This is a genomic window from Streptomyces sp. NPDC005866, from assembly GCF_040629895.1.
Lineage (GTDB): Bacteria > Actinomycetota > Actinomycetes > Streptomycetales > Streptomycetaceae > Streptomyces.
Genome location: NZ_JBEXWP010000030.1, coordinates 1 through 57091, shown reverse-complemented (window position 1 = coordinate 57091; position 57091 = coordinate 1). Strand labels below are relative to the sequence as shown.

The 57091-nt window shown below is 70.1% G+C and carries 53 protein-coding genes and 1 pseudogene (1 of these 54 cut by a window edge); 22 read left to right on the top strand and 32 right to left on the bottom strand.

The window, feature by feature from the left end:
• Positions 1-440, top strand: the 3' end of a protein-coding gene (locus ABZ396_RS34090; RefSeq protein WP_358915683.1) for a hypothetical protein. 751 nt of this gene lie to the left of the window's left edge; 440 of the gene's 1191 nt are visible here — the last part of the coding sequence; the start codon falls outside the window, past its left edge; it ends in the stop codon at positions 438-440.
• A 257-nt stretch (positions 441-697) separates the two neighbouring features.
• Here the strand turns inward: ABZ396_RS34090 and ABZ396_RS34085 are convergent, their stop codons facing one another.
• Together ABZ396_RS34085 and ABZ396_RS34080 are read right to left on the bottom strand one after the other, a co-directional pair.
• Positions 698-1699 (bottom strand): lytic murein transglycosylase, encoded by a 1002-nt coding sequence (locus ABZ396_RS34085; RefSeq protein WP_358915685.1) that lies wholly within the window; start codon positions 1697-1699, stop codon positions 698-700.
• 690 nt (positions 1700-2389) lie between these two features.
• Positions 2390-2851 (bottom strand): ATP-binding protein, encoded by a 462-nt coding sequence (locus ABZ396_RS34080; RefSeq protein WP_358915687.1) that lies wholly within the window; start codon positions 2849-2851, stop codon positions 2390-2392.
• A gap of 315 nt (positions 2852-3166) precedes the next feature.
• Between ABZ396_RS34080 and ABZ396_RS34075 the strand changes: the two genes are divergently transcribed.
• Positions 3167-4018: a helix-turn-helix transcriptional regulator gene (locus ABZ396_RS34075; RefSeq protein ID WP_358915688.1), complete on the top strand. Its 852-nt coding sequence runs from the start codon at positions 3167-3169 to the stop codon at positions 4016-4018.
• A 12-nt stretch (positions 4019-4030) separates the two neighbouring features.
• Positions 4031-4222, top strand: a complete 192-nt coding sequence (locus ABZ396_RS34070; protein ID WP_358915690.1) for a hypothetical protein — start codon at positions 4031-4033, stop codon at positions 4220-4222.
• Positions 4223-4398: 176 nt separating this feature from the next.
• Here ABZ396_RS34070 and ABZ396_RS34065 read toward each other — a convergent pair whose 3' ends face one another.
• The 11 genes from ABZ396_RS34065 to ABZ396_RS34015 all read right to left on the bottom strand — a co-directional run bounded on the left by ABZ396_RS34065 (position 4399) and on the right by ABZ396_RS34015 (position 17531).
• On the bottom strand, positions 4399-4569 hold the full coding sequence (locus ABZ396_RS34065) for a hypothetical protein (protein WP_358915692.1): 171 nt from the start codon (positions 4567-4569) through the stop codon (positions 4399-4401).
• A gap of 31 nt (positions 4570-4600) precedes the next feature.
• Positions 4601-5038: a hypothetical protein gene (locus tag ABZ396_RS34060; RefSeq protein WP_358915693.1), complete on the bottom strand. Its 438-nt coding sequence runs from the start codon at positions 5036-5038 to the stop codon at positions 4601-4603.
• Positions 5039-5656: 618 nt separating this feature from the next.
• Positions 5657-6481, bottom strand: coding sequence for a phosphate ABC transporter ATP-binding protein (locus ABZ396_RS34055; RefSeq protein WP_358915911.1), 825 nt, complete (start codon positions 6479-6481; stop codon positions 5657-5659).
• 84 nt (positions 6482-6565) lie between these two features.
• A complete protein-coding gene (locus tag ABZ396_RS34050) occupies positions 6566-7507 on the bottom strand; it encodes a class E sortase (RefSeq protein WP_358915695.1) in 942 nt (313 codons plus the stop codon).
• 88 nt (positions 7508-7595) lie between these two features.
• Positions 7596-8969 (bottom strand): Ig-like domain-containing protein, encoded by a 1374-nt coding sequence (locus tag ABZ396_RS34045; RefSeq protein WP_359186621.1) that lies wholly within the window; start codon positions 8967-8969, stop codon positions 7596-7598.
• A gap of 183 nt (positions 8970-9152) precedes the next feature.
• A complete protein-coding gene (locus ABZ396_RS34040) occupies positions 9153-10166 on the bottom strand; it encodes a substrate-binding domain-containing protein (RefSeq protein WP_358915699.1) in 1014 nt (337 codons plus the stop codon).
• Between the two features lie 169 nt (positions 10167-10335).
• Positions 10336-12816, bottom strand: coding sequence for a hypothetical protein (locus ABZ396_RS34035; RefSeq protein WP_358915701.1), 2481 nt, complete (start codon positions 12814-12816; stop codon positions 10336-10338).
• Entirely contained in the window at positions 12813-14561 is a 1749-nt protein-coding gene (gene pstS / locus ABZ396_RS34030) for a phosphate ABC transporter substrate-binding protein PstS (RefSeq protein ID WP_358915703.1), read from the bottom strand. Before pstS ends, ABZ396_RS34035 begins: the two co-directional genes overlap by 4 nt.
• Positions 14558-15838: a phosphate ABC transporter permease PstA gene (gene pstA, locus ABZ396_RS34025; RefSeq protein WP_358915705.1), complete on the bottom strand. Its 1281-nt coding sequence runs from the start codon at positions 15836-15838 to the stop codon at positions 14558-14560. The genes pstS and pstA overlap by 4 nt, the downstream gene beginning before the upstream one ends.
• A gap of 14 nt (positions 15839-15852) precedes the next feature.
• The gene (pstC, locus tag ABZ396_RS34020) at positions 15853-16842 is read right to left on the bottom strand and encodes a phosphate ABC transporter permease subunit PstC (protein WP_358915706.1); all 990 of its coding nucleotides are present in this window, start codon (positions 16840-16842) and stop codon (positions 15853-15855) included.
• A 305-nt stretch (positions 16843-17147) separates the two neighbouring features.
• A complete protein-coding gene (locus tag ABZ396_RS34015; RefSeq protein ID WP_358915708.1) occupies positions 17148-17531 on the bottom strand; it encodes a DUF1508 domain-containing protein in 384 nt (127 codons plus the stop codon).
• 473 nt (positions 17532-18004) lie between these two features.
• Here ABZ396_RS34015 and ABZ396_RS34010 point away from each other — a divergent pair, with 473 nt between their 5' ends.
• A complete protein-coding gene (locus tag ABZ396_RS34010; RefSeq protein ID WP_358915710.1) occupies positions 18005-18769 on the top strand; it encodes a calcium-binding protein in 765 nt (254 codons plus the stop codon).
• Positions 18770-19105: 336 nt separating this feature from the next.
• Positions 19106-19612 carry a hypothetical protein gene (locus ABZ396_RS34005; RefSeq protein WP_358915913.1) on the top strand — a complete coding sequence of 169 codons (507 nt, stop codon included), beginning with the start codon at positions 19106-19108 and terminating at the stop codon, positions 19610-19612.
• On the opposite strand, the gene ABZ396_RS34000 is transcribed toward ABZ396_RS34005, so the two are convergent.
• The 4 genes from ABZ396_RS34000 to ABZ396_RS33985 form a co-directional block, all read right to left on the bottom strand.
• Positions 19554-20360 carry an IS5 family transposase gene (locus ABZ396_RS34000; RefSeq protein WP_358915712.1) on the bottom strand — a complete coding sequence of 269 codons (807 nt, stop codon included), beginning with the start codon at positions 20358-20360 and terminating at the stop codon, positions 19554-19556. The genes ABZ396_RS34005 and ABZ396_RS34000 overlap by 59 nt on opposite strands.
• Positions 20361-20663: 303 nt before the next feature.
• The gene (locus tag ABZ396_RS33995; protein WP_358915714.1) at positions 20664-21977 is read right to left on the bottom strand and encodes an MFS transporter; all 1314 of its coding nucleotides are present in this window, start codon (positions 21975-21977) and stop codon (positions 20664-20666) included.
• Between the two features lie 76 nt (positions 21978-22053).
• Complete coding sequence (locus ABZ396_RS33990; protein WP_358915716.1) at positions 22054-22803, bottom strand: enoyl-CoA hydratase/isomerase family protein; 750 nt, start codon at positions 22801-22803, stop codon at positions 22054-22056.
• Positions 22804-22979: 176 nt separating this feature from the next.
• Positions 22980-24221: a CaiB/BaiF CoA-transferase family protein gene (locus ABZ396_RS33985; RefSeq protein WP_358915718.1), complete on the bottom strand. Its 1242-nt coding sequence runs from the start codon at positions 24219-24221 to the stop codon at positions 22980-22982.
• 192 nt (positions 24222-24413) lie between these two features.
• Here ABZ396_RS33985 and ABZ396_RS33980 point away from each other — a divergent pair, with 192 nt between their 5' ends.
• On the top strand, positions 24414-25121 hold the full coding sequence (locus ABZ396_RS33980) for a FadR/GntR family transcriptional regulator (protein ID WP_358915720.1): 708 nt from the start codon (positions 24414-24416) through the stop codon (positions 25119-25121).
• A 233-nt stretch (positions 25122-25354) separates the two neighbouring features.
• On the top strand, positions 25355-25672 hold the full coding sequence (locus tag ABZ396_RS33975) for a MarR family transcriptional regulator (protein ID WP_358915722.1): 318 nt from the start codon (positions 25355-25357) through the stop codon (positions 25670-25672).
• Between the two features lie 614 nt (positions 25673-26286).
• Here the strand turns inward: ABZ396_RS33975 and ABZ396_RS33970 are convergent.
• On the bottom strand, positions 26287-26982 hold the full coding sequence (locus ABZ396_RS33970; protein WP_358915724.1) for a PH domain-containing protein: 696 nt from the start codon (positions 26980-26982) through the stop codon (positions 26287-26289).
• Between the two features lie 144 nt (positions 26983-27126).
• Here ABZ396_RS33970 and deoC point away from each other — a divergent pair, with 144 nt between their 5' ends.
• From deoC to ABZ396_RS33950, 4 genes and pseudogenes are all read left to right on the top strand, one after another.
• A complete protein-coding gene (deoC, locus tag ABZ396_RS33965; RefSeq protein WP_358915915.1) occupies positions 27127-28080 on the top strand; it encodes a deoxyribose-phosphate aldolase in 954 nt (317 codons plus the stop codon).
• Positions 28081-28086: 6 nt separating this feature from the next.
• On the top strand, positions 28087-29517 hold the full coding sequence (locus ABZ396_RS33960) for an aldehyde dehydrogenase family protein (protein WP_358915726.1): 1431 nt from the start codon (positions 28087-28089) through the stop codon (positions 29515-29517).
• Complete coding sequence (locus ABZ396_RS33955) at positions 29510-30397, top strand: aldehyde dehydrogenase family protein (RefSeq protein WP_358915728.1); 888 nt, start codon at positions 29510-29512, stop codon at positions 30395-30397. The genes ABZ396_RS33960 and ABZ396_RS33955 overlap by 8 nt, the downstream gene beginning before the upstream one ends.
• Positions 30398-30428: 31 nt before the next feature.
• Positions 30429-30800 (top strand): annotated as a pseudogene (locus ABZ396_RS33950) (peptidase S8 and S53 subtilisin kexin sedolisin); the annotation flags it as partial.
• A 113-nt stretch (positions 30801-30913) separates the two neighbouring features.
• Here ABZ396_RS33950 and ABZ396_RS33945 read toward each other — a convergent pair.
• On the bottom strand, positions 30914-34231 hold the full coding sequence (locus tag ABZ396_RS33945; RefSeq protein WP_359186615.1) for a choice-of-anchor D domain-containing protein: 3318 nt from the start codon (positions 34229-34231) through the stop codon (positions 30914-30916).
• Positions 34232-34813: 582 nt separating this feature from the next.
• The gene (locus ABZ396_RS33940; protein WP_358915733.1) at positions 34814-35227 is read right to left on the bottom strand and encodes a hypothetical protein; all 414 of its coding nucleotides are present in this window, start codon (positions 35225-35227) and stop codon (positions 34814-34816) included.
• A gap of 127 nt (positions 35228-35354) precedes the next feature.
• Between ABZ396_RS33940 and ABZ396_RS33935 the strand changes: the two genes are divergently transcribed.
• Positions 35355-35999 carry a uridine kinase gene (locus ABZ396_RS33935; protein ID WP_358915735.1) on the top strand — a complete coding sequence of 215 codons (645 nt, stop codon included), beginning with the start codon at positions 35355-35357 and terminating at the stop codon, positions 35997-35999.
• 250 nt (positions 36000-36249) lie between these two features.
• On the opposite strand, the gene ABZ396_RS33930 is transcribed toward ABZ396_RS33935, so the two are convergent.
• A complete protein-coding gene (locus ABZ396_RS33930; RefSeq protein ID WP_358915737.1) occupies positions 36250-37047 on the bottom strand; it encodes a SigE family RNA polymerase sigma factor in 798 nt (265 codons plus the stop codon).
• A 239-nt stretch (positions 37048-37286) separates the two neighbouring features.
• Here ABZ396_RS33930 and afsQ1 point away from each other — a divergent pair, with 239 nt between their 5' ends.
• The 5 genes from afsQ1 (at position 37287) to ABZ396_RS33905 (ending at position 41163) form a co-directional block, all read left to right on the top strand.
• Entirely contained in the window at positions 37287-37964 is a 678-nt protein-coding gene (gene afsQ1, locus ABZ396_RS33925; RefSeq protein WP_358915739.1) for a two-component system response regulator AfsQ1, read from the top strand.
• A complete protein-coding gene (locus ABZ396_RS33920; RefSeq protein WP_358915741.1) occupies positions 37961-39517 on the top strand; it encodes a HAMP domain-containing sensor histidine kinase in 1557 nt (518 codons plus the stop codon). The genes afsQ1 and ABZ396_RS33920 overlap by 4 nt, the downstream gene beginning before the upstream one ends.
• Positions 39517-40119 (top strand): hypothetical protein, encoded by a 603-nt coding sequence (locus tag ABZ396_RS33915; RefSeq protein ID WP_358915743.1) that lies wholly within the window; start codon positions 39517-39519, stop codon positions 40117-40119. The genes ABZ396_RS33920 and ABZ396_RS33915 overlap by 1 nt, the downstream gene beginning before the upstream one ends.
• Before the next feature lie 197 nt (positions 40120-40316).
• Positions 40317-40868: a VanZ family protein gene (locus tag ABZ396_RS33910; protein ID WP_358915745.1), complete on the top strand. Its 552-nt coding sequence runs from the start codon at positions 40317-40319 to the stop codon at positions 40866-40868.
• A gap of 94 nt (positions 40869-40962) precedes the next feature.
• Complete coding sequence (locus ABZ396_RS33905) at positions 40963-41163, top strand: PspC domain-containing protein (protein ID WP_358915747.1); 201 nt, start codon at positions 40963-40965, stop codon at positions 41161-41163.
• 82 nt (positions 41164-41245) lie between these two features.
• Here ABZ396_RS33905 and ABZ396_RS33900 read toward each other — a convergent pair whose 3' ends face one another.
• Both ABZ396_RS33900 and ABZ396_RS33895 read right to left on the bottom strand, forming a co-directional pair.
• Positions 41246-41599, bottom strand: coding sequence for an ATP-binding protein (locus tag ABZ396_RS33900; protein WP_358915749.1), 354 nt, complete (start codon positions 41597-41599; stop codon positions 41246-41248).
• 153 nt (positions 41600-41752) lie between these two features.
• Positions 41753-42910 carry an adenosine deaminase gene (locus tag ABZ396_RS33895; RefSeq protein WP_358915751.1) on the bottom strand — a complete coding sequence of 386 codons (1158 nt, stop codon included), beginning with the start codon at positions 42908-42910 and terminating at the stop codon, positions 41753-41755.
• A 123-nt stretch (positions 42911-43033) separates the two neighbouring features.
• Between ABZ396_RS33895 and ABZ396_RS33890 the strand changes: the two genes are divergently transcribed.
• Entirely contained in the window at positions 43034-43795 is a 762-nt protein-coding gene (locus ABZ396_RS33890; protein ID WP_358915753.1) for a prolyl oligopeptidase family serine peptidase, read from the top strand.
• 87 nt (positions 43796-43882) lie between these two features.
• Here ABZ396_RS33890 and ABZ396_RS33885 read toward each other — a convergent pair whose 3' ends face one another.
• A complete protein-coding gene (locus ABZ396_RS33885; protein ID WP_358915754.1) occupies positions 43883-44836 on the bottom strand; it encodes a LysR family transcriptional regulator in 954 nt (317 codons plus the stop codon).
• Positions 44837-44898: 62 nt separating this feature from the next.
• Here ABZ396_RS33885 and ABZ396_RS33880 point away from each other — a divergent pair, with 62 nt between their 5' ends.
• The 3 genes from ABZ396_RS33880 (at position 44899) to ABZ396_RS33870 (ending at position 48455) form a co-directional block, all read left to right on the top strand.
• Positions 44899-46167, top strand: a complete 1269-nt coding sequence (locus tag ABZ396_RS33880) for an MFS transporter (RefSeq protein WP_358915756.1) — start codon at positions 44899-44901, stop codon at positions 46165-46167.
• 92 nt (positions 46168-46259) lie between these two features.
• Positions 46260-47357, top strand: a complete 1098-nt coding sequence (gene dnaN, locus ABZ396_RS33875; RefSeq protein ID WP_358915758.1) for a DNA polymerase III subunit beta — start codon at positions 46260-46262, stop codon at positions 47355-47357.
• A 111-nt stretch (positions 47358-47468) separates the two neighbouring features.
• Positions 47469-48455, top strand: a complete 987-nt coding sequence (locus ABZ396_RS33870) for a sigma-70 family RNA polymerase sigma factor (RefSeq protein ID WP_358915759.1) — start codon at positions 47469-47471, stop codon at positions 48453-48455.
• On the opposite strand, the gene ABZ396_RS33865 is transcribed toward ABZ396_RS33870, so the two are convergent.
• On the bottom strand, positions 48366-48710 hold the full coding sequence (locus ABZ396_RS33865) for an STAS domain-containing protein (RefSeq protein ID WP_358915761.1): 345 nt from the start codon (positions 48708-48710) through the stop codon (positions 48366-48368). The two genes, ABZ396_RS33870 and ABZ396_RS33865, sit on opposite strands and share 90 nt — an antisense overlap.
• 196 nt (positions 48711-48906) lie before the next feature.
• On the opposite strand from ABZ396_RS33865, the gene ABZ396_RS33860 reads away from it, so the two are divergent.
• Positions 48907-49827: an AEC family transporter gene (locus ABZ396_RS33860; protein WP_358915763.1), complete on the top strand. Its 921-nt coding sequence runs from the start codon at positions 48907-48909 to the stop codon at positions 49825-49827.
• A gap of 7 nt (positions 49828-49834) precedes the next feature.
• Here ABZ396_RS33860 and ABZ396_RS33855 read toward each other — a convergent pair whose 3' ends face one another.
• The 7 genes from ABZ396_RS33855 to ABZ396_RS33825 form a co-directional block, all read right to left on the bottom strand.
• Complete coding sequence (locus ABZ396_RS33855; protein ID WP_358915765.1) at positions 49835-50419, bottom strand: Uma2 family endonuclease; 585 nt, start codon at positions 50417-50419, stop codon at positions 49835-49837.
• Positions 50420-50537: 118 nt separating this feature from the next.
• Positions 50538-51821 (bottom strand): thymidine phosphorylase, encoded by a 1284-nt coding sequence (locus ABZ396_RS33850; RefSeq protein WP_358915767.1) that lies wholly within the window; start codon positions 51819-51821, stop codon positions 50538-50540.
• Between the two features lie 71 nt (positions 51822-51892).
• Complete coding sequence (locus ABZ396_RS33845) at positions 51893-52294, bottom strand: cytidine deaminase (RefSeq protein WP_358915769.1); 402 nt, start codon at positions 52292-52294, stop codon at positions 51893-51895.
• Entirely contained in the window at positions 52291-53553 is a 1263-nt protein-coding gene (locus tag ABZ396_RS33840; RefSeq protein WP_358915771.1) for an ABC transporter permease, read from the bottom strand. Before ABZ396_RS33840 ends, ABZ396_RS33845 begins: the two co-directional genes overlap by 4 nt.
• Entirely contained in the window at positions 53553-54674 is a 1122-nt protein-coding gene (locus ABZ396_RS33835; protein WP_358915773.1) for an ABC transporter permease, read from the bottom strand. Before ABZ396_RS33835 ends, ABZ396_RS33840 begins: the two co-directional genes overlap by 1 nt.
• The gene (locus ABZ396_RS33830; RefSeq protein WP_358915917.1) at positions 54671-56374 is read right to left on the bottom strand and encodes an ABC transporter ATP-binding protein; all 1704 of its coding nucleotides are present in this window, start codon (positions 56372-56374) and stop codon (positions 54671-54673) included. The genes ABZ396_RS33835 and ABZ396_RS33830 overlap by 4 nt, the downstream gene beginning before the upstream one ends.
• 270 nt (positions 56375-56644) lie before the next feature.
• A partial coding sequence (locus ABZ396_RS33825; RefSeq protein WP_359186608.1) for a BMP family ABC transporter substrate-binding protein occupies positions 56645-57091 on the bottom strand: 447 nt, incomplete at its 5' end.

Sequence of the window (57091 nt, the reverse complement as noted above, 5' to 3'; positions counted from 1 at the left end):
GGGTGGGCCTCAGACTCGGCCGCTGGGACGGCTACTTCGCCGTACAGCGAATGTGGCGCAACGAGCTGGACGGCGGGGCTCATACCGTGCGCTGGCTGCGGCACCTGTTCGGTCAGGCCCCGCGTCCGGAGCTGTTCCTGGTCGTGGTGAGCCTGACCATGCTGGTGTCGCTCGTACTGTTCGGGCTCGCGGTCGCGGACCGGCAGCCGCTGCCGCTGCTCGTGTTCAGCGCGGTCCTGCTGGTGATCGTGGTGGCCAGCGGAGGCGTCTACTTCCCACGGGCCCGCTTCCTCCTCCCCGGCTTCCCGCTGCTGCTGCCGCTCGCCGGGTATCTCGCCCGCGCCTCACGACGGTTGCGGGTGCTCGCGCTGACGGCCGCGGTGGCGGGGTCGGCGTACTTCGGGGCGTACATGCTGCTGGTGTGGCCGAGCGCGCCGTGATGCGCCGTGGTTCATGGGGAGTTGGGCTTTCGCTTGCTCCTCGGACGCCTGCGGCCGGAGGGGCGACCGCAGGCTGAAACGGCGGTATGGGTGTACTCCTCGCCCCCCTTGGAGGCATCCGCCCCCTCGGGCGTTCCGCCGCCCCGGGTCACTGGCGGAACGCCGGATGCCGTGTACGAGCCCGGCCCGGGGTTCGGTCCTACATGAGTCAGCCGAACCCGGTGCCGGGTCCCTCGGCGGGTGCGGGGCCGCGGTGCTCAGCCTGTCGCCGCCGGCAGGCCGGTGGCGGCGGCCGCCGTCGTCGCCGGGGTGGTGCTGTCGGACGGCGTGGGTGCAGGGGTGGTGGACTCCGTGGGTGTCGCCGTGGGCGTATCCGTCGGTGTCGCCGGGGAGGTGGACTCCGTGGGCGTCGGCGTCGGCGTCGGCGTCGGGGCGGTGTCGGTGGGCGTCTGGCTCGGGGTCTCGCTGGGCGTGGGCGCGACGGTCGGGTCCGCGGTCGGCGTGGGGCTCGCGCCGGGCGAGGGCGAGGTGGACCGGGACGGTACGGGAGACGCCGTCGCAGTGGGCACAACGGGTTCGACGGGCTTGGGGGTCGACCCGGTACCGCCGCCGGACCCGGTGCCTCCGGAGGCGCCCCCGTCTCCGAGGTCGCCGGGCTGTACGGGCCTCGTGGCCGGGGTCTTGCTGCCCGCCCCGGGGCTCTGCGGGACGACGCCCGTGCCGTCCGGGACGGTGTACACGCCGCGGCGGTAGAACTCCATCCAGCTGAGGACGAGGTTGAGGTAGTCGCGGGAGTAGTTGTAGCTGAGGATCGCCCCCTCCAGGCCTGCCGCGGTGCCGAGGTCACGGCCTCCGGCGCACAGGTAGTGACCGGCGCCCAGGGCGGCGTCGTAGACGTTGTTCGGGTTCGCGACGCCGTCGCCGTTGCCGTCGGCGCCCCATGTCTTCCACGTGCTGGGCAGGAACTGCATGGGGCCCACGGCCCGGTCGTACATCGTGTCGCCGTCCCAGGCGCCGCCGTCGCTGTCTAGGATCCGTGCGAAGCCGTTGCCGTCGAGGACCGGTCCGGTGATCCGGGTGAGGGTGTCGCCGTTGGCCGCGACCGCGCCACCGCCCGCGTGCCCCGACTCGACCTTGCCGATCCCGGCGAGCAGCTCCCAGCGCAGCCCGCAGCCCGGGTCGGTCCGGCCGAGCGAGGTCGCGGCCTTCCGGTAGGCCGCGAACACACTCGCCGGCAGTCCGGCGGTCGGCCGCGACACGCCGCCCGTTCGAGGACGTCACGGCCGTCCCGGCCGTCCCGGCGCCCTGCGGGCCGGCGCCCGACGCAACGTTCAGCGGCGGGAGTTCGACGTGGTAGGAGTCGTCGCCCTGCGAGGGGACGTCCGGGAGCGGGGTGTCGGGGGTCACGAATCCGCCGGGGACGCTCATGGTGTCGTCCTTCGCGGGCTGGGACGCTCCTGCCGGCCCCGGTGCCTGGGATCCGGCGGTGAGCAGGGCCGCGGCGACCGTGGCGATCGTCCCCACGGCGGTGCCGCGCAGGCCGCGCCGGGTGCGCAGTCTTGCGCTCACTCGGCGGATCGGGCTGGTGAGCGGACGGGGCATGAGAACACTCCTGACGGTTCGGGAGTTCGAGAGGCGCAAGGGGCGTGAGCCGTCAGCTCCGTTTGCCCCGTCCGACGCTAGGCAGCGGGCGACGGCCCCACGACGCCTGGCCGACTCCGAGGGGAAAAAGGGAGGTGAACAACTTGCGTAGGTGACGGGTATGTCACACGGGTGCGGTAGCTGCTTGCCGACGGTGAGGTCCTTCAAGAGCCGCGAGGAGGCCGAGTGATTGCGGGTGAGGCTGCTGGCATATGCCGTGGGGTTGGGGCGCCGCGACCGTGCCTACCAATGCCCCGTCGGGGGTCAGCTCGGCCGGCATCGGTGGTCCGGGCGTCGTCCAGCGACCGTCAACTCGGCAGGGCAACCCAGGTCTTGGTTCCGCCTTGCGGTGGGCCAGCGTCGCGGATTCCCCACTCGCCGCCCCAGTCGTCCACGACCGCCCCGAGCAGCCACAACGCCCGACGGCGACGTTTCCGGCAGAGGGTCACGGCAGCGGGGTCGGCGTGAGCCGGGTGCTGGTCCCAGACCACGAGCCGCACAACGTCGTCGCGGTGTCGAAGGAAGACGTACACGTCCTGTCCGGGCGTCAACCTCGCGGCTTGGGCGACCAGTTCGGAGACTGCGTGCGCGGCAGGAAGGGCGAACCGGTCGAGGGCATGGGCGTGCAGCGCGGAGCTGATCGCACCCCGGACGATCCCGGCACTGCGGGCCTCCCCCGGAACAGTGAGGCTGAGTAAAAGCGTGCCGTCGGGCGCACCTGCGGTGAGGGAAGCAAGCGGGCAGAGGCCGGTGCGAAGGAGAGATGACATGGCGAACTCCGTGGTCCGAGTGCGTGTTGGGTGCTCTGTTCTCGCGTCGTCGCGCACGAGTGGCTCACGCGGGTGGGCGGGTGGACGAGTGGTGGCCTGTCTCCCTGACACGGACTGCCCCTCCCAGGGAAGGAGATTGCGGGCAGGACCGCGCGATGCACTTCCGCCTCGTCACAGCGTGAGCGGTGCGTCACTGAATGTATAGCAATCGGGAGTACGTGTACTACCCCTTCTCGGAAGCCGATGGCCCGCAGTGGACCGAGCGCACGCAGCGAAGGCAGACTGAGCCCCGTCCGAGGCTGGAGAGGAGAGCGCATGCCCCCGAGGAGTACGCCCACCGCGCGCCAGCGACGCCTGGGCGCGGAGCTGCGCAAGCTGCGTGTCGCCGCGGGTATGACGACGGAGTTCGCGGCTGGGCTTTTGGACGTACCGCGCACCAACGTGCCGAACATGGAGTCGGGACGATCAGGGATCAGCCCCGACCGGGTGCGCACGCTGGCCGGCAACTACGGCTGCGTGGACGAAGAACTCGTCAACGCACTTGCCGACATGGCCTCGGCTCGGGGCAAGCAGTGGTGGGAGGAGTACCGCGGTCAACTGCCGGACGGCTTCCTGGACATCGCCGAGATGGAGTGGCACGCACGGCGCCTACGGATTGCCGTGACGGTTCACCTGCCGGGGCTCCTGCACACCGAGGAACATGCCCGCGCGGTCTTCGAGCAGGTGATCCCTCGCCTGCCCGCCGCCGACGTCGACGTGCGGGTGGCGCACCGCCTCGACCGCAGGCAGGTGCTCGACAAGCCGGACGGGCCCTCGCTCGACGTGATACTGCACGAAGCGGCACTGCGCATGCAGTTCGGTGGACCGGCCGTTGCCAAGCGGCAGTTGGAGTACCTCCTGGACGTGTCCGAGCGCGACGATGCGACACTGCGTGTGATCCCGTTCAGGGCAGGTGGGTTCCCCGGGGCCGGGCAGTCGGTCGTCTACGCCGAGAACGCCGTCCCTCAACTCGACACCGTCGAACTCGACAGTACGCACGGACCGGAGTTCATCGACTCCGAGATGCAGCTCCGGAAATACCGAGCCCAGCTCGACACGATGCAGGCCCTGGCGCTCGCGCCCACCGCGTCACGGGACTTCGTCCGGGCCATCGCCGACGACCTCTAGGAGTACGCAAACGTGTCGCACATCCGATGGGAAGAGCCCTACTGCGGTGAGGGCGCCAACTGCTTCCGCCTCGGGACGGATGACGACGGCAACGGTTACGTCGCCGTCCTCGGCCAGGAGGAGCACTATCTCACCGACACCCGAGAGGCCCTGCGGAACCTGATCCTCGACATCAAGGCCGGCAAGGCCGACCACCTGCTTTAGCCGCGGTCGGTACGGCCCGCGCGCCGGTCATGCACTGCGCGCGGGACGCGCCGCCCGTCAGTCGCCGGAGTCGCGGGCGGCTCGTCGCTCCAGGCGTCGCGCGTCCTGGAGGGTTCGCACCGAGCTGCGTATCCTCAACGCGGCCACGAGCGTCACGAGACCGGAGATCGTCACGATCAGCCACTCCCGTAGCCGACGCCAAGACAGATCCCCGCGACGCCCACAAGCCCCACGATCACACTCTTCCAAGGCGTCCACGGCATACGGTCGAAGAGTGCGCCGCCCCCGCTGCCGATGCCGTACGTGTTGACGGGACCGCCGTCTTGGTTCTTCTTCTGCCTGGGCATACAGCTCTCCATCTGACGACGTTGATGAGGGCTACGACTCGACACGCATGAGATAGCTGAAGCCCGTGTTCGGTCCGACGCAGGACTGGAGCGTGAGGTCGCCCCAGTAGAGGCCGTTGGAGGGGGTGCCGCGGCCGGGTGAGACGTGGTGGGCGTAGACGCGGTATGCGAAGGTGCCGCGCGGGGTGGTGGCGGTGACGATCGTGCCCACGGGCAGTTCGGCGAACCGGTCGAAGCCGCAGAAGTCGTGTCCTACGACGACGGCGGTACGCATCGCGTAGCCGTCCTCGGTCCCGAGGTCGGGCCCCGTCCACTGCACCGCGTCGCGGCACGCGTCCACCGCCTCCTGCCCACCCCGCACGACCCGGGCCGACCAAGTGCCGATCCGGAGGGTGGTCGAACCGTCCCGGCTGCGCTGGCTGAACATCCGCGGGCGGGCCGCCGCGGACGGCTTCGGCGACGTCCCCACGGGCGTGGTACGGGGACGCGGCTTCGCGGACGGGGGTGCCGTACGCGACAGGTCCCGGGACTTCGCCTTCGGTGACGCAATAGGCTTGCTCGGGGACGGTGAGGGTGCGGGGGTGGTGCTGTGGGTGGGTGCAGGGCGGGTGGGGTCGGGCGTGACCGTGCCGACCGGTGTGCCGAACGGACTGGGCACGGACGGGGCATGGGTGGCCGACTCGGCTGACGGGGCGGGCGCCGGCGGCCCCGCAAGCCGCTTTCCGGCCGCTCCAGGGACGGCGCAGCCCGCGAGGGCGACGGATGCGGCAACGCACAGGGCGGCCAGGGCCGTCGAGCGACGGGGGTGCGGCAGGGCGGGTCTGTCGGTGGGGTCCACCGCGGATCCGGCGGCGGTCGCCTTGCTCCGTGCGGCGGGGGTATGCGCCACCACGGGGCCGCATCGTCCGGTGCTCGTGACGCGGAGGGTACCTTTCATCCGACTCATCCGACTCATCCGACGCATCCGTTCATGTATTCGGTCGTGCGGGTCGGGCGATGGGGCGGGCGGATCCGGCGGGTGCGACCGGACGGCAGGGCGCCACCTCATGGACGCCCGCGCCCGGCCGGCCGCCGGGCCGTCCACCCCTTATCCGAAGCGGCCGTTCACGTAGTCCGTGGTGCGCTGGTCCTGGGGGCTGTTGAACATCGCGTCCGTCGTGCCGTGTTCGACGATCAGGCCGGGCGTGCCCTGTTCGGCGAGGAAGAACGCGCACTGGTGGGAGACGCGGGCGGCCTGCTGCATGTTGTGGGTGACGATCACGATGGTGACCTCGTCGGACAGTTCGTGGATCGTCTCCTCGATGCGGCGGGTCGAGGTCGGGTCGAGCGCCGAGCACGGCTCGTCCATCAGCAGCACCCGGGGCCGTACCGCCAGCGAACGCGCGATGCACAGTCGCTGCTGCTGGCCGCCGGAGAGCGCGCCGCCGGGCTGGCGGAGGCGGTCGCGGACCTCCTTCCAGAGGCCGGCCTTGGTGAGGCACTCCTCGACGAGCGCGTCCTTGTTGTCGCGGCCCGCCTTGACGCCCGCCAGCTTCAGGCCCGCGGTGACGTTGTCGTAGATCGACATCGCGGGGAAGGGGTTGGGCTTCTGGAAGACCATGCCGATCTGGCGGCGGGCCTGGGTGATGCGGCGGCCGCGGTCGTAGATGTCGTCGCCGTCCAGGAGCACCCGGCCGGCGAGGGACGCGGAGCCGACCAGTTCGTGCATGCGGTTCAGGATCCGCAGGAACGTGGACTTGCCGCAGCCGGATGGGCCGATGAGCGCGGTGACCTTGCGGGCGGGCATGACGAGCGAGACCTGTTCGAGGACCTTGTGGTCGCCGAACCAGGCCGAGATGGAGTCGGCCTCCAGGGTGGCCGGGTCGCTCTCCGCCGTGGCCAGGCCGGGCCTGGGCGCATTGACCGCCGTCATCCTCTTCGTCGGGTCGAAGATCTCGTTGACGAGGGTGTCGGTCGTGTCAGTGGTGTCGGACATGATGGTTGAACTCCTCGTCGATCAGAGCAGGTTGGGCAGCAGGCGGGTGGCGGCGCCGGAGACGGCGAGGCCGAAGGCGGCCAGTACGGGTACGGCGACGATCCAGGTCTGCCAGCGGCCCCACACGCGGTATGCGGCCACGGTGAGCAGGGCGGTCAGGAGCAGCCCCTGCGACCACAGGAAGACGGGGAGCCACGCGGCGCCCTCACTGCCCAGGGCCTGCTCGGAGCCGCCGATCCAACCGAGGGCGAGCGGGCGGGGCGGGGCGGGCTGGACGGCGCTCGTGAGCGTCGCGTCCACGCGGATCGTGCCGGAGGGGGTGTACGGACTGCCCGCGGCGGTGGTGAGGGTGAGTCGGCCCTCGTTCGCCTTGAGGAGGGTCGGCAGCGGGTCGCCCTCGCGGCGGATGGCCGCGACCTCGTACGTGGCCGTGCCCTGGCCGGTCGTCACCTGGATGGGGGTGCCTACGGGCAGCTCGTGCAGTTTGTTGAACGGGCTGCCGTATCCCCACTGGCGGCCCATGATCACGCTGGTGCCGGCCTGTCCCGGCAGCGGGGTGTCCCGGCGGTGGCCGGGGCCGGACATCAGCACACCGGAGGTCGTGCCCTCCGCGACGACCTCCTCCAGCCCCAGGGCCGGAATGCGCAGCAGCGCGACGGGCGCGCCCGGCTTCAGCATCTTGCCGTCGAAGGTCTGCTGGCCCACGGGGGCCGTGCCGACGGCGAGTTGACGGCGGAACTCGTCGTACGCCGTCTGCTGGTCGCGGGCGTGCTGAAGATGGCCCACGATCGTCAGGTTGGCGGCGAAGCCGAGCAGCAGGGCGGCGAGCACGCACAGCGCGGCCCCGGCGAACGCGAAGCCGGCGCGTTCCGCCCGCGGCGGCCCGGAGCCGGTCGCGGGCTCGGGTGAAGGCGCCGACGCCGGCGGCGCCTGGGCCGGCGGGGGCGGAGACAGCACGGTCACGGGAAGCGCTCCTGTGGAGAGATGAGGTGTGGAGAAATGGAGACGCGGGCGGCGGGGTGGGGGCCCGCCGCCCGTGCTCCGCCTGCCGTTACGAGCGGGGTTCGCCGAAGGTCAGCAGCCCGTTGCGACGGCCGTACCGCACGAAGGCGATGCCCGCCGCCGTGAGAACGACGGCGCCCACGCCGGAGAACAACGCGATCTGGCTACCGGTGGAGGCGAGACCGCCGCCGCCGCCCGAGGACCCGCCGGAGGTCGAACCGCCGCCGGAGGTGCTTCCGCCGCCGGAGGTGCTTCCGCCGCCGGTCGTGCCGGCCGTGTCACCCGTGGCGGTAGCGCTCGGCTCGGCGGTGGGGGTGTCCGTCGGGTTGCCGGTGGGGGCGTCGGTGGAGGTGGCGGTGGCGCTGGGGGACCCGGACGGCGGGGCGGGGACCTTGAACGGAACCGTTTGCAGGCTCGTCTCGACGCCGGTGCCATTGTCACAGCCCGGGCTCAGCGTCCAACCGCTGGTGCCTTCGACTGCGCCATCCGGAACAGTGAGTTCCGGCCAGGTCACGGTTCCGCTCGCGTCAGAGGTGGCGCCGGGGAACGTACCGTCGTTCTGATACATGCCAAGGGCGAACGCCGTGTTCGGCTGGCACCTGCGGACGATGAGTTTCACCGTCTGGCCGCGCTGCAGTTCGGGGGTGTCGGTCAGCCGCGTGCCCGAGGCGTCGTGGATCTCGAATCGCGCGGTCCGCACCGTCACATGGGCGGATGCGGATTCGGAGGACCCGAACTTGGTGGTGTCCGTCGGAGTGAACCGGGCAACGATGACGTGCTCCCCCTCGGAGAGCGCCTTCTTGAGCTCGGCCTTCCCGCCGGCGACGGGGACCTCCCCCAGCGTCGTCTCGCCGTCCAGGAACTTCACGGAGCCGACCGCCTCCGCCGGTGTGACCTCCGCGGTGAACGTCACCTCCTTGCCAGGCTCGACTGTATTGGCGGAGGGGGTCACCTTGACGCTGGTGGCCTTCGCGCCAGCCCCGACCACCCAGTTGTCACCGGTGACGGTGATCTTCTGGGTCCAGTAGGGGTCGCCCGGCACCTGCGAGTCCAGCGGAGGAGTCAGGCCATAATTGTCCACACACCGTATGCGCAGCTCGTACGTGCCGTCGCCCGTGATGGTGCCCGCCAGGCCGCCGACCATACCGGGGTTGTCCGTCGCGGCCAGCGAAACGGTCGAAGCCGGACCGTCATAGGGTGCCGCGTTGCTGATCCCCCTCAGTGCCAACGACTCCGTGCCGTCCGCCTTCACCACGTAGAGGTTCAGATAGCTGTTGAAGTTGACGTCTTCGATTGTGTAGTCGGGGCACGGTCCGGGGATTTCGACAGAACCTCCGAGGCCCTGTGCGACGCTCCCGTTGCCGGGCGTCATGGTGAACTCGCCGATGGACGCCGCCCGGGCGGGCTGAGACTGGGATGCCACCAGGGCCACAACGCCCAGGGCAAGCACTGCGCAGGCAGCCAGGATGGCGGCCGCTCTTCGGAATGGGTGTAGCACTGTCATGGCGAATTGCCCCCCGGGAACGGGTGTTGGTGGGTAGGGAAACAGCACGTGGGGCCGGGCACCCTGGGGGTGCCCGGCCGTCACGCGAGGGTCAGACGGTGATCACGAGTTCAGGCCACCCGTGAGCGTGCGCGCGTTGCAGTTGGAGATGATGCCGAAGCCGTAGTTCTGGATGGTGGCGGACGCCTTGCAGATGTCCGACAGCGCCTTGGAGATCGTGGGCTCGGTCAGCCGGGACGTCTGGACGACGTTGTAGACGTCACGGGAGAAGATGAAGGTCGGGTTGAGCGCGAGCGCGGTGCCCGTGCCGGTGGTGGGGGACTGACCCTCGATGTTGCGCAGACGCGACGTACCACGACGGTTCGGGACGTCCGCGAAGCCCTTGCCCTGGGCGATCCACTGCGCGACCGAGTACGGCATGAGCTGGTTGGCAGCGGTCATCGCCGTACCGTCGTGCTCCTGGATCGTCTGGTTGACGCAGGTGCCCGGCGTGGTGACACCGATGGAGTCCAGCCAGTACTGCCGGGTGCCCGAGCCGGCCTGCGGCAGCAGCGGCGCCACCGTGACCGTGGCGCCCGAGGTGGCGTCCACGTACGTGCAGTTCGTGTAGATGCTCGCCAGCTGGGCCTTCGTCAGGTTCGTCGGCAGGGTGCTGCCGAGGTTCGTGGCGTAGGTGACCGCGTCACGGGCGAACGGGACGTAGGTGAGGTCGGTGCCGGGCACGCTGGCCTTCGGGCCACGGGAGGAGCGAGCCATGTCGATGCAGGTGATGCCACCGTTGGCGATGTCCTCGGACAGCCGGGCGATGCCGTTGCTGGAGCCGTTGGTCTGGGCGCGGGTGTACGTGCACCCCGTCGCCTTGGTGTTGTACGGGTCGCCAAGACCACCGACGGCGTTCCACGAGGCGATGACCGGCTTGCCGCTGGCGTCCACGACATCCGTGCCGTTGGCCAGGCCGTTCATGACGTACTGCGTGGTGTCCGAACCGACCGCCGCGAGGGTGCGGTAGTCGGTGAGGGAGGACGGGTCCGCGGAGGCCGGAGAGGACAGGATGCCGAGACCGAGAACCGCGGCGCCGACGGCGGTACCGACCTTCGCGTAAGACTTGACGTTCACTTCTGAACCCCTTGTTTGTGGATTTTCGAAGACTGGACGCTCAAGCAGAATCCGGATTTTCGTGCTGCCGACCCGTCGGCCGGCCACCGCATACATTTCCAGAATTTGGTACGGCGGCCAACCAATTCCCAACGAGGGAAAGGTTACGGGAAGGCTTCCTAGGTGTCTCCTAGGGAATTCGGCGTTGCGCATAGCGCAGCATTACAGGCCCTGCCAGGCCTGATGCCCCGCCCACAAAGAGGACGACGAGAAGAACCCATCGGATAATGCCAAGGATATCGCCTGGTGTGATTCCTTGCTGGGTTGCTGCGGCATTCTGCTGCGGCCCTGATGAAGGAGGTACGGAGCCATTCGGAGCGGCTGCCGACGACGTCGGCGAACCGGTGCCGCCGCCCGTTCCTCCTCCCGTGGACGCTCCGCCCGTGGACGCTCCGCCTGCGGCCGCTCCGCCGGCAGCCATACCGGAGGAGGTCCCTCCGGAAGCGGCACCGGCTGTGCCTCCCCCTGCGCCGTTCGCGTTCGGAACGTCGGTCGAAGCGCCGCTCCCGGGGTCGCCGCGCTCCAGGTCAGCGGCGGCGGCCTGGGCCTGCTGGCGCAGCTTCGTCGGCAACGGTGCGTAGCCGGAGGGAAGTTGGCCTGCCGCCAGGCCCTGCGTCTGGCCCGGTCCCGCGGCGTACCTGATGAAGTCCGCGTACGCCTTGCGGTCCTTCGCGGCCTGGTTCACCGAGGCCGCGGCGTAGGTCACGGCAGTCAACGGATACGCCTGCCCCTTCGCCCGCGACGGATCGGGCTTGAGGACGGCGGAGTTGTCCGGCGACGCCTTCATATCGCTGACGCCGGCCTGCAGCGTGGCGACGGAGGGCTTCACGAAGTTTCCGTCCGCATTGCGCAGAGCCGCAGTCTTGAGTCCGTAACGCGCGGCCGACGCGGCGTCCACGATCGCGAATACGCAGCGACTGCCCGGCGCGGGAACCACATTGGTGACCTTGGCGGGAGCTCCATTGTTCGGCTGCGCATATTCGGTGGTGCGGCCGTTGTTGCCACGGCGAGTTTTCAGTGCTCCGTCGTGCAGGTCGATCGTATACGGGTCCAAGTCCAGTATCGTGTAGGTCGCCGGGTCAAAGTTGGGGTTCGTGTTCAAGCCAGGCTTTACCGTCGGATCCGACTTGGGGTAGTTAGTCAGATCTGACGCCTCCGCCAGGTTCAACTCTTGAAAGTAGGGATTTACCCGCATTCCATTCTCATCCGGCTTCCCGGAGAGGAAGTCCCTGGCGTCCTTGTCCGACTGAAGCCAGTTCCAGACCATCCGCGTGGTGTCAGAGTCCCCTTGAGGAACCATAAGACTCATAGGGTTTGACACATTTTGATTAGCGAATTCCGGATTCAGATCCAAGAATTCCTGGTCATGGATGAAATCCAGCGGATTTCCCTTGAGGTGTTTCGCCTCGGGCGAGTCGCAAGAAGGGGGAAAGCAAGTATTCGTCCACGGGACATCGTGCACATACGAGTGAGTGAGCATCTTGGCCACAAGCCGCGGCGTCAACTTCATTTCCTGTAGCTCGCCATTCTTGCCTTCGATGAAGAACGCGATCACGAGCCCGGACACCGCCACCGGCGCGTGCACGACCCGTGGTCCGTCTCCCGACTGGGCCACCGGATCGACGGTGACGCCCATCGCCGGCGTCTCCTTGGTCGCGCCCAGCACCTCGCCCCTGGCCAACGACTCGCCCTCGCGGTTGAAGGTGAACGTGTTCCCCGCGGATGTGCACAGCTTCGGCCCCCATGACGAGACAGCGTCGTCCGCGAGCTCGGATCCGGGTATGGCCCGCTCGGGCTGGCCCGCCGGGCAGAACTGGTCGACCGGCTGGAAGTCCAGACGGAAGACAATCCGCTGGGCCCAGTTCGTCGCGGACAGCGGCGAGGTACGGAGTTCGTCGCTCTGAGGGTTGGTGATTTCCTGGCCACCTGCTTCGTGAGTGCCGCGCGGCACGACGACCAGCCAGCAAGAACGTGGAACGGGGGTGCTACCGGCGGCCGCCGTGTTCGCACCACAGCCGAGGTAGTCCGACTGGATCCCGTCCTGCACTTCGAATTGCGTTTCGCCCGTGCCGTTGTCGTAGGTCCGGGCAGCCGGCTGCTCGTTGGTGTCCAGCGGACCGAAGTAGGTGTAGTCGTGGGAGGACGTAGTAGCCGGCTCACCGTTGGCGGGACGGAATGGGACGAAGTCTGAGTGCTCCTCCGCCGGATCCCCGTGTGAAACGACCCGACCGTTTCCCCCTGTGGCGTAACCCGCGCCGTAGGCGCACTGCTCACGGTCGGGACCGGAAGGACTGTCACCCCAACACTGCATGACCTGGAGGTAGTTGACGTGAAACGCAGTGTTCGGCAGCGTAGGCGCCCCACCCTCCCAACTAACTCGCACACTCTGCGCGTGCAGACCCTTCGTCTGATGGACCGTCACCTTAAGATTGGAGAAGTCGTCGTACTTCCCCTTCACCCCCGACTTCGTCACCGCGGAGTCCTCACTGGTCGCCGCCACCGCGGGCGTAGCCCCCGGCGGCACCGGCAGCAACGCCACGATGAGCGCGGCCAGCAGACAGCTCACGCCGACGAGAATGCGCGGCCTGGGACGCGTCAGCAGCTTCCTCATGCCACACCTCCCTTGCGACGTGCCCGCCCTGCCATCAGCCGTGCGACGACTGGTGGTCCGACGACCACGCCGACCAGCAGCGCGGCCGACAGCGCCATCAGCGCCGTACGCAGACCGAGCGCGTCGTCCGCGCCCAGGGAGACCGGGCTGGCGACGACCGAGGTGTCACCGGTGCCCCCGCCGCCGCCGCCGAGGACCTGGCCCGTCTCGGGGTCGACGGCTCCGCCGGTCGTGCCGCCGGTGCTGCCCGCCGCACTACCTCCGGTGCTGCCCGCCGCACTACTTCCGGAGCCGCCGGCCGCACTACCTCCGGAGCCGCCCGCCGCACTACCTCCGGAACCGCCGGTCGAACCCGAGCCGCCGGTCGAGCCGGAGCCGCCCGACGTGGAGCCGCCCGAGCCGGAACCGCCCGTGGTGCCGCCGACCTGCGTGGGGGTCTTGTTGCCGCCCGTGCCGGTCGCGCACTGGTCGGAGCCCTTCTTGTCGCAGGCCTGCGGGTAGGGGGCGTTCTCGATCAGGAGGTTGTGCCCGTTGGCGAACGTCGGGTTGTTGCACTTGTTGATGTCGATGTTGGCCGACACCGCACCGGGGATCTTCCGGGTCTGGTCCATGGCGGCCTGCACGAGGTTCTTCGGCAGCGGCGAGTAGCCGAGCCGGTCGGCCTGCTGCTGGCCGTCACAGAGGAAGTAGTTGTTGAACGAGCTCAGCGTCTGCCCCTTGGCCGTGGTGAAGCCGCTCTCCACCTTGGTCGGGATGATCATGTAGCTGTAGCTGGAGAGCGGGTAGGTGCGCCGGTCCGAGAAGGTGTAGACGCTGTCCAGGTTCTGGGTCAGGTACATCGCGGAGCGCGGGTCGTTGTTGATCTGGGCCTTGGTCAGGGCGACGGCCACGCTGGAGGCGGTCGGCTCGACGTAGTAGCCGGACTGGTTGAGCACCTTGGCGACCGGGAAGCCCGCGTTCCTGGCGTACGAGTACTCGACGTAGGTGATGGCACCCTCCGCCTGGGACTGCTTCGTGTAGCCCGCGACGCCGAGGGAGCTGGACTGGGCGACGAAGCCGGAGCCGGGGATCACCGGGAAGTAAGACGTCAGACCGCAGGGGGTCTGCTTGCCCGCCCGGCGGCAGTAGTCGTTCCACAGGCTGCTGTGCTGCTTGGACATCCACAGCGTGAACTGCGCGGTCGTACCGGAGCCGTCGGAGCGGACCACCGGGACGATACGTCGGGCCGGCAGGTTCAGCTTAGGGTTGTCGGTCTTGATCTCCGGCGCGTTCCACATCGTCAGCTTGCCGGTGAAGATCTTGGTGAGGACGTCCCCGGACAGCCGGAGGTTGGTGACCTGCTTGCCGCCGATCTTCAGGTTGTACATGAACGACGTACCGCCGGCCACAATCGGCATGTAGGCGTACTTACGGGTGGGCGGCGGGTCATCCTGGCCGAGGTCGTTGAGGCCGTAGGGGATCTCGGACACACCGAAGTCGGAGGTGCCGTTCTTGAACTGCTGACGGCCGACCGACGAGCCGACCGCCGAGTAGTTCACGGTCATGCCCTGCTGGCGGACGTTGCGGCGCCACTGCTCGATCGCGTTGGAACTCCAGGTCGAGCCGGAGCCGCTGATCTTGGTGTAGGTGGCCGCGAAGGCGTCGGGTGGATGGACGGCGAGCAGCGCGCAGACCAAGGCGACGAGCAGCGCCAGCGCCTGGTACACGCGCATGGCGCGCGGACGACGGACAGGGGCGGATATCACGGAGTGCTCCTCGTCGGTGCGGGACTGTCTGACGGCTGGTCGTGGGGGGCTTGGCGGGCGAAGCGCTTCGCGTCGCGGCGGGAGGCACTGACCCTGCGGTGTTCCTGACGGCGGCTCAGCTGGCCCGGTCCGCGGCCGCCGAGGACGCGGGCGAAGACGAACAGGACGAGCACCAGCACCAGAAGCACCGCCGCGGTGCCGAAACCGCGGGCGATGTAGGTGGGCTCGGGGGACTTGACGAGTTCGAAGGTCGCCAGCGGCAGCGACACCATCGGGCCGTGCAGCGGGTCGGCGTTGATCTCCGCCGTGTAACCGGCGGTCAGCAGCACCGGCGAGGTCTCGCCGACACCGCGGGCCGTGCCCAGGATGACCGCGGTGGTCAGGCCGGACCGGGAGGTGGGCAGCACCACGTGCCACACCGTGCGCCACCGCGAGGTGCCCAGCGCGTACGACGCCTCCCGCAGCGTGCCGGGGACCAGCCGGATCACCACGTCCGCGGCGCGGATGATGATCGGGAGCATCATCACGGAGATCGCCAGCGCGGCGGCGAGGCCGGAGCGCTCGAAGCCCAGCGCCAGGATGAAGGTCGCGTAGATGAACAGGCCGGCGACGATGGACGGCAACGCCGTCATCGCCTCGACGATGGTGCGGACGAACCGGCTGAAGGCACCCGGGACCTCGTTGAGGAAGACCGCGCACACCAGCCCGGACGGGATGCAGATCAGCAGGGCGATGGCGATCTGCCACAGCGTGCCGATGATCGCGTGCAGGATGCCGCCGACGCTGAGCGGCTCGACCGGGCCCGCGTCGGCCATCGACTGGGTGTAGAAGTTCAGGTGCGGCAGCGCGTCGCGGCCCTCGTAGAGGGTGTAGACGACGACGAACGCGAGTACGGCCAGCATCACCACGCCGAGGCTCTGGACGACGGCGGCGGCGACCCGGTCGCGGACCGCGGGGCCGTCCTCGTCGAAGGAGACCAGCAGCGCGTACAGGCCGATGAAGAGCGCGTAGGCGATGACGACGAAGCCCAGCGCGCCGTTGAAGGGCAGCAGCCGGTCGAACATCACCCAGGTGATGCAGAAGGACGCGGCGCCGGCGCCGAGCATGGCGTACACGTCGGTGGCGCGCAGCGTGGACAGGTTGCGGCGGGACTCGGTGAGCGTCCTGCGGCGTTCGGGCAGGCGTGTGCCCGGCGCCGCCGGCGGCTTCGGCGGATCCGCCGGGTTCGGCTGCGGCTGCTGGTCGCCGGGCGGGCTCTGGGCGGTGGTGACGGTCATCGGGCTCGGTCTCCTCAGGAGTCGCTCGTCGCGCCGGAACGGCTGCGGGCGACGATCGACGACGCGACGAAGTTGACGACGAGGGTCATCAGGAACAGGGCTAGGCCCGCGGCCATCAGCGCCGACATGCCGACCTCGCTCGCCTCGCCGTAGCGCAGGGCGATCAGCGAGGAGACCGAGCTGGTGCCGTTCTGGAGGATGTGCGGCTGGATCGCGAACACCGGCGAGATGATCAGGTACACGGCGATGGTCTCGCCGAGCGCCCGGCCCAGGCCCAGCATCGTGCCGCCGATGATGCCGCCCTTGCCGAAGGGCAGGACGACGCTGCGGATCATGCCCCAGCGGTTCGCGCCGAGCGCGTACGCGCCCTCGCGCTCGCCGACCGGGGCCTGCGAGAACACCTCCCGCATCACCGAGCAGATGATCGGCGCGACCATCAGCGACACGACGATGCCGGCGATGAAGGTGGAAGAGGTGTAGACGGTGGCGGTGGCGAGCGGGTCCTTCGGATCGGCGCCGTCGACCTTGAAGAGCGGTATCCAGCCGAAGTACGTGGAGATCCAGCGGGACAGGGTGACCACGTGTCCCTGGAAGAAGAACAGTCCCCACAGGCCGTAGACCACCGACGGCACGGCGGCCATCAGGTCGACGATGCTGATGAGCGTCTGGCGGATCCTCGCCGGGGCGTACTCGGAGATGTAGAGCGACGTGCCGAGTGCCAGCGGCACCGCGAAGACGATGGCGACGAGCGCGATGAGGATCGTGCCGACGAGGACGGCCGCGATACCGAAGTTGCCGCCGTCGGGCTCCCAACTCTCGGTGGTGATGAAACCCCACTTCGCGATCGACAGCGCCTGCCAGGCCCGGTAGGTCAGAAACCCGCCGACGAGCAGCATGATCGCGAGCACCAGGGCGCCACCGCCACGCAGAACACCCCTGAATACGCGGTCGGTCGCGCCGGGGTCGGCGTACAGGCGTCTCGGTGGGTCGTCCGCCGCAGCCACAGGTCGCTCATTAATTCGCGTCGTCACATGGGTCGACGCTCCTGAGGCCCGATGGACTCCCGTGCACACGGAAATGAACGAGACACCCCCGAGAGGCAACTTCCGGGATTGACGTGAACGCGGCGAAATTTGCAGACGTACGGGGCGGAGCCCGCCGGGGGTGCGGTCGAAGGGGGTGGGACCTGCCGGTGGCGAGGCCAGAGGGTCGGGATCCTGCGACGGTGCAACCAAAGGGGCCGGGGCCCGCCGTATTGGCGGGCCCCGGCCCCCTGCGCGCGCCGCCGAGCCCACGGCCCGGCCCGCTCTCAGTCCATGTCGTCCCAGGCGATCGCGCCGGCCCCGAGGTCGGCCAGGAGCGCCCGGAACCGTTCATAGGCGGCCTGGCACGTCGAGTGCCGCTCATACGCGCGCGAGGACACGGCCAGCGTGCCGTCGGCGGGATCACGAAGCCGCCAGACCCAGCCGTTTCCTTCAGAGGTGTGGTGTACACCCCCGGGCAGTCCCTCGACCCGTGCGCACATCTGCTCGAACGCCTCTCGACAATCGGCGTAGTTGCGGTACGTCACAGCCGCCACGGCGATCACCCGGCCGTTCGTGGCGGTGAGCCGCCACAGGTAACTTCCGTCTGCGGATATGTCGATCTGACAGCGCGTGCCAGGTACGGCCGCGCCCCCCTGTCTTCCCGTCATCCATCCCCACCCCTGCGGTTCCCGTCGTCAGGAAAGCCTTATGCGTCGACACCGGTTCGTCGTTCACGCGGCACCCGCAGGGTAGTGAGACGGGTGTGACAACGTTCGCCTCGTCTAAATGCACCCGGCATGCTTCATGGGAACGTTGCCCCTCGTTCACACAGCTGCCTCATAGGCAACGTCAGGGGAGGGTGCAGGCCACACGGCGTCCACCGGGAGCCGGCACCAGCACCACGGTACGCGTAGGTGGCCGCCAGGTCCGCTGAAATTCGAGTCGAGTTTTCCCTTCGGCTTTCCATGGAATCGACGCACCCGATATTCGGACCCCCTCTTTTTACCGGAAAAGCAGAACCTCTTGCATTCGCCCGTCGGAAACATTCCTAAATCTCCACAGCATGAGTACGCTGCACACGTCAATTCGGACTCGCTGACGGGGAATTAGCGAGCCGCCGCATTCAACTTGGGGAACTTGCATGCGCTTTTACTCTGCTGCTGCCGCCGCGTGCGGTGTCATAGCTCTGTCCGCCATCGCCGTTCCGGCCGCGCACGCGGACGAGACGTTCGGCGACACCAAGATCACCAGCGTGGTCGTCAACAGCGGTAACCCCGTGGTCGTCGGCACGAGCGCGAGAACCGTCGCCGTCGAGGTCACGGCCACCGACCCGTCCGGCTTCGACGCGATCAACGCGACGCTGTACCACGGCTCTTACGCCGCCCAGGACAGCACGGTGGCCTCGACGGCGGCCTGCGGGCCGACGACCGACGCCACCAGCACCTGCACCCTCACCTTCAACCTCAACCCCGGTACCGCCCCGGCCAACGACTCGCTGGCCGGCGCCTGGAGCGTCAGCGCCTACGCGATCGCCGCCGACAGCGACGCCCAGTTCCTGGACAGCGCCGCCACGTTCAACATGCAGCGCGACACCCAGCTCACCGCCGACGCCACCCCCGAGCCGGTGAGGTACGGCAGGATCCTCACGGTCACGGGCGGCGTGCAGAACGCGGCCTGGGCCACCGGCAGCTACGTCGCCGCCGCGGCCGGCCAGTCCGTGGACCTGCAGTTCCGCCGCGCCGGCTGCACCACCTGGAGCACCCTCAAGTCCGCCACCACCGCCGCCGACGGCACCGTCTCCACCACCGTCCGCGCGTACGACGACGGCGACTACCGCTGGTCCTACGCCGGTACGGCCGGCACCGCGGCCGCGGTCTCCGCGGCCGACTTCGTCGACGTGCGCTGACCTCCGACCGAGCGAACCCCTGAACAACGGTGCCGGGCCATCCACAACGGAGGGCCCGGCACTGTGCGCTTGGGGGCGGGGGCGGGGCAGGGGCAGCGGCGACAAGGCCGAGGCGGCGGCCGGATCGACGGGTCGGCCCGGCAAGCTCGGCCGGCCGGTCCAAGGGGCGCAGTCCAGGGACCCCCGCCAGGGGCACGGGCGCCCGCGCCTCATCAGAGGTCGTTCTCTTTCCAAACCTCGTGTGTGACTCTTGCTGGTCAGACATGAGATCGGAGCTGTTGCGGGAGTCTCGGTTCGTTGCTGGCCGGGATGTTGTCGGGGTGGCTGATGCCGTCGATGCGGGCTGTGTTGGAAGCGCGGCAGAAGGCCGCGGCAGTTCGGGTGGAAGAGCTCGAGGCCGAGTCGGAGCGGGTGCGGGTGGCTCTGGCGGATGCGGAAGAGGTGCTCAGGCGTCGGGTGATCGGCCTGGAGCAGTATCTGGAGGCGCTGGCCGAGGACGGTGCGGCCGCCGAAGTGATCGGCGGGGTGTCACAGAAGAAGCCGGTGGGCCCGCGCCGGGCGGTGCCTCACCGGCAGAACATCACCGGGGCCGAGGAGTTGTCGCCGGACTACCAGGCGTTGATGGCCGCCGTGGTGGAGGCGGCGGGCGACGGGCTGGGTGCCCGGCGGGCAGCAGTGGTGCTGGGCTGGGACAGCGCCTCCGCTTCCCGTGTCGAGGGGGCTAGGGCACGGCTGAAGCGGCTGGTGGAGCGGGGCTGGCTGGTCGAGGAGAAGCCGGGCAGGTTCATGCTGCCGACACCGGAACAGGCCGCTGGTGCCGGGCGGCCAGGCGGCGGCTCATGAGCGTGGTCATCGACCACAGGATGACGGCTTCGCTGGTGTCGGTGCGCCGTTCGTAGTCACGGACCAGCCGCCGGCTGCGCAGGAACCAGGCGAAGGATCTTTCCACGACCCAGCGGCGGGGCAGGACCTGAAAGCCGCTGACGTCGTCGCTGCGGCGGACGATGTCGAGGACGAGTCCGAGGTGTGCCGCGGTCCAGTCGGCGAGGTGGCCGGTGTAACCGCCGTCGGCGCAGATCCGGGCCGGCCGCCGGTAGCGGTTCTTCGCCGCCGGCAGCAGGATCCGGGCGGCGTCCCGGTCGGTCGTGGACGCCGGTGTGACCAGCACCGTCAGAAGGAGTCCGAGGGTGTCGGTGAGCAGGTGCCGCTTGCGCCCGTTGATCTTCTTCCCGGCGTCGTATCCCCGTGAGGCGAAGGTGACGGTGGCGTCCGCCTTCACCGACTGCGAGTCCACGACCGCCGCACTCGGCTCCTGGTCACGGCCCTCAGCGTCGCGGACGGCCCCGCGCAGCCGGTCATGGAGCTCGGCCACCAGGCCCGCATCCCGCCAGCGGGCGAAGAAGGCATACACCCGCGGCCAGGGCGGGAAATCCGCGGGCATTGCCCGCCACTTGATGCCGTTGTCGACGAGGTAGCGCACCGCGTCGATCATCTGCCGGTGGCAGTAGCCCTCCGGACGGCCGCCCCGGCCCGCCAGCCATCCCGGCACCGGCAGCAGATCCCGCACCCTTGCCCACTCGGCATCGCTCATGTCCGAGCCGTACCGGGGCCGGCGCTCCGGCCGGTCGGCCGCGTTCCCGAACCTGTGGGCGAGACAGTCACACAGGAGTGGACGGACTGGACCCGCCAACCGCGACCACGCAACACTTCGACAACAGGGCCTCTTGCTTCTCGCTGGACTCGACAACCGCGAGCCACCAAGAGCCCCTTCTGCTATGCCTCGCCACCAGCCAACTCACCCGATCCAGCACCCCGTTCGAATCGGACCGACCCGTGCTTGACCGTGAAAGCTTCTGTGGCCTCACCCGGCTTCGGGTGAGGCCACGTACCTGTGTCAGGAAGGAAGTGCTTGATCGCGCGTCTCGGGTGCGAGCCGGACAAGACCGATGCCGATGGCGAAGACCACGGCGGTGAGGCTGAGGGGGAGCGTGAGGGAGCCGGTCGCATGAATGCCGTAGCCGATGAGGAAGGTACCGGCGGCGGCGACCCAGCGTGACACGGTGGTGGTGAGGGCGAAGGCGGTAGCGCGCATCCGAGTGGGGTACTGCTCGGGCAGCCAGATGGTGAACACCGCGAAGCTCGCTCCGCCCAGGCCGAGTACCGGCAGGAAGACGAAGGTCAAAGCAATCGAGTGCAGGGGGTAGGCGACGCCGTACGCGCCGACCGTACCGACGATCATCAGCCCGAACGCGGTCGCCAGGGTTCCGCGTCGGCCGAGCCTTGCCGCCATACGTGGTACAGCGAAGCAGCCGAGAATGGTGAAGGCGGCCACTGTCATAGAGGAGATTCCGGCGAGACGGATCGTGGTCGTGTGGGCGTAACCGGCGTCCACAGAGAGGTTGTTCATGGCGGTGGGGACGTAGGTGGAGCCGGCCCAGAGGCCGATCACGCACACCACGAGGAGCAGTAGGTTGCCGAGCGTGCGGGCGCGGTACGGCGGGGTGAGCACCTCGATCACAGGCTGCCAGAACGAGCGCTGGAGTCGGGCGCCAGCGGTCTCCTGCCAGCGCTCGGGTTCCGGGGTGGTGCGGCGGATGAGGAAGACGGCGAGGGCGGGGATACCGCCGAGCAGGAACATGCCGCGCCAGCCGAGTTCGGGTCCGGCCAGGAGGTAGACGGCGGAGACAGCGAGTACGCCGAAGTAGGCGGCGGAGTGCATGAGGCCGCCGAAGCGTTCCCGGACGCGTTCGGGCATGACCTCAGAGAGCAGGGTGCCGGCCATGGCCCATTCGCCGCCGACACCCACGGCGGCCAGGAAGCGGTAGGCGTTCCATTCCCAGAGATTGGAAGCGATGCCGGCCAGGGCGGTGAAGACGGCGTATATCAGGATGGAGGCCATCATCGCGGGCTTGCGGCCGAAGCGGTCGGCGATGGGGCCCCAGATCGCCGAGCAGCCCCAGCCGAGGAGGAAGAGGGCGGCGCTGATCTGGCCGTACCAGCCGATGTTCTCCGGGGTCGGGTCGATGCCCGCGCGGGGGAGCAGGGTGGCCATGGTGGGGGCGAGGACGAGTCCGAAGATCGTCCAGTTGAAGCCGTCCATGGCCCAGCCGCCGAACGAGCCCCAGAAGGCGTGGCGTTGGGCTTTGCTGAGACGTTCTGGCCTGTCGTGAGAGGTGGTGGGCGCGCTGGTGCGTTCGTTGATCGTCACGGGGACCTCGATTCGGCTCTGGGGAGGGTGACGATGAAGGGACTGTAGGGCCAGTGCGGTCGGCGGAGGGTGTGGATCAGCCTGCGCCGGTGACGTCGGAGAGGAAGGAGCTGAGGCCCAGTTGCATGCTTTCGTAGTCTGCCGAGGGGCCGGCGGGGAGCTGGTTCAGGCGTTCGCGGGTGGGGGCTATGACGGTGTCGACGGCCCGCTTGGCGGCCCGGACCGCCGCCGGGGGGTGGGCGGTGATCGACGCGACGAGATCGGCCGTGGCGGCGTCGAGGTCCGCGTCTGCGACGCTTGCGCTGGCCAGCCCGAGTCGCACCGCCTCCCGGCCCCGCACCAACCGCCCCGTGAGCAGGAGATCGCGAGCGGTGGCGGGGCCGGTCAGCAGGGCGATGCGGGCGGCGAAGGCGGGCGGGACGAGGATGCCCCAGCGGGCTATGGGCATGCCCATCCGGGCGTCCTCGGTGACGATGCGCACGTCGCAGGCGCAGGCCAGCTGGCATCCGGCGCCGACGGCCGAGCCGCGGATCCGGGCGACGACCGGGACTGGCAGTCGCTCGACGGCGCTCAGCGCGCGCTCCATGGCGGCGAAACTCGCGTCGATCCGAGTTGGGTCGGCGGAGAGCCATTCCCGCATGTCGGAGCCGGCGGTGAAGGTGGAAGAGCCGCGTCCTGAAACGATGACGGCGCGCAGCGCCGGATCCTCACCAAGCGAGTCGAACAGGGCTGCCAGAGCCCCCCAGTCGCGGGTGCCGAGGGCATTGGCGCGGCGACCGGCGCCGACATATATGGTGGCGAGCGCCCCCTCGCGCTGAACGCTCACCGCACCGTCATACCCGGTGGCGGCTGTGCCGGTCCGCATCGCGGCGTCAGCGCCCTGGACCCGGCCTTCGATTGAGTGGCCGTGCCGGTCCGCGGACGTCGGGTCGGTAGCGGTGGCTTCTCGCCTTCGGCGGGGGCCCGCGGCCTCGCGCCGGACGTTGGCAGCATCGGGGCGGGTCATCGGACGGCTCCCGCCGCGCGCAGATCGGCGATCTCCTCTGGGGAGTATCCGGTTTCGGCGAGTACCTGGTCGGTGTGCTGGCCGAGCAGTGGTGGCGCGCCGCGGAAGTCGACCGGGGTGTGACTGAGTTTCAGCGGGCTGCCCACAGTGCGCAGCCGACCCGCCGTGGGGTGGTCGAGTTCTACGACCATGTCGCGGACCTTCGCCTGTGGGCTGGTCAGTGCTTCCTCGACGGTGGCGATCGGGGCGCACGGCACTCCGGCGGTGTCCAGGAGTTCGGCCCACTCGGCACTGCCCCGCCGGGAGAGTGCGGCTTCCAGGAGGGGGATCAGTTCGTCACGGTGCCGAACCCGGTCGGGGTTGCCGGCGAAGCGCGGGTCGGTGGCCAGTTCCGGCACGCCGATTGCCTCGGTGAGGCGCTGGAAGAGCCTGTCGTTGCCGGCGGCGATCATCAGGTGGCTGTCGGCGGTGGGCAGGGCCTGGTATGGCACGATCGTGGGGTGGGCCGAGCCGTGCGGGCCCGGCGAGGTGCCGGTGGCAAACCAGCCGCCGGCCACGTAGGTGAGCCAGGCCAGTTGTCCGTCGAGCAGGGAGACGTCCAGGTGCTGGCCCTGGTCTGTCGACTGCCTGGCGTACAGGGCGGCCAGGATGCCGATCGTCGCCCACATACCGGCGCCGATGTCGGCCGTGGCGACGCCGGGCCGCAGCGGTGGGCCGCCCGCTTCCCCGGTGATGCTCATCATGCCGCTCTGCGCCTGGGCGATGGCGTCGTATCCGGGCCGGGCGGCCCACGGGCCGGTCTGCCCGTATCCGGAGATGGACGCGTAGACGAGCCGTGGGTTGCGGGCGGACAGGGCGCGATAGCCGAGGCCGAGCCGGTCGGCGGTGCCGGGGCGGAAATTCTCCACCACCACGTCGGCTCGGTCGGCCAAGCGCAGGACGAACTCCCGGCCCTGCTCGGACTTGAGGTCGACGCTGATGCCACGCTTGTTGCGGTTGGCGGCGAGGAAGTAGGCGGCCTCGCTTCCCTGGTACGGCGGCGCCCACTGACGGGTGTCGTCGCCGTCCTTGGTGTCCTCGACCTTGACGACGTCGGCGCCCAGGTCGGCCAGGATCATGGTGGCGACGGGACCCGACAGAATGCGTGACAGGTCCAGGACCCTGACGCCGGCGAGGGCGGCAGGGCCTGGGTGAGCGGTGGTGGCGGGCTCGGGGACGGTGTGCGGCTGAGGGGTCATGCCTGCACGCGGCCTTTCGTTGAACGAATACCTTGCTTGAGGGTCCATCAGGCGGTCCAGGAAGCATCGAAAAATTGGGTGGACCACTGGACCACTAGACCGTGGGCTAGAGTGTCAAGCGGCTTCCGATCGGCTGTCAAGGGTCGGTGCGTACGTCCGGAGAATTCGTCGTTGGGGAAGGGATCCGCACCGGTGAGTGAGTCTTTGCGTCCACTGGCACGCCCCCGCCTGTACGAGCAGGTGGTGGAACGACTCCGGGAGTACGTGAAGACGGAGGGACTCAAGGCCGGTGACCGCCTTCCTCCCGAGCGGGACCTGGCCGACCGGCTGGGAGTGAGCCGTACCTCAGTCCGCCAGGCGATTGTCGCGCTGGAGGTTCAGGGCCTCGTCGAGGTGCGCCACGGCGGCGGCACCTACCTCCTGCGGGATCGGTTGAACGCCGAACCGTTGGAAACCATGATCGACAGGCGCCGACGGCTGCCGGACGTACTTGACGCCCGCGATGCACTGGAGACCAAGCTGGCGGCGCTCGCGGCTGCTCGCCGCACCGAGGGCGACCTCGCCGAGATCGACGCCGCGCTGGCCGCCATGACGGACGCGGTGGACCGGGGCGAATCGGGCGTCGAGGAGGATCAGCGCTTCCATGCCGCTGTCACGTCGGCCGCGCACAGCACCCTGCTCGCCGACTTCATGGCGGAGATCTCGCTGTCCATCGCCGAGAGTCGCACCGAGTCCCTGCGTCAGCCAGGTCGTCCCGCTCGCTCCCTCGAACAACACCGTCAGGTCGCCGAGGCGATCCGGGCGGGGGACGGCGAAGGGGCCGCGCACGCGATGCACACCCACATCGAGACGGTGGGGCACGTGAAACTGCTCGACTGGGAGAACGAGCGCCAGGGCTGAGTCGCCCCCTGGCATCCTTCGGTGAGGCGCCGGACCGGCCCGTCGGCTCTTGCGTGGAATGATCGGATGATGGTTTCGGTACGGCGCAAGTGAGCCGGGGCCGTGGACGAACAGGCGGGCACCTCGATCACGAAGGGCGCGGCGAACAACCAGTTGGTCGTAAGGCATGGCGAACCGGCTGGAGCCCATCCGGGCGTGGTCCCTGGAGCACGAATGGGGGCATCAATTACCTCATGTACCAGGTGCTGGTCATCATTGGCCGCGCCGGCAAGCGGGCGCTGTCGATGCGGGCCATCGCCCGGGAGCAGGTGCTGACGGCGAGCGGTGCGACCCGCTTGCTGGACAGTATGGAGGCGGCCGGGCTGGTCGAGTGGGATGAGGACGCTGGTGACCGGAGTGGACGGTTCGTACGCCTGACCCGGGAGGGCACGAAGACGACTGTGGCCGCTTCCAGGTGCATGTGGAGAACGTCCCGCCGCTTCTTCCCCAGGCCTCTCCTGCCGGAGGATCGTGACCGGTTCGCCGAGGATTTGCGGGCCCTGGTCGCGTGACCTGCTTCCCCGCTTGCTCTGACCTCGGGCGCTGGCCGGGCGGTGCCGCTGGTGTGAGGGCAACAGGGATAGGAGAGGCAGCCGATGAGGAACTACAAGGTCCTCCGCGACGGCCGCGGGTACGTGACAGCCGCCATCACGCCGTCCAAGCCGTGGCCCGGTTGCGTAACCTCGCCCTCGTCGGATGAGCTACCAAGAGGCCCTTCTGCTATGCCTCGCCACCAGCCAACTCACCCGATCCAGCACCCCGTTGGAATCGGACCGACCACCCGAACGGATAGGGAACAGCCAGTCAGCACGGGCGCCACGGTCCCGGTGCGGCACCGAGCCCGAGAGTCCGGCACCAAGCCCGAAGGCCGCAGCCGGATCGTCGGGCCTGCCCAGCGATCGCGACGGGCCGGCCCGGGGACAACGGCCCTGGACTCATCGCCGGGGCATCGCCCTCGTCGGCACGGCACCGCGGCCCGGACGGCCTCGATCGCACGAGGAGGCGGCGGCAGCAGCAGCGTCGCGGGCGGGACTGGAGTCCAGCCCGAGGTCCCCGCCGGGAACACCGTGAGCCGCCGGTAGCGCGGGCTCGAGCGGCGGGGGCGGGTGCCGGCCCGGCGTGTCGGTCAGCCCACCGCCAGCAGAATCGCCAGCAGCACCGCACCCGCGACCGCCGGCGCGGCCACCTCGTACGCCCAGCGGACAGTGACCTCGCCCTGCGCCGACTCAGCCGGGCCCCGGTTCTCCAGCATCTCCCGCAGGTCGTCCATGACCTTGTCGGTCTCCGCGCGCACCGGCCCGGTCGCGTCGTCGGCCTCCCGCAGGCCCCCGAACGCCCCACCGGTCATGCCACCGCCCATGCCGCCGCCCATGCCGAACCCGCCGAGACCGTGCCGGGCGGACCCCGTCCGCCCGCGCCGCGCGTCCGACTCCGCCTTCGCCTGCCGACGCGCCGCCTTCTTGCGGCCCCGCAGGGAGACGGGGACCGCCCACAGCTGGTACTTCGCGCCTGACTTGACGATCACCTCGTTCGAGTAACCGGAGCGCAGGGAGACGATCTCCCCCCACGGCACCGTGATCACCCGGAACGGGTTCCGTACGCGCAGCCGGTCCTCGCCCGCGAACACCGCCGGGCGCAGGGTGAACGCCACCACCAGCGGCACGACGAGGATCAGGGCGGCCAGGGCGAGCCAGGGGGTGTGGCCGTGGCCCCGGAACAACGCGTCGAGGCCCAGCCAGCCGACGATGACGAGCAGGAGTACGCCACCGATCAGCGCCTGGGGCGAGCGGTAGATGCGGTCCTTGACGAGGGGCGTGGTCATGCCGTGATTGTGCCTCAGGCGTGCGCCGTAGCGCCGAGGGGGCGTCGCCCGCGCCTATAGGTGGGGCAGCTCCCCGGCGCCAAGAGGAACCGTTCCCTCGGGGTGTACAGCCGCTACGCGCGTAGATATGCTCGGCTTGTGACCATGCCCACCACCGCACCCCACGCACTTGCTGACGTCACCGCGTCCGACAGCACGCTGCGCCGCTTCCTCCACGGGCTGCCCGGCGTCGACGCGGTCGGCCTGGAGGCACGAGCCGCCTCCCTCGGGACCCGTTCCATCAAGACCACCGCGAAGGCGTACGCCATCGACCTCGCCATCTCGATGGTCGACCTGACGACGCTGGAAGGCGCGGACACCCCGGGCAAGGTCCGGGCGCTCGGCGCCAAGGCGGTCCACCCGGATCCGACGGACCGTACGACCCCCGCCACGGCCGCCGTCTGTGTCTACCCCGACATGGTGGCCACGGCGAAGGAGGCCGTCGCCGGCTCCGGCGTCAAGGTCGCCTCGGTCGCCACCGCCTTCCCGGCGGGCCGCGCGGCCCTGCCGGTCAAGCTCGCCGACGTGCGGCACGCCGTGGCCGCGGGTGCCGACGAGATCGACATGGTCATCGACCGTGGGGCGTTCCTCGCGGGGAATTACCGCAAGGTGTACGACGAGATCGTCGCCGTGAAGGAGTCCTGCGGGACGTCGGCCCGGCTCAAGGTCATCTTCGAGACCGGCGAGCTGTCGACGTACGACAACATCCGCCGGGCCTCCTGGCTGGGGATGCTCGCCGGCGCCGACTTCATCAAGACGTCCACCGGCAAGGTGGCGGTGAACGCGACCCCGGCGAACACCCTGCTCATGCTGGAGGCCGTGCGCGACTTCCGCGCGCAGACCGGTGTCCAGGTCGGCGTCAAGCCCGCCGGCGGCATCCGGACCAGCAAGGACGCGATCAAGTTCCTCGTCCTCGTCAACGAGACCGCCGGCGCTAACTGGCTGGACAACCACTGGTTCCGCTTCGGCGCCTCCTCGCTCCTGAACGACCTGCTGATGCAGCGTCAGAAGCTGGCCACCGGCCGCTACTCCGGCCCCGACTACGTGACGGTGGACTGACCGACCATGACTTTTGAGTACGCACCGGCGCCCGAGTCCCGCTCGGTCGTCGACATCGCGCCCGCCTACGGCCTCTTCATCGACGGCGAGTTCACCGACGCCGCCGACGGCAAGGCCTTCAAGACCGTCAGCCCCAGCACGGAGGAGGTCCTCTCCGAGGTCGCCCGTGCGGGTGCCGAGGACGTCGACCGGGCCGTCAAGGCCGCCCGCAGGGCCTTCGAGAAGTGGTCCGCGCTGCCGGGCTCCGAGCGCGCCAAGTACCTCTTCCGCATCGCCCGCGTCATCCAGGAGCGCAGCCGTGAGCTGGCCGTCCTGGAGACGCTGGACAACGGCAAGCCGATCAAGGAGACGAGGGACGCGGATCTCCCCCTCGTGGCCGCGCACTTCTTCTACTACGCGGGGTGGGCGGACAAGCTCGACCACGCCGGTTTCGGCCCGGAGCCCCGGCCACTCGGCGTGGCCGGCCAGGTCATCCCCTGGAACTTCCCGCTCCTGATGCTGGCGTGGAAGATCGCCCCGGCCCTCGCCACCGGCAACACGGTGGTCCTGAAGCCCGCCGAGACGACCCCGCTCTCCGCGCTCTTCTTCGCGGACATCTGCCGCCAGGCGGGCCTCCCCAAGGGCGTCGTCAACATCCTCCCGGGATACGGCGACGCGGGCGCCGCGCTCGTCGCCCACCCGGATGTGAACAAGGTCGCCTTCACCGGCTCCACCGCCGTCGGCAAGGAGATCGCGCGGACCGTCGCGGGCACCCGCAAGAAGCTCACCCTCGAACTGGGCGGCAAGGGCGCCAACATCGTCTTCGACGACGCCCCCATCGACCAGGCCGTCGAGGGCATCGTCAACGGGATCTTCTTCAACCAGGGCCAGGTCTGCTGCGCCGGCAGCCGGCTCCTCGTCCAGGAGTCGATCCACGACGAACTGCTGGACTCCCTCAAGCGCCGCCTGTCGACCCTCCGCCTCGGCGACCCGCTGGACAAGAACACCGACATCGGCGCGATCAACTCCGAGGAGCAGCTCGCGCGCATCACCTCCCTCGTCGAGCAGGGCGAGGCGGAGGGCGCCGAGCGCTGGTCCGCGGCCTGCGAGATCCCGTCCGCCGGCTACTGGTTCGCCCCGACGCTCTTCACGAACGTCACCCAGGCCCACACCATCGCCCGCGACGAGATCTTCGGCCCTGTCCTGTCGGTCCTGACCTTCCGCACCCCGGACGAGGCGGTGGCGAAGGCCAACAACACCCCGTACGGCCTCTCCGCCGGCATCTGGACGGAGAAGGGGTCCCGGATCCTGGCCGTCGCCAACAAGCTCCGCGCGGGCGTGATCTGGTCCAACACGTTCAACAAGTTCGACCCCACCTCGCCGTTCGGCGGCTACAAGGAGTCGGGCTTCGGCCGCGAGGGCGGCCGCCACGGCCTGGAGGCGTACCTCGATGTCTGAGCGACTCAGTGTGTTCAAGACCTACAAGCTGTACGTCGGCGGGAAGTTCCCGCGTTCCGAGAGCGGCCGGGTGTACGAGGTGACGGACTCCAAGGGCAACTGGCTGGCGAACGCGCCCCTCTCCTCCCGCAAGGACGCCCGTGACGCGGTGGTCGCCGCCCGCAAGGCGTTCGGCGACTGGTCTGGGGCCACGGCCTACAACCGCGGTCAGGTGCTCTACCGCGTCGCGGAGATGCTGGAGGGCCGCCGGGACCAGTTCGTGCGCGAGGTGGCCGACGCCGAGGGACTGTCGAAGTCGAAGGCGGCCGTGCTCGTCGACGCGACCATCGACCGCTGGGTCTGGTACGCCGGCTGGACCGACAAGATCGCCCAGGTGGTCGGCGGCGGCAACCCGGTCGCGGGCCCCTTCTTCAACCTCTCCTCCCCCGAGCCGACGGGCGTGGTGGCCGTCCTGGCCCCGCAGGAGTCGTCGTTCCTGGGCCTGGTGAGCGTGGTGGCCCCTGTGATCGCCACGGGCAACACGGCGGTGGTGATCGCCGCCGAGAAGTCCCCGCTCCCCGCCCTCTCCCTCGCCGAGGTGCTGGCCACCTCCGACGTGCCCGGCGGAGTCGTCAACGTGCTCTCCGGCCGTACGGCGGAGATCGCGGCGCCCCTAGCCGCCCACCAGGACGTCAACGCGATCGACCTCGCGGGCGCCGACGAGGTGCTGGCCAAGGAGCTGGAGATCGCGGCGGCGGACAACCTGAAGCGAGTCCTCCGTCCACAGCCTGTGGACAACTGGTCGGCAACTCCGGACACGACCCGCCTGACGGCATTCCTGGAAACAAAGACGGTCTGGCACCCGACGGGCTCCCTGGGCGCCTCAGGCTCGTCGTACTGACCCACCGCAGGCCGAGAGCCGCGCTTCCCCGGTGTCCGGGGGGCGCGGTTCTCCGCATACCACACCATTGTGCGGCCCGCCCAAGCCGCACGAGTTCACCTGCTTCGGCCTCCGCCGCACCGACGTCACGCCGCGCAAGGGCCCGTGGGCCGCCGAGGACGCCCCTCAGAGGTTCGGCCCGGCCGATCTGCGCAGCGCCTACGGCCTTCCCGCGGACGGAGGGGCGGGCAAGACCATCGCCATTGTCGACGCCTTCGACAACCCCGACGCCGAGGCAGACCTCGCCGTCCACCGCGCGCAGTACGGACTGCCCGCCTGCACCACCGCGAACGCCTGCTTCGCCAAGGTCGTCCAGCGTGGCGGAACCGACTACCCGGCCCCAGACCCCGGCTGGGCCACCGAGAGCAACGGGCCCGCACATACGGCGCGCCCATGGAGGACAGGCATTCCTCTCCACTGCGCGCGCGTGTTTTGGGGGGGGCGGCCCCTCACGCGGTGCCGCGCCCCCGCCCTCGCTCAGATAAGCGAGTTGTAGATGTTCCAGCCGGGGCCGATGGAGGTGCGGGCCAGGAAGGGTGCCGTGGCGTTGCCGGTGCCGCGGTAGAGCCACAGGCCGCCCTTGCTGTCGCGGGCGACGAGGTCGGCCTTGCCGTCCCCGGTGATGTCACCCGATCGGGCAAGGGCGCTGTAGGTGTTCCAGCCGGGGCCGATGGAGGTGCGGGCCAGGAAGGGTGCCGTGGCGTTGCCGGTGCCCCGGTAGAGCCACAGGCCGCCCTTGCTGTCGCGGGCGACGAGGTCGGCCTTGCCGTCCCCAGTCAGGTCACCGGTGCCGACGATGGAGTTGTAGCCGTTCCAGCCGGGACCGGTGGACATGCGGGCCAGGAAGGGTGCCGTGGCGTTGCCGGTGCCCCGGTAGAGCCACAGGCCGCCCTTGCTGTCGCGGGCGACGAGGTCGGCCTTGCCGTCCCCAGTCAGGTCACCGGTGCCGACGATGGAGTTGTAGCCGTTCCAGCCGGGGCCGACCTGCTTCCGCGGCGCGAAGGGCGCGGTCGGGTTGCCGGTGCCCTCGTAGAACCACAGTGTGCCCTTGCTGTCACGGCCGACGGCGGTTCCGGTGCCGTCCGCCCTCTCACCGCTGACACTGGTGATGATGTTGTAGGTGTTCCAGCCGGGGCCGATGGCGGCCCGGGCGGCCAGTGGCGCGGAGGGCACGCCGGTGCCGTGGTACTGCCATAGGGTGCCGGAGTAGTCCCGCGCCAGCAGGGTGCCCAGCTGCGACGCCGGGGGCACACCGGTGCCGGTGAGCCGCTCCAGCTGTGCTCCCTGCCCGGCGTCGCCGGTGATCTCGTAGGTGGCCGACTGGCTGCCGCTCACGGTCGGGGCGAAGGTGACCGTCTGCCGGACACTCTGCTCGGGACCGATGACCAGGCCCTCGGCGAGTGGGTCTGCGCTGCTGAACGCACCTGCGGGCGCCTTCGCCTTGGTGACGGTGACCGGGATGTTCCCGGTGTTGGTGATGGTGAAGGCCCGTGTTTTCGACGTGCCGCGGACCACCGCGCCGAACGAGAGGGTCGTCGGATTGAACACCAGGTGGCCCTGGCCGCTGATCGCGTTGCCCTCGACCGGGATGGTGAGCGGACCGCTGGTGCTGCTCAGTGTGATCGACGAGGAGTTCTGGCCGGTGGCCGTGGGCGCGTACCCGACCTCCAGGACGATCGAGCTCTGGGGCGGGATCACCGTCGGGTTCGCCGGGTCGGCGCTCGGCAGGTTGGCGGCCGTGAACGGTCCGTCGGGCGGGGTGACGGAGGTGACGACCTCGGGGTCGGTGCCCGTGTTCGTCAGCTGGACGTTCGCGGTGGCCGTGGTCCCGGTCGGCTGGTTGTCGAAGGACACCGTGCCCGGGAACGCCGCCAGACCGGGCTTGGTGCCGACGCCGTGCAGGCTCAGTGCGAAACTGCCGGCGTCGGTGGTCACGGTGAGCGTTCCGCTCGCGCCCAGGACCGCGGTGGGTTTGAAGGAGACGGGTATCGACAGCTGCCCGTCGGCCGGGATCGTCGGCGGCAGCGACGAGGTGTCCGCGGTGAACGGACCGTCGACGCTCACGCCCTTGATGCCGAGGGAATGGGCAGGGTTCTGGTTCTCCGTCAGGACGACGTCGGTGCTCGCGGAGCCGCCCACCGACACGAGCCCGAATTCGACCGGGCCGCCCTTGAGCGGGCTGCCCACCGGGTTACCGAAGGCGTAGACCTTGCCCTCCCGAGTACCGACGAAGACCTGCCCGCCGTCGGTGGCCGGGGTGGCGAACTTCGGCGCGGTGCCGATCGGCGCGGACCAGACCAGCGGCAGGACGCCGTTCGCGTCGGGAACCGGGTTGTACGCGCGCAGTTGGGCGTTGACGCCGGTCGGCCCGCCCGACCAGACCACCCACACCAGGGCGCTGCCCGAGCGCGTTCCGTCGGAGGTCACCACGGGCGATCCGCTGGTGTAGGGGAAGGAGTCCTGGCTGGACCCGGCAACGGTCAGCGCGGGGACGCCCGAGCCCGTCAGGCCGCGGTGCAGCGCCACCATTGAGCCCCCGTTGCCGACGAGGTGGACATAACCGCCGTCACCGCCCCAGACCGCGGGGTGGCCCCACTGGCCCTTGAGCGGCCCGGTGATTCCCACCACGCCGTCGGTCCCGCCGGTGCCCTGCGACCTCCCGCCGAGGTCGTCGCGGTCCAGCAGGAAGACCCGGCCGTCCTTGCCCTGCTGCACCATCAGATGCGGGTGGGAGGCGGTACCGAAGCTGTCCGGCAGGCCGACCGGCCCGCCGGAGCCCAAGTCGGTGTCCCGCTGGTCCAGGGTCGGCGCGTTGGACGGGCTGAAGAAGTCGGCGGCCTTCAGACTCCGGTCGGCCTGCACCTGCAGCCGGACCACGGACTCCGCGAGAGTGCCGGGCGGCGCGCTGCCGGGGCCGGGCGCCGGGCTGACGCCGTTGCCGGTGGCGAAGAAGATCCGGCCGGAACCGTCCGAGACGAGTCCCCCGCCGGAGTGCCAGATGCCGGCCCCGCTGTTGCTGGCGCCGGTCTCCGTCGCCCACATCGAGGTCACCGAGGGGTTGGTGGTGCTGACGCCGACCACGTAGCCGCGGTAGGGCTTGGCGTCGCAGTGCCCGCCGAACGCCGCGTACACCACCCCGTCGAGCAGCAGCAGGGCCGGACGCTGCATCTCGTAGGCGGGCAGGAAGGACTGGGTGGGGTCGTTGGACGGGGTGCCCTGGACCGTCACGGGGAAGCCGGACTTCTCCGCCCCGGTGACCGGGTCGAGCGCGTGCACATACCAGTGCGGGCTCAGGGTGTCGGGACCGTCGGCGACCTTGGTGGTCAGATAGACCGCGCCGCTGTCGGGGTCGTACACCGGGGTCGCGGTGCTGCCGACGGTCGGCGTGAGATCGCCGCAGTTGAGGGTGGACGCGGGCCAAGCGGGCCCGAAGCTGCGCTGCCACAGCACGGATCCTGTGGCGCGGTCGAGGCCGTAGGCCATGTTGTTCTCGGTGACCGCCACCACTGCGCCGCCGACGACGATCGGCTGGGCGTATATCTGCCCGTCGAGCTGCGCGGGAGCGTTCCAGAGCTGCCCGAAGGAAGAGGAGCGCACGTCGGACGGGCTGAGGTTCGGTTCACTCCGGTCCCAGCCGGTCCGGAGGGTGTCCACCGAGCCGGTCGTCTCGCTCGCCTGCGCCTGTGAGACGCCCACCCCGCTCAGGCCCGCGGTCACCGCGGCCGTTACGGCGAGCGCCAGCCCGCGCCGCCGGGTGTGTCTGCGTTTGTGTGCGTGTCCGATGGCGCCCACCACGCCATCCCGCCTTGAAATCGCCAAGGAAGCCCCCCCTGAGTCCCCGCCGAAGTCCCCCACGCCATCCCGCCGGGCTACGGCGGCCTCCTCGATCGCGTGCGAGGCCGCGGCGCACGGGCATGAGTCCGCCCATCCAATCACACAACCGTCATACGTGTGTAGGCTGGTTCACTTGATTCACGCGGTCCCGTCACATGCATACGACGCGGAGCCCGACAGGCGGGGATGTGGCTCGGAAGATGTCAACGACCGGGCGTGTCAGGGCTGTTGTGACACAGCTTCTGGGCCGCGCAGCCCTCGTCGCATCGTGTCTGTTTCGGCACTCCCCAAAGCACCTGGGCAGGCTGATTGCCGAGCCGGCCGGTCCGTGGACGGCGGCCGAGCCTCGATCATTCACGTGCGCGCCGGCATGAGGGCTTCGGCGGACGTCGAAGCCGCGCGCCGGGGCCGATAGCGGTGCGGCGCTCGAAGGGCGCGGCGGCGCTGCCGGTGCCCTGGTAGAGCCAGGATCTTCTTCGAAACCAAACCCGACAGCCGCGCCCCCTCCGTCCGGAGGGAAGCGCGGCTCTCGTCGTACGTACGTCAGCCCAGCCCGCCCAGCACCCCCGTCACCTGCCCCACCACCGGCACCGCCCCCACCGACTGCGCCTGGGCCACCGGCCTCGTCAGGGCCTGGGAGGTCAGAGGCTGGAAGTCGGCCAGCTGCGTCCCCACCCCGTTGTCCAGCGGGTCGACACCCGTGCCCGCCAGCGGGTTGGGCTTCAAAGCCGTCAGCGGCCCCGTGACATACGGCAGTACACCGCCCAGCGCCTGCATGCCCGCCTTCGGGTCGATGTGACCGAGCGAGGTGGGCCGGGTCCGCACCAGTTGGTCCATGACGGGCTCGGTGTCCGCGGCGGCCGTCGCGGCGCCCACGCCGAGGGCCACTCCTGCCGTGGCGAGGGCGACCAGGGCGCGTTGAGCGGTCGGATTCGGGGAGGACGCGGTTCGGGCCATTACTGGTGCCACCTCAAGGTGCGCAGGGTAATCATGTCGGCACACAGGGTAGTTGAGGTGTGACTCACGCTCCAAAGCCGACCCGCGGGGTCGGCAGGCGGCCCCCCATGCGTCAAACTGGTGTTCCGTGAGCATTCATCCCCCGTCCCCCGCCCGTGTTGCGCTGCTCTGCGGCCCCTCCGGCTCGGGGAAGTCACTCGTCGCCGCCCGTTCCGGGCTTCCCGTCCTGCGCCTCGACGACTTCTACAAGGAGGGCGACGACCCGACCCTGCCACTGGTGGCGGGGAGTTCCGACATCGACTGGGACCACCCGGAGTCCTGGGACGCGGATGTCGCGGTCGAGGCCATCGCCCGGCTGTGCGCCACCGGCTCGGCGCCGGTGCCGGTGTACGACATCTCGGTGAGCGCCCGCACCGGCGAGGAGACGCTGCACATCGGCCGTACCCCGCTGTTCGTCGCGGAGGGCATCTTCGCCGCCGAGATCGTGGAGCGCTGCCGCGAGCTGGGGCTGCTGGCCGACGCGCTCTGTCTGAGCCGGGGCCCGATGCGCACCTTCCGGCGGCGCTTCCTGCGCGACCTCAGGGAGGGCCGCAAGTCGGTGCCGTTCCTGCTGCGGCGCGGCTGGCGGCTGATGCGCGCGGAGCGGGCGATCGTGGGCCGCCAGGTGTCGCTGGGCGCGTACCCGTGCGACCGGGACGAGGCGCTGGGCAGGCTGGCGGCGGCCGCGGTGGGGCGCCACGCGACAGCGATGACCACCGCAACCATCAATTGAGGAACCACGACGGCGAGCAACCACGTCCGCGAGAAACGGCGCCGGTTCAGGCGCAAAAGGGCGCGGGACCGGACGGACCCCCCGGCCCTCCAGTCCCGCTCCCCCGTCGCTCCGCCGAACACCCCCGTGTCCCCCGTGGCGGAGCTCCCCCGTGCTTTCCCCCGTGTTTCCCCCCATGGGTCCCTGACTCGCGTCCCCCGTGAGTCGCCCCGGACCCTCCCCGTCGGGATCCCCCCGGATCCCCTCACCTTCAGGCGACGAGCTCCCCGAAGGCGTTCTCCTCGTCACGGCCGAAGCTGAGGACCTCGTCCTCGCGCAGCCGGCGGAGCGACCGCCAGATGCTGGACTTCACCGTGCCGACACTGATGTCGAGGATCTCCGCGATCTCCGGGTCCGTGCGGCCCTCGTAGTAGCGCAGGACCAGCATGGTGCGCTGGAGTTCGGGGAGCCGGGCCAGCGCCTGCCACAGGACCGCGCGCAGCTCGGTGCCGCTCATCGCGTCCGTGTCGCCGGCCGTCTCCGGCAGTTCCTCGGTCGGGTACTCGTTGAGCTTGCGGCGCCGCCAGGCGCTGATGTGCAGGTTGGTCATCGTCCGCCGCAGATAACCGCCCACGGCCGCCTTGTCGCTGATCCGGTCCCACGCCTTGTAGGTCGAGAACAGCGCGCTCTGCAGCAGGTCCTCGGCCTCGAAGCGGTCACCGGTCAGGTGGTAGGCGGTGGCGTACAGGGAGGCGCGGCGCTCCTGGACGTAGGCGGTGAACTCCGCCTCGGTCAGCGAGCGGCGCTCCCCCGTGTCCTCCCCGTATGCGGATCCCCCTGCCGTGCCCATAGCGGCCACCGCCGCGGGCTCCCCCGTGACGCCGTCAACCACCGTCATATAGCCGGTGTGCTGACGTCCGGCGCCGCGAGCGCACCCCCGCCCTCCCCCACGCTCGAATACGCTCGCGCGGGAGGGACCCCCATCAGCACCGGACTTCTCGGAACCCCGGTTCACGTCGTGCAGGCGCGTGACCACTGCGCCGGTGCTGTGGCTTTGCAGCGTGTTCATCTAGCGCCCCCCGTCGTGGACTTCCGGTAGTTCGGCTTGCCCAGGCCGTTCCCTGCCTGTGCCGAGAACTCTGCCGGGCCACCTTCACGGCCGTATCCGCCGACTGTCACAGACCTGTCACAGGGGTCCGGCACAGAGCGTCCACCGAAGATGCACAGGTGGTGGCGGTGCAGAGGTTTACGGAAGGCTCCGAGCCGCACAGGTCGTACGACAGCCCCCACATGGGCCAGAATGACCCCGTGCCTTCCCTGTTGCTGATCGAGGACGACGACGCCATCCGTACGGCCCTGGAGCTCTCACTGACGCGCCAGGGACACCGGGTGGCCACCGCTGCGACCGGTGAGGACGGTCTGAAGCTGTTGCGTGAGCAGCGGCCCGATCTGATCGTCCTCGACGTCATGCTGCCCGGCATCGACGGGTTCGAGGTGTGCCGGCGGATCCGGCGCACGGACCAGCTGCCGATCATTCTGCTGACCGCGCGCAGCGACGACATCGATGTGGTGGTCGGCCTTGAGTCCGGGGCCGACGACTATGTCGTCAAACCCGTCCAGGGCCGGGTGCTCGACGCCCGGATCCGGGCCGTGCTGCGGCGCGGGGAGCGGGAGTCCAGCGACTCGGCGACCTTCGGCAACGTCGTCATCGACCGGTCCGCGATGACCGTGACGAAGAACGGCGAGGATCTGCAGCTGACGCCGACCGAGCTGCGGCTGCTGCTCGAACTGAGCCGGCGGCCCGGGCAGGCGCTGTCCCGGCAGCAGCTGCTGCGGCTGGTGTGGGAGCACGACTACCTCGGTGACTCCCGGCTCGTGGACGCCTGTGTACAGCGGCTGCGCGCCAAGGTGGAGGACGTGCCCTCGTCCCCGTCCCTGATCCGTACCGTGCGTGGTGTCGGCTACCGCCTGGACGTTCCTCAGTGACGGACCGGAAAAGGGGGTTCCGCGGCTGGGCCGCGGATCGCTGGGGAGCCGTGTCCCGGCTGCGTTTCACCAGTCTGCGGCTGCGGCTCGTCGTGGTCTTCGGGCTCGTCGCGCTGACCGCGGCCGTGTCCGCGTCGGGCATCGCGTACTGGCTGAACCGCGAGGCCGTGCTCACCCGTACCCAGGACGCGGTGCTGCGTGACTTCCAGCAGGAGATGCAGAACCGGGCCGGTACGCTGCCCGTCCATCCCACCCAGGACGAACTCCTGCGCACAGCCGGGCAGATGGCCAACAGCAGCCAGCGCTTCAGCGTGCTGCTGGTCGGCGAGGACACGGGCGGCAAGGCGGTGTACGGCAGTTCGGACGGGCTGAGCGCGTTCGCCCTCGGCGACGTGCCGAAGTCGCTGCGGACGGCCGTCGACAAGCAGCAGAAGCTGACCGACTCCAACAAGTCGGCGTACCACCTGTACTGGCAGCGGGTCGTCGACCACGGCAAGCCGTACCTGGTGGCCGGGACGCGGCTGATCGGCGGCGGTCCGGCCGGTTACATGATGAAGTCCCTGGAGCCGGAGGCGAAGGACCTCAACTCGCTGGCGTGGTCGCTGGGTATCGCCACCGGGCTGGCCCTCATCGGCTCGGCGCTGCTGGCGCAGGCCGCCGCCACGACGGTGCTGAAGCCCGTGCAGCGCCTGGGTGTCGCCGCCCGGCGGCTCGGCGAGGGCAAGCTGGACACCCGGCTGCGGGTGTCGGGGACGGACGAACTCGCTGATCTCTCGCGGACGTTCAACGACGCGGCCGAGGCGCTGGAGAAGCGGGTCGACGACATGTCCGCGCGGGACGACGCCTCGCGTCGCTTCGTCGCCGACATGAGCCATGAGCTGCGCACCCCGCTCACCGCGATCACCGCCGTGACCGAGATCCTGGAGGAGGAGCTGGAGGCGGAGTCGGGGTCGATGGACCCGATGATCGAGCCCGCCGTCCGGCTGGTCGTCAGCGAGACGCGCCGCCTCAACGACCTCGTCGAGAACCTGATGGAGGTCACCCGCTTCGACGCCGGTACGGCCCGGCTGGTCCTCGACGACGTCGACATCGCCGACCAGATCACCTCCTGCATCGACGCCCGGGCCTGGCTGGACGCGGTGGAGCTGGACGCCGAGCGCGGCATCCACGCCCGCCTCGACCCGCGCCGCCTCGACGTCATCCTGGCCAACCTGATCGGCAACGCGCTCAAGCACGGCGGTTCGCCGGTGCGGGTGTCGGTGCGCATCGAAGGGGACGACCTGGTGGTCGCCGTACGCGACCACGGGCCGGGCATCCCCGAGGACGTCCTGCCGCACGTCTTCGACCGGTTCTACAAGGCAAGCGCCTCCCGGCCGCGCTCCGAGGGCAGCGGCCTGGGCCTGTCCATCGCGACGGAGAACGCCCGTATCCACGGCGGCTCGATCACCGCCGCCAACTCCCCCGAGGGCGGTGCGGTGTTCACGTTCCGGCTGCCCAGGGACGCCTCGGCCCTGGCCGAGAAGACCGAGGACGCCGGGGAGAAGGACGCCTGATGCACGTACGGAGACTCCTGGCTGTGGCGGGGCTGGCGCTCGCGCTCTCCGGGTGCGGGATCCGGGCCACCGAGGTGCCGACCGACTTCGGCGGGGCGCCCTCGCGGGTGCCGTGCTCGATGACCCAGCCGGATCTGTCGGCGCAGTCCGGGGGCGGGGTGCCGGTACAGGTGTTTCTGCTCTGCGGATCCTCGCTGGTGATCGTCGACCGTCAGGTGCGGGTCCCGGACGGTACGGCGGACGCGCGGCGGCGGGTGATCGTCGCCCAGGGGCTGCTGGACCAGCTCGCCGAGTCGCCGTCGGCCGCCGAGAAGGAGGCGGGCTACACGACGTACGTGCGCGGCGGGATGTCGGTCGTCGGGCCCCGGGCCGGGGACCCCGAGGACACGCTGCGGCTGAGCACGTCGCCGGCACAGCTGACGTCGTACGCGCTGGGCCAGATCGTGTGCACGCTCTCCGACTCGGCCGCGGCCAAGGGTGACGGTTCGGTGATCCTGGGCGGGCCGGGGAGGGAGCCGTTGCTGCGGTACCAGTGCACGGACGCGGTCCGCAACGCACCGAGCGGGAACCGGCCGCCGTCCAGCGCGGTCGTTTCCGGCTGAGGGGCGTTCGGGCGCCTGGTGGGTGCCACGCGCCGTTGTGGGGCGGGTGCGGGTCGCTTCCGGCTGACCGCGCCCACGCGGCGGAGCCGCGTATCGGTACGGCCCCGTGCCTGTGCGACGCGTCCGCGGCGCGGTGTGTTCGAGGCCTCACCCGCACATCCGGAACCGTTCGTGTGCGGGGGCGCGTCTAGGGGGGCGTGCAGCGTCAAGGCTCCATCGGCGGCAGCGCCGCGATCAGCGTCCGTGTGGCAGGGGGTGTCCTCCTTGTCGCACATCTCGCGCTCGTCGCCTGGCTGATGCTGCGGCCGCTGGACGTGCCGTGGGTGATGCCCGCCAACCTGCACCCGTTCGCCGGTATCCGCGCCGACCTGGCACTGGGCCCGCGCGAGGCGGCCCACCGGATCGGCGAGGGCCTCGCGCTGCTGGCCCCGCTGGGTGTACTGCTCCCGACGGTCCACGGCAGACTCCGTGTCTCCCCGCTCGCCTCCCTGATCCGTACGGCCACCGCGGGCGCCCTGATCTCACTCGGCATCGCCCTGCTGCAGACCGGGGTGCCGGGGCGGGTGGTGGACGTCGACTCGATACTCCTCAACACGGTCGGCGTGATCGTCGCGCATCTGGCGGTGGTTCCGGCGGCCCGCTCCCGGCTCCGCCGCCGGGGTGAGCGGCGGCTGCCCGCGGCCCTCCCCCAGGAGGAAACGGCTCAGGGTCGTACCCCGACGATTCCCAGGGTCGGGATCGCCCCGTAGAGCGACGCTTCGCCCCGGTTCGTCTTCGTACCGTGGAGGACAGATGAGGGGCCGCACGGGCCGCTCGAACCGGACGCTCACAAAGGAGCCGCGGATGTCCAGCCTCGCCCGCCCCACCCATGGCCGCATGATCGGCGGAGTGTGCGCCGCGCTGGCCCGGCGCTTCGGCACCTCCGCGACGACGATGCGGGTGATCTTCCTGCTGTCCTGCCTGCTGCCGGGCCCGCAGTTCCTGCTCTACATCGCGCTGTGGATGCTCCTCCCCTCGGAGGAGAAGGCCGCCAACGCCTGGTAACACCTGTGCACGAACACGCCGTTGGGGCGCTCCGGACGATACCGGGGCGCCCCAACTGCGTTGCCGATCGGCTGCGGAGAGGTCAGCCGAGCGGAATCCCGTTCACCGGCAGGCCGTGGGTGGGCAGGCCCTGGAGCGGCAGGCCGCCGAGGAGGCCGGCGACGGGCTTGGTCGGGCCGTCGGCGAGGAGCTGCGTGACGGCCGGCTGGGCGGCGGCCAGGCCGGCGCCGAGGGCGGTCTGACCCTGCGTGAGGGCCTCACCGGCGCCCGGCAGGGCCTTGGAGACGTTCTCGGCCGGCAGGGTCTTGTTGACGGTGTCCAGGGCCTGGGTGGTGTCCGGGACGGCCGGGGCCGCGTTGGCCGCGCCCGCGCCGACGGCGGCGAAGGCGGCACCGAGAGCGGCGACACCGAGGGTCTTGGCAGCAGACTGCTTCATCGTTGATGCGTCCTTGGATTACGGGTGACGGGGATCGTTTAACGCGCTGAGCGGTCCACGACCGTAAACATGCCGGACCGCCCTCCGCAAACACCGAAATCCGGACGGCTTGTGAAAGGCTATCCCCTTTCCGCACCCCGCCGGGACGCCCGGTCAGTCCTCCTGTTCGACGGAACCGCTGGTGGAGGCGGTCTGCCGGAACAGCCATTCGGATTTCAGCTCCGCGTAACCCGGCTTGACCACGTCATTGATCATGGCGAGTCGTTCATCGAAAGGAATGAACGCTGATTTCATCGCATTGACGGAGAACCACTGCAGGTCGTCGAGCGTATAACCGAACACCTCGACAAGGTGCTCGAATTCCTGGCTCATGCTGGTCCCGGACATCAGCCGGTTGTCCGTGTTCACGGTGGCCCGGAAGTGCAGCCGGCGCAGCAGCCCGATCGGGTGCTCGGCATAGGAGTCGGCGGCGCCGGTCTGGAGGTTGAAGCTGGGGCACAGTTCCAGCGGGATCCGCTTGTCGCGGACATAGGAGGCGAGGCGGCCGAGCTTGACCGAGCCGTCCTCGTGGACCTGGATGTCGTCGATGATCCGCACGCCGTGCCCGAGCCGGTCGGCGCCGCACCACTGGAGGGCCTGCCAGATGGACGGCAGCCCGAAGGCCTCGCCGGCGTGGATGGTGAAGTGGTTGTTCTCGCGCTTGAGGTACTCGAAGGCGTCGAGGTGCCGGGTGGGCGGATAGCCGGCCTCGGCGCCGGCGATGTCGAAGCCGACCACACCGAGGTCCCGGTAGCGGTTGGTGAGTTCGGCGATCTCCAGGGAGCGGGCCGCGTGCCGCATGGCGGTGAGCAGGGCGCCGACCCGGATCCGGCGGCCGTTCTCCCGGGCGAGGGCCTCGCCCTGCCGGAATCCCTCGTTGACGGCCTCGACGACCTCTTCGAGGGACAGCCCCTTTTCGAGGTGCTGCTCGGGCGCGTACCGCACCTCCGCGTAGACGACCCCGTCCTCGGCGAGGTCCTCCGCGCACTCGCGCGCGACGCGGACGAGCGCGTCCCGGGTCTGCATGACCCCGACGGTGTGCGAGAAGGTCTCCAGGTACCGCTCCAGCGAGCCGGAGTCGGCGGCCTCACGGAACCAGATGCCGAGCTTGTCCGGGTCGGACTCGGGAAGCCCGGCGTACCCGGTCTCGCGGGCGAGGTCGGCGACGGTACCGGGACGCAGGCCGCCGTCGAGGTGGTCGTGCAGCAGAACCTTCGGTGCCCGGCGGATCTGCTCCGGTGTCGGGGTGTTCGCGATGCTCTGGCTCGTCATTTCCGCACTCTAACTCCTACGCGCGTAGATCGCTCGGTGCTCCGCGATTTCCCTTTCCGTCGATACGCAATGGTGACCGCACCGACGGGTCGCGTACACCGCTTCTTCTGACACTGTTCTGTCATGGCACAGCAAGCGACGCCGGTCCGAACGGCCGGCCTCGGCAGGGCAGTCGGCCAGGAGCCGGCGACGGTGAGCGGAGCGGTCCTGCTGCTCCCGGGCGGCGAGGAGGTCTCCGCACGCAGACCGTCCCTCGTATGGGCGACGCCCTTCGTCCGCGCGCTCGGACGCCGGCTCGCCAAGGACGGCCGGGACGAGGGGCTGGCCGCGCACATCGTCCACTACCGCTATCGAGGCTGGAACGGCGGCGAGGCGCATCTCGCGGCGGACGCGAGCTGGGCGGCGGACGAGGTGGTACGGCGGTACGGCGATGTCCCGGTGTGCCTGCTGGGCGTCGGCATGGGCGGCCGGGCCGCGCTGCGTGCGGGGGGCCATGAGGCCGTCAACTCCGTTGTCTCCATCGCCCCTTGGCTGCCGGAGGCGGATGTGGCGGCACCCGAGGAACCGGTACGGCAGCTGGCGGGGCGCCGGGTGCTGATCGTGCACGGCACGAATGACGAACGGACCGATCCGGAGCTGTCGTTCCGGCTGGCGGCGCGGGCGAAGAAGGCGAACCGGGAGGTGTGCCGGTTCGAAGTGCACTCCGACGGGCACGGGCTGCATCAGCACCGGGACGAAGTGCTCGCACTCGCTTCGGACTTCGTGCTGGGGGCGCTGTTCGGGTACGCGGTTTCGCGGCCGGTGGAGGACGCGCTGGCCGCGCCGCCGCCGATCGGGTTGAGGATGCCGCTGGCCGCGGGGTTCGGTAAGTCGTTGCGCCGGTGACAACTCGGTACTTCAGGTTGTGTGCGGGCCGCGGGTGCGTTGTGGTTGATCGCGCAGTTCCCCGCGCCCCTGACGGGGCGCCGCGCCTCAGGTGGGGAGCAGGTTGCCCCTCCTCATCAGCAGGAACTTCTTGAAGGCCGCCACCGGCGGGGTGTCCGGGTGGCCGTCCAGCCATGCCACGCCGATCTCTCGTGCCGCCCTCGGGGCCGTGACCGTCAGTTCGGCGACTCCCGGGCGGGGAAAGACCGGTGGGGGCAGAAGGGCGACCCCCAGCCCGGCCGCCACCAGCCCCCGCAGCGTCTCCGTCTCCTCCCCCTCGAAGGCGACCCGCGGCCGGAAGCCGGCCTCCTTGCACAGGTCGTCGGTGATGCGGCGCAGCCCGTAACCCGGCTCAAGGGTCACGAACGTCTCGTCGGCCGCTTCGGCGAGGCGGATGCGCTTACGGGCGGCCAGTGGGTGGTCCGCGGGAACCACCAGGCGCAGCTTCTGTTCGTCCAGGCGGCGGCCGACCAGGTCGGGGGCGTCCGGCACCGGAGAGGTGAGGCACAGGTCCAGCTCCCCCGCCCGCAGCTTCTCGATCATCGCCTCGCCGTAGTTCTGGACGAGGCTGAAACGGACGCGGGGGTGGTCGACGCGGAAGGCCTGGAGAAGGCCCGGCACGGTCTCCGCACCCATCGTGTGCAGGAAGCCGAACGCGACCTTGCCGGTGGTGGGGTCGGCGTCGGCGCGTACCTCGTCGGCGGCGCGCCGGATCTCGGCCAGGGCGCGCTCGACCGAGGTGAGGAAGGTGCGGCCGGCGGGGGTGAGGGAGACGGTGCGGCCGTGGCGGGTGAACAGGTCGACTCCGAGGTCCTGCTCCAGACGGGCCATCGCACGGGAGAGGGTGGACTGGGGGACGTTGAGCTCCTGTGCGGCACGGGTGACATGCTCCGTGCGGGCCACACCGGCGAAGTACGCGAGGCGTGGAGCCAGCAACGTCGTCAAGTCTTCTGTGTCACTGGACGGTGACAGGCGCTCCGCTGACCTCTGCTGATGCTCCATGGGAACGATTATGGCGATTCCATGCATTGGACGGATCAAACACAGGTCCGTACGTTCGAGGCATGTCTCCCGCCAGTACCGGGGCGCCCACCACCGTGGGCGCCGCAGCGACCGTCCCCGCCTCCGACTCCCGTTTGACCCCGGGCGGCCCCGGCTACCGCCGGATGAGCTTCGCCCTCTTCCTCTCCGGTGTCGCGACCTTCGCCCTCCTCTACTCCACGCAGGCCCTGCTGCCGCTGATCTCGGACGGCTTCGGGGTGAGCGCGAGCGACGCGAGCTGGACGGTGGCGGCGGCGACCGGTGGTCTGGCGCTGTTCGTCATCCCGATGAGCGCCCTGTCCGAGCGCTTCGGACGCCGTACGGTCATGACCGCGTCGCTGGCGGTGGCGGTGACCGTCGGGCTTCTGGTCCCCTTCGCGCCGTCGCTGGGCGTGCTGGTGGTGCTGCGCGGTGTCCAGGGCGCCGCGCTGGCCGGTCTGCCGGCCTCGGCGCAGGCCTACCTGGCCGAGGAGGTCCGCCCGAAGGCGCTGGTCACGGCTATAGGCCTGTTCGTCGCGGGCAACAGTGTCGGCGGGATGAGCGGCCGGGTCATCACCGGCTGGGTCGCACAGGAGTGGGGCTGGCGGGTCGCCGTGGGCGCCATCGGCGTGATCGCGGTCGGCTGCGCGGTGGCCTTCCGGCTGCTCCTGCCCGCCCCGCGGCACTTCAAGGCGGGCTCGCTGCACCCGCGCCGGCTGCTCGGCACGGTCCGCGACCACTTGGCCGACCCGCTGCTGCGCCGCCTGTACGCGATCGGGGCGCTGTTCATGACCGTCTTCGGCGGCGTGTACACGGTGATCGGCTACCGCCTGACCGAGGCGCCGTTCTCGCTCCCCCAGGGCATCATCGGCTCGATCTTCCTCGTCTATCTGGTCGGCACGGTCTCCGCGTCCACGGCGGGCCGCCTGGTCGGCCGTCTGGGCCGCCGGGGCGCCCTCTACCTGGCCGGCGGCACCACGGCCGCGGGCCTGCTCCTGTCCCTGGCCGACTCGCTCCCCCTGATCCTGCTGGGCCTGGTCCTGATCACGGCGGGCTTCTTCGCGGGCCACGCGGTGGCGTCCTCGGCGGTCAGCAAGACGGCCACCCACGGCAGGGCCCAGGCCTCGGCCCTCTACCAGTCCGCGTACTACATCGGCTCCAGCGCGGGCAGCACGGTGGGCGCGATGGCCTTCCACGCCAGCGGCTGGTCCGGAACGGTCGGCGTCGGCCTCCTGGCGATCCTGGGCGTCGTGACCATCACCGTCCTCGGCTCCGTCGCGGCCCGCCGCGGACCGCTCGCCGCCCACTCGTAAATCCGCTCGTTCCCCCTGCTCGGGTCCTGTTGTCAGTGGTCGCCGGTAGCGTCCGCCGCTCAACTGGTCAAAACGAGCAGGGGGTTCGTCGTATGGAGTTCCGGATCGAACGCGGGAGTCTCGTCGAGGCCGTGGCGCGGGCCGCCCGCACGCTGCCGGCGCGGACGCCGGTACCGGTGCTGGGCGGGCTGCTGCTGACGGCGGACGCGGGGCGGCTCACCATCTCCGGCTCCGACTTCGAGACGCACACGCGCGTGGAGGTCGAAGCCGAGACGGCAGCCGGCGGTCAGGTGCTGGTCCTCGGGCGCCGGCTGCTGGACATCTGCCGGGTGCTGCCGGACGGGCCGGTGAGCTGTGCGATGGAAGGCACGCGATTCACCGTGGCGGCGGGCGGCACCGGTTTCGGTCTGTCGACGCTGCCGCGCGAGGAGTACCCGGCGGCTCCGGCGCCCCCTCCGTCGTACGGCGAGGTGGACGCGGCCGCCTTCGCCACCGCCGTCGGGCAGGTCACGGTGGCGGCGGGCCGGGACGAGACGCTGCCGGTGCTCACCGGTGTCCAACTCCGCCTGGACGGCGAGCAGATGACCCTGTCCGCGTCCGACCGCTACCGCTACGCCGTACGACGGCTGGAGTGGAAGCCGGCCGCGGACGGCGAGCCGGTCGAGGTACTGCTCCCGGCCCGGCGGCTGCTGGACGCGGCCCGGCCGGCCGGCCGTGGCGGCACCCTGCGTATCGGACTCGACGCGTCGCTGATGAGCTTCGAGGGCGGGCGGACGGAAACGCTCCTGCGGCGGCTCGAGGGGCGGCTGCCCGGCTACCGGACCCTGTTCGACATGGCGGGGGCCGCCGTCGCCGAGGTGGAGCGCGCGGAACTGGCGGAGGCGGTGCGGCGGGTGGCGGTGGTGGCGGAGGCGAACAGCCCGCTGCGGCTGGACTTCACGGCGGGGGACGGGTCGGTGCGGGTGCGGGCCGGATACGGCGACGACACGGCCGTACAGCGGCTGCCCGCGCGGATGAGGGGTGCCGAGGAGGTGGGCGTGGCCTTCAACCCGGCGTATCTGCTGGACGCGCTGAACTCCTTCGAGGGGCCTGACCTGCGGCTGGAGCTGCTGGGGGCGGGGCAGCGGGTGCTGCTGTCCTCGGGCGGTGCGCACAAGCATCTGCTCATGTCCGTCAAGCAACTGGTCTGACCTGGGCTTTTCCGCACTCTGGGGGCCATTGTCAGTGGCCTGCGGTAACTTCCGGAGTACTGGGGCGCGACAGGCGCGAACAGGAACGGCCACAGGGGTGGGTGGACGGCAGTGAGTGACAGCACGGCGACGGCGGAGCTGGACGTCGCACTGGAGAAGCACCGGACCGAACTGACCGGGTACTGCTACCGCATGCTCGGCTCGTCGTTCGAGGCCGAGGACGCCGTACAGGACACCCTGGTGCGGGCCTGGCGGAGTTACGGCACGTTCGAGGGCCGCTCCAGCCTGCGGTCGTGGCTGTACCGGATCGCGACGAATGTGTGCCTGGACATGTTGTCCGCCGGCAACAAACGGGCCCGCCCGATGGACCTCAGCGAGTCGACTCCGCTGGCGCAGGCGGCGCTCTCGCCCCGGCCCGACAACACCTGGCTGGAGCCGGTGCCGGACGCGCGTGTGCTGCCGACCGTGGACGACCCGGCGGAGGCGGCCGTGGCCAAGGAGTCCATCCGCCTCGCCTTCATGGCCGCGCTGCAGCAGTTGCCGCCCAAGCAGCGGGTGGTGCTGATCCTGCGCGAGGTGCTGGCCTGGAAGGCGAGCGAGGTGGCCGAGCTGCTCGGCACCTCCGTCGCGTCGGTCAACAGCGCCTTGCAGCGGGCCCGGGCCACGCTGGCGGAACAGCAGCAGTCGGGCGCCGCCGCCGAGGTCTCCGACCCGCTCGACGACGAACAGCAGAAGCTTCTGGAGCGCTATGTCGCGGCCTTCGAGGGCTATGACATGACGGCGCTCACGGCGCTCCTCCACGAGGACGCCATCATGACGATGCCGCCGTTCGACCTGTGGCTCACCGGTCACGACGACATCGCCGGGTTCATGACCACCCTCGGCTCCGCCTGCGAGGGCTCGCGGCTGTTCCCGGTCCAGGTCAACGGCCTGCCCGGGTTCGCCCAGTACAAGCCCGACCCGGAGACCGGCGGCTGGAGCCCCTGGGCGGTCCAGGTCCTGGAGATCTCAGACGGCCGGCTGACCGGGTTCCATTTCTTCCTCGACACCAAGCGCTGGTTCCCGCTGTTCGACCTCCCCCTCCACCTGGAGGCCTAGGCCGACGAAGCGGAGGAGGGAGCGTAGGGCGGGGTCCGGGTCCCGCAGCCGTATCCGCCCTCCGGCCCGGCGGGCCGCCAGCTCCAGCCGGGCCAGCAGATCGACGGCCGCCAGCCCGGGCGGCCCGATCCCGGCCACATCGCAGACGACGACCCCGTCCGCGCCGTCCTCCAGCAGCGCCCGCACCTCGGCGCACAGCCCGGCCACCGCGTCCTTGGGGACGGGGCCGGGCAGCACGAGCACGGCGGGGGTCATGGCATCCACGAACCGGTAGACCGCCGCCGGCTCGACAACTCATCGGCAGGGTGCCGGGTTTCCGTGCGGCCGTCGCGCAGATCACATGGATCACACCGTTGACCTGCACCTGACCGACCCCGAGGGTTAGCTGTATGCCCCACGGATCAGCGAGGCCCTGGCCACCCGACGGTCTCCTGCCCCGCGAGGGGGTCCCGTGCAGGGGGTGCTGAGCGGCTTCGCGGTCATCGCGATCGTCATCGGGGTGGGATACGTCCTCGGCCGCGGCGGCCATCTGGGGGTCAACGGCCGCGAGGTGCTGACCAAACTGGCCTTCCACGTCGCCTCCCCCGCCCTGCTGTTCACCACGCTCGCCAAGGCCGACCTGGCGGTGATCTTCTCCAGCCGCCTGCTGGTGACGGCCCTGAGCACGGCAGCGGCGGCGGGCGCGTTCGTGGTGGTGGGTGTGGCACGCCACTGGGGCGTGGGGCGCACCACCATCGGCGCGCTGTGCTCCAGCTACGTCAACTCCGGCAACCTGGGCATCCCGGTCGCCGTGTACGTCCTGGGCGACGCGTCCCTGGTGGCCCCGGTCCTGCTCTTCCAGGTCGTCGCCCTCACCCCGATCGCCCTGACGATCCTCGATGTGTCGGGCAACGGCGAGCGGGGCCCGTGGTGGCGCCGCCTGCTCACACCGCTTCGCAACCCGATAGCCGTGGGCTCACTGTCCGGCGTCGCGGTCTCAGGGCTCGGGATCTATGTACCTAGCCCGGTGATGGACCCCCTCACCCTGATCGGCAACATGTCCGTGCCGGCCGTTCTGCTCGCCTTCGGCATCTCCCTGCGCGGCAGCACGCTCCCCGGCCGGGGCCGCGACCGGCACCCGGTGTTCCTGTCCGTCGCCCTGAAGTCGGTGGGCCAGCCGCTGGTCGCCTGGGCCCTGGCGTCGGCCGTCTTCGACCTGCACGGGGCGCCCCTGCTCGACGTGACGGTGACCTCGGCCCTCCCGACTGCCCAGAACCTCTACACCTACGCCAGCACCTACCACGTCGGCGAGAAACTGGCCCGGGACTCGATCCTGCTGTCGACGGTGCTGGCGGTGCCGGTACTGGTCGCGGTGGCGGCGCTGCTGGGGTGACGGGCCGTCAGTCGACGGGGAACTCAGCGGTGTCGATCGTGAGGTCGAACGGCTCCGGCAGTCTGACGCGGTCGCCGAACTTGACGGCGCTGAGGACCCGGTAGACGTCCCCCTTCGGCTCACCGTAGAGCGTCGCGGTGGGACCGCCGGGAGCCCAGCGATCGACGAGGAGGTAGAGCGGGATGCCTGCGGTGGCGTAGGCGGCGGGCTTGCTGACGCGGTCGTGGCGGGCGTTGGACTTGGAGGTCACCTCTACGACGAGTTCGGCGAGGGCGGCCGGAATGTGGGAGTCCACTTCAGGACGCTCCTGCCTTGGTGCCACGACCAGGTCCGGGATGAGCATGCCCAGCCGGGACGGCACGGCGATCGCCAGTGTCTGGAAGACCCCCCAGTCCTCAGGAATCACGGTGTAGAGGCGACGCTGAATTCCTTCCGCGATCACGTTGTGGCGGTAGGCGGGAGCAGGTGACACGGTGATGATCCCCTCGATGATCTCCACCTTGCTGCCCTCGGGCCATTCCATCTCCTCCCAGTACCGGACGAGGTCGTCCCAGTTCTGGTCGGGGTCCTGGCTGACGGTGAGTGCGCTCACGGCGGTCTCCTATCGGTGCGTCACCGATCCCAGCATGCCGAACGGGACCGGCGGCGGTCCACCGGTCCCGTTCACCCGATCGAGTCGTGACACCAGCGGCCTCCGCCGCGGGCCCTGATCAGGCAATACGTTCCAGCACCACCGGGGACGCCGTGAACTCCGTGCCCGCCGCCGCGATGTCGTAGGAACCCTCCACCGCCTGGAGCGCGTACTCGAAGCGCTCCGGGGTGTCCGTGTGGAGGGTGAGGAGGGGCTGGCCCGCCATGACCGTGTCGCCCGGCTTGGCGTGGAGCTCGACGCCCGCGCCCGCCTGCACGGGGTCCTCCTTGCGGGCGCGCCCCGCGCCCAGGCGCCAGGCGGCGACGCCGATGCCGTACGCGTCGAGGCGGGTGAGGACACCGGAGGCCGTCGCCCTGATCACGTGCTGCTCCTTGGCCACCGGCAGCTCCGCGTCCGGGTCGCCGCCCTGGGCCGCGATCATCCGGCGCCAGACGTCCATCGCGGAGCCGTCGGCCAGCGCCTTCGCCGGGTCGGCGTCCTTCACACCGGCCGCGTCGAGCATCTCGCGGGCCAGGGCGAGGGTCAGTTCCACCACATCGGCGGGCCCACCGCCGGCCAGGACCTCCACCGACTCGCGGACCTCGAGCGCGTTGCCCGCCGTCAGGCCGAGGGGGGTGGCCATGTCCGTCAGCAGCGCGACCGTCTTCACGCCGTGGTCGGTGCCGAGGCCCACCATCGTCGAGGCCAGTTCGCGCGCGTCCTCGATGGTCTTCATGAAGGCGCCCGTGCCGACCTTCACGTCCAGGACCAGGGAGCCGGTGCCCTCGGCGATCTTCTTCGACATGATCGAGGAGGCGATGAGCGGGATCGCCTCGACCGTGCCGGTCACATCGCGGAGCGCGTACAGCTTCTTGTCCGCCGGAGCCAGGCCGTCGCCCGCCGCGCAGACCACGGCACCCGTGGTGTCGAGCACGTTCAGCATCTCCTCGTTGGAGAGCAGGGCCCGCCAGCCAGGGATGGACTCCAGCTTGTCCAGGGTGCCGCCGGTGTGGCCGAGGCCCCGGCCGGAGAGCTGGGGCACGGCCGCGCCGCAGGCCGCGACCAGGGGGGCCAGCGGGAGGGTGATCTTGTCGCCGACGCCGCCCGTCGAGTGCTTGTCGGCGGTCGGGCGGGACAGGGAGGAGAAGTCCATGCGCTCGCCGGACGCGATCATCGCCGCCGTCCAGCGGGCGATCTCCCGGCGGTTCATGCCGTTGAGGAGGATGGCCATCGCAAGCGACGACATCTGCTCGTCGGCGACCTCGCCGCGCGTGTACGCGTCGATGACCCAGTCGATCTGCTCGTCACTGAGCTCAGCGCGGTCGCGCTTGGTGCGGATGACGGAGATGGCGTCCATGGCCACGGCGTTCCCTTCAAAGATGTGCGAAGCGTGCGGCCCCTCCGAGCGAGCGGATCGGAGGGGCCGTACGGGAGTTACTTGGTGAGATGGTCCGGGCCGAAGGCCTGGGGCAGCATCTCGGAGAGGGGCAGGACGCCCTCCGGGGTGTCAAGGAGGAGGCCCGGTCCGCCGAACTCGTAGAGCAGCTGGCGGCAGCGGCCGCACGGGACGAGCAGCCCGCCCGTGCCGTCCACGCAGGTGAAGTGGGTCAGCCGGCCGCCGCCCGTGCGCTGGAGCTCGGAGACCAGTCCGCACTCGGCGCACAGGCCGAGGCCGTACGACGCGTTCTCCACGTTGCAGCCGGAGACCGTACGGCCGTCGTCGACCAGGGCGGCGACCCCGACCGGGAAACCGGAGTAGGGCGCGTAGGCGTGGGACATGGCCTCCCGTGCCTCGGCGCGCAGGGCCGCCCAGTCGAAGTCGGCGGCGGTCGTCACTTGCCCTGCCCCTTCCGGTACGGCAGGCCGTCCGCCTTCGGCATCCGCAGGGACTGCGCGGACAGCGAGAGCACCAGCAGGGTGACGATGTACGGGGTCGCGGTCACGAGCTGGCGCGGGACCTCGTTGGTGGAGGCGTACCAGATGAACATCAGGACCGAGATGACGATCGTGATGACGGCCGGGACGTACTTCTTGCGCCAGGCCAGGTAGGCGGCGCCGAACACCAGCAGGATCGCGAGCAGCAGGATCAGCGCGTGGACGTTGACCGTGCCGCCGCGCAGGTTGAGGCTGTCGGTGTAGCCGAACAGGCCCGCGCCCAGCGCCAGTCCGCCCGGCATCCAGTTGCCGAAGATCATCGCGGCGAGACCGATGTAACCGCGGCCGGCCGTCTGGCCGTCCAGGTAGACGTTCGACGCCACGATCGACAGGAACGCGCCGCCGAGGCCGGCGAAGCCACCGCTGACGATCACGGCGATGTACTTGTACTTGTAGACGTTGACGCCGAGGGACTCGGCCGCGACCGGGTTCTCACCGCAGGAGCGGAGGCGGAGGCCGAAGGCCGTGCGCCACAGGACCCACCAGGTGATCGGGACGAGGGCGACGGCGATGACCGTCAGCGGGGACAGGTCGGTGAGCAGACCGCCCACCAGACCCCCGATGTCCGAGATCAGGAACCAGTGTTTCTCGTTCAGCGTGTTCAGCCAGTCGGACAGGCCGGGCACGCTGAACGTGCCGAGGGAGTCGATCGGCGGGGACTGCTTGGAGGAGCCGCCGGGCGCGTTCTCGAAGGTGAACTTCGAGAGGTAGCGGGTGGCGCCCAGGGCGAGGATGTTCAGGGCCACACCGGAGACGATGTGGTTGACGTTGAAGGTGACGGTGGCGACGGCGTGCAGCAGGGCGCCGAGGGCGCCGCCGATGATGCCGAAGACGACGCCGGCCCACGGGCCCCACTGGTAGCCGGCCCAGGCGCCGAACCAGGTGCCGAGGATCATCATGCCTTCGAGGCCGATGTTGACGACGCCCGCGCGCTCGGCCCACAGACCGCCGAGACCGGCGAGGCCGATCGGGACGGCGAGGCGCAGCGCGGTGGACATCTGGCCGGTCGAGGTGATGCCGTCGGCGCCGGTGATCAGGCGGACGGCCGAGGTCAGGACCAGTACGCCGGCGATGACCAGCAGGAGTACCGGGAGCGACATTCGGCGGCCGCCCTTGCCGGGCTGCTTCGCCTGCGGCTTGGCGATGGTCGCGGTGGACATCAGGCCGCCACCTCCTTCTTGGTGTTCTGGGCGGCGGCCGCGGCGAGCTCCGCGCCGACCTGGCGCTGCTGGCGGCGCAGGCCCCACTGGCGTACGGCTTCGTAGGAGATGACGACGGAGAAGACGATCAGGCCCTGCATGATCGTGGCGATCTCCTTCTCGTACGCCACCGGGGTCGCGTAGTCGAGGGCGGGCGAGGCCTTGTCGAGGAAGGCCCACAGCAGGGCGGCGAAGGCGATGCCGCCGGGGTTGTTGCGGCCGAGCAGGGCGATGCCGATGGCGGTGAAGCCGAGGCCGGCCGGGAAGCTCAGGCTGTAGGTGTGGGTGTCGCCGAGCAGCAGCGGGAGGCCCGCGAGGCCGGAGACCGCGCCGGAGATCAGCATGGAGATCAGCACCATGCGCTTGGCGTCGACGCCGGAGGCGGCCGCGGCGGACTCGGAGGCGCCGGTGGCGCGCAGGTCGAAGCCGAAGCGGGTGCGGTTGAGGACCAGCCAGAAGATGATGCCGAGGGCGATGGCGACGAAGACCATGCCGTAGATCTCGCCGACGTCGGGGCCCAGGTTGATGCCCGGGAACCAGCCGGACTTCTTCATCTCGCCGGTCGTCATGTTGTTGCCGATCTGGACGCCCCAGACGTTGGCGAGGGTGACATAGCCGATGACGCTGGTGGCGATGGCGTTCAGCATGATCGTGGCGACGACCTCGCTGACCCCTCGGGTGACCTTGAGGACGCCCGCGATACCGGCCCAGAAGGCGCCGGTGAACATGGCGACCAGGAGCAGCATCGGGATCTGCAGGAAGGCGGGCAGGCCGATGTGGGCGCCGACCACGGCCGTCATCACGGCGGCGAGGCGGTACTGGCCGTCGACGCCGATGTTGAACAGGTTCATCCGGAAGCCGACGGCGACCGCGATGGCCGCGATGTAGTACATCGCCGCCTGGTTGATGATCAGAACCTGGATGTCCGAGTACGGCAACTGCTGAAGCATCAGCAGGTACGGCTCGAACGGGTTGCGGTTCGAGGCGAGCAGCACGATCGACGTCAGCGCGATCGCGAGGACCAGCGCGATGACCGGGCCGGCCACCGCGAGGAGCACCCGCTCCTTGTCGAACTTCTTCATCGGGCCTCGTCCTCCGGACCGGCGGCGCCTTCGTCGGTGGTTTCTATGTGTTCCAGGTGGCCGGACGCGGCACCCGTCATGGCGGAGCCCAGCTCCTCCGGGGTGACGGTGGCCGGGTCGGCGTCCGCGACCAGCCTTCCGTCGAAGATCACGCGCAGGGTGTCCGACAGGCCGATCAGCTCGTCGAGGTCGGCGGAGATCAGCAGCACGGCCAGGCCCTCCCGGCGGGCCTCCCGGATGCGGTCCCAGATCTGCGCCTGGGCGCCGACGTCCACACCGCGGGTGGGGTGGGCGGCGATCAGGAACTTCGGGTTGTGGCTCATCTCGCGGCCGACGATCAGCTTCTGCTGGTTGCCGCCGGAGAGGGAGGCGGCGGTGACGTCGATGCCGGGGGTGCGGACGTCGTACTCCTCGACGATCCGGCGGGTGTCGGCCTGGGCGCCCTTGATGTCCAGCCAGAAGCCCTTCGCGTTGGGCTTCTCGGTGACATGGCCGAGGATGCGGTTCTCCCAGAGCGGGGACTCCAGCAGCAGGCCCTGTCGGTGCCGGTCCTCGGGGATGTAGCCGACGCCCTGCTCGCGGCGCTTGCGGGTGGCCCAGGGGGTGATGTCCTCGCCGAGGAACTCGATGGTGCCGGAGTCGGCGTTGCGGGTGCCGATCAGCGCGTCGATCAGCTCCGTCTGGCCGTTGCCCTCGACCCCGGCGATGCCCATGACCTCACCGGCGTGGATGGTGAAGGTGACGTCGTCGAGGACGCGCTTGGCCGCGCCCGGGGTGGTGGCCTCGGTGAGCACGTCGCCGCGGGCCGTGGCACCGGCCGAGCCGGCGGTGGCGGTCTCGGCGAGCGCGCCGACCTCGCCGAGGGAGGCACCGCTGGCATACACGGTCAGGTTCTGCACCGTTATGACGGCCTTGTCGGTGACCGTGGACTCGGCGGTCTCCGGGGTGGGCAGCTCGCTGCCGACCATCAGCTCGGCGAGCTGGCGCGGGGTGGTCTCGGACGGAATCACCGTACCCACCGTCGTACCGCGGCGGATGACGGTGATGTCGTCGGCGACGGACAGCACCTCTCCGAGCTTGTGGGAGATGAAGATGACCGACAGGCCCTCGGACTTCAGCTCACGCAGGTTGTCGAAGAGTGCGTCGACCTCCTGCGGAACCAGTACGGCCGTGGGTTCGTCGAGGATCAGGGTCTTGGCGCCGCGGTAGAGGACCTTGAGGATCTCCACGCGCTGCCGGTCGGCTACACCGAGGTCCTCGACCAGGACGTCCGGGCGGACACCGAGGCCGTAGCGGTCGGAGATCTCGCGGATCTTCTTCCGGGCGTTGCCGCCGATGCCGTACAGCTTCTCGCTGCCGAGCACCACGTTCTCGAGGACGGTCAGGTTGTCGGCCAGCATGAAGTGCTGATGGACCATGCCGATGCCGCGCGCGATGGCGTCGGCCGGGGACGAGAAGGAGACCTGCTCGCCGTCGATCGCGATGGCGCCCTCGTCCGGCTTCTGCATGCCGTAGAGGATCTTCATCAGGGTCGACTTGCCGGCACCGTTCTCACCGACGAGGGCATGCACGGTGCCCTTGCGGACCGACAGGTGGATGTCGTGGTTGGCTACGACACCCGGGAATCGCTTGGTGATCCCCGCCAGCTCGACCGCGGCTGTCGTCTCTGCGGTGAGCGGAGGGCTGCTGGACGCGTCGATGGCGCACTCTCCTCGGGAAAGGGGTCGCTCTACGCGCGTAGCGCCCCTGCTTTAAATAGTGCCCGGACCTGACCGAGCTTTTTTGCCTCTCGATCCGTTCCGAGCATTCTGCCGCGCGAACGGGGTGGGTCCCCGCCGTTGACCGCCGGGGAGGCCGGATCTACGGCAGGGGCGCGGGAGGTCATCCTTCCCGCACCCCGTTCCGTGGCCGTAACGCTGCCATTACGGCGCGCCTTTGACCATGCCTACGACCGGGCCATGACCCCTGGGTCAGGAGCTCTTGACCGTGATCGAACCGTTCTTGATGCCGTCCTCGGCCTTCTTGATCGCGGCCTGCATGGCGGCGTTGTTCTTGAAGACGGGGTTGGACTGGGCGATACCCACGCCGCCCGACTTGAGGTCGCCGCGGATCTCGCCCGACAGCGGCTTCTTGTCCTTGATGACGGACTTGGAGAGGTCGTACACGGCGCCCTCGACGTTCTTCAGGGCCGAGGTCAGGATGTAGTCCTTGTACTTGGCGAGGGCACCCTGCTTGTACTGGTCGGAGTCCACGCCGATGGCCCACACCTTGTGCGCGGCGGCGGACTTGATCACACCCTGACCGGAGAGGCCGGCGGCGGCATAGATCACGTCGGCACCGGAGTCGATCTGACCGTTCGCGGCACTCTCGCCCTTGTCCGGGCTGGAGAAACCACCCTCCTGAGGCGTCTGCGTCAG

Excerpts from the sequence above, each read along its gene's own strand:
- ABZ396_RS34080 (WP_358915687.1), bottom strand. The coding sequence starts at position 2,851 with ATGTCATCTCTCCTTCGCACCGGCCTCTGCCCGCTTGCTTCCCTCACC.
- ABZ396_RS34075 (WP_358915688.1), top strand. The coding sequence starts at position 3,167 with ATGCCCCCGAGGAGTACGCCCACCGCGCGCCAGCGACGCCTGGGCGCG.
- ABZ396_RS34065 (WP_358915692.1), bottom strand. The coding sequence starts at position 4,569 with ATGCCCAGGCAGAAGAAGAACCAAGACGGCGGTCCCGTCAACACGTAC.
- ABZ396_RS34055 (WP_358915911.1), bottom strand. The coding sequence starts at position 6,481 with ATGACGGCGGTCAATGCGCCCAGGCCCGGCCTGGCCACGGCGGAGAGC.
- ABZ396_RS34035 (WP_358915701.1), bottom strand. The coding sequence starts at position 12,816 with ATGAGGAAGCTGCTGACGCGTCCCAGGCCGCGCATTCTCGTCGGCGTG.
- pstA (WP_358915705.1), bottom strand. The coding sequence starts at position 15,838 with ATGACCGTCACCACCGCCCAGAGCCCGCCCGGCGACCAGCAGCCGCAG.
- ABZ396_RS34015 (WP_358915708.1), bottom strand. The coding sequence starts at position 17,531 with ATGACGGGAAGACAGGGGGGCGCGGCCGTACCTGGCACGCGCTGTCAG.
- ABZ396_RS34010 (WP_358915710.1), top strand. The coding sequence starts at position 18,005 with ATGCGCTTTTACTCTGCTGCTGCCGCCGCGTGCGGTGTCATAGCTCTG.
- ABZ396_RS34005 (WP_358915913.1), top strand. The coding sequence starts at position 19,106 with ATGCGGGCTGTGTTGGAAGCGCGGCAGAAGGCCGCGGCAGTTCGGGTG.
- ABZ396_RS34000 (WP_358915712.1), bottom strand. The coding sequence starts at position 20,360 with ATGAGCGATGCCGAGTGGGCAAGGGTGCGGGATCTGCTGCCGGTGCCG.
- ABZ396_RS33985 (WP_358915718.1), bottom strand. The coding sequence starts at position 24,221 with ATGACCCCTCAGCCGCACACCGTCCCCGAGCCCGCCACCACCGCTCAC.
- ABZ396_RS33975 (WP_358915722.1), top strand. The coding sequence starts at position 25,355 with ATGTACCAGGTGCTGGTCATCATTGGCCGCGCCGGCAAGCGGGCGCTG.
- ABZ396_RS33970 (WP_358915724.1), bottom strand. The coding sequence starts at position 26,982 with ATGACCACGCCCCTCGTCAAGGACCGCATCTACCGCTCGCCCCAGGCG.
- deoC (WP_358915915.1), top strand. The coding sequence starts at position 27,127 with ATGCCCACCACCGCACCCCACGCACTTGCTGACGTCACCGCGTCCGAC.
- ABZ396_RS33960 (WP_358915726.1), top strand. The coding sequence starts at position 28,087 with ATGACTTTTGAGTACGCACCGGCGCCCGAGTCCCGCTCGGTCGTCGAC.
- ABZ396_RS33955 (WP_358915728.1), top strand. The coding sequence starts at position 29,510 with ATGTCTGAGCGACTCAGTGTGTTCAAGACCTACAAGCTGTACGTCGGC.
- ABZ396_RS33940 (WP_358915733.1), bottom strand. The coding sequence starts at position 35,227 with ATGGCCCGAACCGCGTCCTCCCCGAATCCGACCGCTCAACGCGCCCTG.
- ABZ396_RS33930 (WP_358915737.1), bottom strand. The coding sequence starts at position 37,047 with ATGAACACGCTGCAAAGCCACAGCACCGGCGCAGTGGTCACGCGCCTG.
- ABZ396_RS33915 (WP_358915743.1), top strand. The coding sequence starts at position 39,517 with ATGCACGTACGGAGACTCCTGGCTGTGGCGGGGCTGGCGCTCGCGCTC.
- ABZ396_RS33905 (WP_358915747.1), top strand. The coding sequence starts at position 40,963 with ATGTCCAGCCTCGCCCGCCCCACCCATGGCCGCATGATCGGCGGAGTG.
- ABZ396_RS33900 (WP_358915749.1), bottom strand. The coding sequence starts at position 41,599 with ATGAAGCAGTCTGCTGCCAAGACCCTCGGTGTCGCCGCTCTCGGTGCC.
- ABZ396_RS33895 (WP_358915751.1), bottom strand. The coding sequence starts at position 42,910 with ATGACGAGCCAGAGCATCGCGAACACCCCGACACCGGAGCAGATCCGC.
- ABZ396_RS33890 (WP_358915753.1), top strand. The coding sequence starts at position 43,034 with ATGGCACAGCAAGCGACGCCGGTCCGAACGGCCGGCCTCGGCAGGGCA.
- ABZ396_RS33885 (WP_358915754.1), bottom strand. The coding sequence starts at position 44,836 with ATGGAGCATCAGCAGAGGTCAGCGGAGCGCCTGTCACCGTCCAGTGAC.
- ABZ396_RS33880 (WP_358915756.1), top strand. The coding sequence starts at position 44,899 with ATGTCTCCCGCCAGTACCGGGGCGCCCACCACCGTGGGCGCCGCAGCG.
- dnaN (WP_358915758.1), top strand. The coding sequence starts at position 46,260 with ATGGAGTTCCGGATCGAACGCGGGAGTCTCGTCGAGGCCGTGGCGCGG.
- ABZ396_RS33865 (WP_358915761.1), bottom strand. The coding sequence starts at position 48,710 with ATGACCCCCGCCGTGCTCGTGCTGCCCGGCCCCGTCCCCAAGGACGCG.
- ABZ396_RS33840 (WP_358915771.1), bottom strand. The coding sequence starts at position 53,553 with ATGTCCACCGCGACCATCGCCAAGCCGCAGGCGAAGCAGCCCGGCAAG.
- ABZ396_RS33835 (WP_358915773.1), bottom strand. The coding sequence starts at position 54,674 with ATGAAGAAGTTCGACAAGGAGCGGGTGCTCCTCGCGGTGGCCGGCCCG.